The organism is Rhodococcus sp. PvR044, from assembly GCF_040548995.1.
Taxonomy (GTDB): domain Bacteria; phylum Actinomycetota; class Actinomycetes; order Mycobacteriales; family Mycobacteriaceae; genus Rhodococcus_G; species Rhodococcus_G oryzae.
The window spans coordinates 391590-447505 of the sequence record NZ_JBEPSX010000003.1; the positions used below are offsets into that span (position 1 = coordinate 391590).

Below are 55916 nucleotides of genomic sequence, written 5' to 3' on the forward strand. Positions count from 1 at the left end.
CTGCCGCAGTACCTGCAGGTGGTCCGCGGGTCGAGCCCCACGTTGGCGGGCATGCAGATGCTGCCGATGGTGCTCGGACTCATGGCGGGCTCGATCATCTCGGGTCAGCGGATCTCCAAGACGGGGCACTACCGGGCCTACCCGCTGATCGGCGCCTCGCTGCTCACCCTCGGTATGTTCCTGCTGCACTTCGTGCACGCGGATTCGCCGCTGCCGCTGGTCATGGTCTTCATGGCGATCACCGGCTTCGGTCTGGGCAACCTGATGCAGCCGTTGACGTTGGCGATCCAGAACGCGCTGCCCCCGCAGGACATGGGGGTGTCGACGGCGGCCGCGACCTTCTTCCGCCAGATCGGCGGCACCCTCGGCGTCGCGGTGTTCCTGTCGATCCTGTTCACGCAGCTGACCCCCAACATCAGCGACGAGCTGCGTTCGGCCGCCAAGGATCCGGCCTTCCAGCAGGCGGTCGTGGACGGGCTGCACAGCGCCAACCCTGCCGATGTCGCGCTGTCGACCGGGTTGGCGAGCCAGGACGTCACCTCGGCCGGTCGGGTCCTCGAGGACAGCTCGATCATCCAGCAGCTCAGCCCGGTGCTGGCCCAGCCGTTCAAGGTCGGGTTCTCCGAGTCGATGTCGACGGTGTTCCTGTCCGTGACCGGCGTGGCGTTGGTCGGACTGGTGCTGGTCTTCTTCTGGAAGGAGGTCCCGCTGCGCACGGCAGGGGGACTGGCGGCCTCGGCGGCCGCCCGCAAGGAGAACGGCGACGGCGAGGAATAGGCCGAAACGTGCATGAGTGGTCTCGCCCGGCTGCCGGGCGAGACCACTGAAGTGCGTCGTTCAGACTCGGCGCATCACCGAGACGACCTTGCCCAGCACCACGGCTTCGTCGCCGTCGAGGACCTGGTAGGCAGGGTTACGCGGTTCGAGATAGGTGTGCCCGTTCCGGCGCCGGTACACCTTGACGGTGGCCTCGCCGTCGATCATCGCGGCGACGATCTGGCCCGAATGTGCCTCGTGCTGTTGCCGAACCATCACGATGTCGCCGTCGAGGATCGCGGCGTCGACCATCGAATCGCCGCGCACGCGCAGGCCGAACACCGTGCCGGATCCGACCAGTTCGCGCGGCACGGTCAGCATGTCGTCGGCGTGCTGCTCGGCGAGGATCGGGGTGCCTGCCGCGATGTCACCGACCACGGGCACCTGCACCGAGTCCTTCGCCGATTCCCGCGTCGTCGATCCCCGGAGGAACAGGCGCACGTCGATCGGCCGCGACACCGAGTCGCCGCGCCGCAGAAAGCCGTTCTCCTCCAGGCTCTTCAGGTGCTTCGACACCGTCGATGGGGACCGCAGGCCCACCGCGTCCCCGATCTGCCGGGTGCTGGGCGAATACCCCTTCTCGACCACGAAGTCCCGGATGACGGCCAGAATCCGCTGCTGGCGGGGCGGCAGCGCCGAGGTGTCGAGGTGGTCGAGATCGTCGTATCCGTTCACCTCGGGAATCCTAGTGAAGGCCTACGACGAGAAAAGTGTGGGATCCCGCCCGGAAACCGGGTGGGATCCCACACTTTCGGTGATTCAGTGGTCCAGAGGACCCTCAGCTCAGTGGCCGCCGTTGGCCTTCAGCCGCTCGACGGCCTCGGTGATGACCTTTTCGGCCTCCGCGCGGCCGACCCAGTCGGCGCCGGTGACGTGCTTGTTCGGCTCGAGGTCCTTGTAGTGCACGAAGAAGTGCTTGATCGCGTCCAGCTCGAACTGCGAGACGTCGGCGAGATCCTGGATGTGATCCCAGCGCGGGTCGCCGGCGGGCACGCACAGCACCTTGTCGTCGCCGCCGGCCTCGTCGACCATCTTGAACATGCCGACGGGGCGGGCCTCGACGATCACGCCGGGGAAGACCGACTCGGGCAGCAGCACCATCGCGTCGAGCGGGTCGCCGTCCTCGCCGAGGGTGTTCTCGATGTAGCCGTAGTCGGCGGGGTAGCCGAAGGAGGTGTAGAGGTAGCGGTCCAGCTTGACGCGGCCGGTCTCGTGATCGACCTCGTACTTGTTGCGCTGACCCTTGGGGATCTCGATGGTGACGTCGAACTCCACGCCTCTTCCTCGCTTTGTCTCGGTGGATGGTGCGGGGTCAGGGTAGCCCGTCCGGGATAATGTGGAGGCAATAGACGGACCTGCGGCGCAGCGGCGGGCCGGAAAACAAACGGAGGGGTGTTGGCAAAGCTCGGATCCAAGGACCGGAAGCTGGGGTCCTTGGCGGCGCGACGGCGCAAGCGGGTCCGGCTCCTCCTGTCCGCGGGGCTGGTCCTCGTCGTTGGCGCGGGCGCGGCGGTGTTCGCCGGCCAGCGATTCGACGGCGACTCCTCCGCCGACGCGGCGACCACCACCATGCCGGAGCCGCCGCCGATCCTGCCCGACCCCAAGGTCGCGCCGGTGCCGACGGATGCCCCGGTCCCAGATCCCGCCGCCCTCGCCGCCGCTCTCGGTGCCGCGTTGGCCGACCCCGGTCTCGGCAACTTCACCGGCGCCGTGTCCGACGCGGCGACCGGCACCGTGCTCTGGAGCCAGCGTCCCGAGGTTCCGATGACCCCGGCGTCGACGACCAAGATCGCCACCGCGACGGCGGCGTTGCTCGCGCTGCCCCCGGAGCACCGGGTGGCCACCAGGGTGGTGCAGGGCGCCGTGCCCGGCCAGATCGTGTTGATCGGTGGCGGCGATCCCACCCTCACCGCGCAGCCGGCGGGCCAGCCCGGCTTCTACCCGGGCGCGCCGCGCGTGGAGGATCTGGCCGCCCAGATCCGGGGCGCCGGGGCCCCGGTGGACAGCATCGTGGTGGACACGAGCGCCTACGCCGGGCCGACCATGGCGCAGGGCTGGTTCCCCGCGGACATCGGAGCCGGCTACATCGCGCCCATCGAGTCGCTGATGCTCGACGGAGGGCGACTCAACCCGCTCGAGGACGAGTCGCCCCGCACCGCGACCGCGTCCCTGGACACGGGCCGCGCGCTGGCCGCCGCACTCGGCGTCGACCCCGCCAAGGTCACCCCCGGGATCGCGCCGCCGGGCGCGGCGCCGCTGGCGTCCGTCGAATCCGCCGCCCTGCGTGACCGACTCGGCCAGATGATGGGCCACTCGGACAACGTGCTCGCCGAGGCCATCGGCAGGGAGATCGCCATCGCGGTCGGGACAGAACCCTCGTTCGCGGGCGCGGTCACCGCGATCGGCCAGACCCTCGACTCCGCGGGCATCGACACCAACGGGATGACGCTGCACGACGCCAGCGGGCTCTCCGTGGACAACCGCATCCCGGCGCGGCTGCTGGACCAGGCGCTCACCGACGCCGCGGGCGACGCCGACCAGCGGCTGCGGCCGATGCTGGACTACCTGCCGGTGGCCGGGGCCACCGGGACACTGTCCGACCGCTACGCCTCGGGCGATCGACGCGGCGCCGGATGGGTCAGGGCCAAGACCGGGACGCTGTCCAACGCGAGCGCGCTCGTCGGCTACGTCACCGACGTCGACAACCGGGTACTGACCTTCGCGCTGATGTCCAATGACCGACCGCCGGAGGTCAGTCGCCCCGCTCTCGACGCCATCGCGTCTGCCCTGCGATCCTGCGGGTGCCTGTGAGCCGCGAGGCGGCGAACTCTCCACGATCCGGCGGATTCGCCGGCGTCGTCGACTGGGACCTGGCTTCCCGAACCGGGGTGCGGCTGACCAAGCCCGGCCCGAGTACCACCAGATACTCCGCGGAAGCGGCGGTCGCGGAGCTGTCCGCGGCCTCGATCCGTGCGGAGGGACCGGTCAGGGACGTCACCGGGCTGGCCGACGGGCTGCCCGTCCCGGAGGCGCAGGTCGTGGACCGGGCCGGCTGGGTCCGCGCCGCGGCCCGATCGATGGCCAACCTCACCGGGGACGACGCGGTCACCGACCGCGGCCTGCTCGGCGGTGTGCCAGCCGGGTTGCAGGCGGGTGCGATGCTCGCGTTCCTGTCCTCGGCGATCCTCGGCCAGTACGACCCCTTCACCGGCGAGCACGGCACGCTGCTGCTGGTGGCGCCCAACGTGGTCAGCGTCGAGCGGGCGTTGAAGGTGGTGCCGAGCGACTTCCGGATGTGGGTGTGCCTGCACGAGGTCACCCATCGGGTCCAGTTCTCCTCCTCGCCCTGGCTGGCCGGATACATGCGGGACAACGTCGGTGCGATCGGCGAGGGCGGCGACGAGTCCGTCGCCGAGTTGCTCGGCAGGCTCACCACGGTGCTCCGCCAGCGCAGGGGCGACGATGCCGCGCCCGAGGACCGCGGGGTGCTCGGGCTGCTGCGCGCCACCCAGGCGGAGTCGCAGCGGGCCGCCCTCGACCGGTTGCTGATGCTCGGCACGCTGCTGGAGGGGCACGCAGACCACGTGATGGATGCGGTCGGGCCCGCAGTCGTCCCGTCGGTGGTGGCGATCCGGCGGGCGTTCGACCGCCGCCGCGCCCGGCAGGTGAACCCGCTGCAACGACTGGTCCGCGCGCTGCTCGGGATGGACGCCAAGATGGCCCAGTACGTGCGGGGCAAGGCCTTCGTCGACGCCGTCGTCGGCCGGGTCGGGATGGCCGAGTTCAATGCGATCTGGACCGGACCCGACACCCTGCCGCTGCTCGCCGAGATCGACGACCCCGAGAGCTGGATCGCCCGGGTCCTGGCATGAGCCGGCCGCCGTTGCCCGAGGGACCGGCGTTGCTGGAGGTGCGGCACGCCGTCCGGCGCTGGGTCGCCGCGCACGGTGCCGGCACGGGTGTCGCGGTGGCCCTGTCCGGTGGGGCCGACTCGCTGGCGCTGACCGCTGCCGCGGTCGCCGAGGCCGGGCCGGTGCATGCCCTCGTGGTCGACCACCGGCTGCAGGAGGGCTCGGCGGCGGTGGCCGAGCAGGCCGCCGCCCGCGCCCTGGCACTCGGCTGTGCATCGGCGCGGGTGCTGACGGTGAGCGTCGACCGCGACGGCGGGCTGGAGGCCGCCGCCCGCCGCGCCAGGTACGAGGCGCTCGGCGCCGCACGGGCAGACCGGCCGGTCCTGCTCGGGCACACCCTCGACGATCAGGCGGAGACGGTCCTGCTCGGGCTGGCCCGAGGCTCGGGACCGCGCTCGCTCGCCGGCATGCGCGACTTCGACGCGCCATGGGGTCGGCCGCTGCTCATGGTGCGCCGCGGCGTCACGGCCAAGGCCTGCGAGGAGCTCGAGCTCGACCCGTACCGGGATCCGCACAACCGCAGTCCCGAGTTCACCCGGGTGCGGTTGCGCTCGGAGGCGCTGCCGCTGCTCGAACAGATCCTCGGCGGCGGTGTGGCGCAGGCGCTGGCCCGCACCGCCGACCAGCTGCGCGAGGACGGCGAGGTGCTCGATGCGATCGCGGTCCGGGTGCTCGCCGACGCCGGGTCGGGCGGGGTCGACACCGCCGATGCGGTGGGCGGGCTCGACGTGGCCGAGCTGGTCGACATCCACCCGGCGGTGCGGCGCAGGGTGCTGCGTCTGTGGCTGCTCGGGAACGGCGCCAGGGACCTGACCGACCGGCAGCTGCGGGCCGCGGACGACCTGATCGGGCGGTGGCGCGGGCAGGGCGGCGTCGCGATCGGCGGGGGTCGCCCGGGAGCCAGGTTGGTGCTGTCGCGGCGGCATGGCAGGCTAACGCTCGGGCTGACAGCGATCGGCCCGGACCGGTGAATGAACAGTTCCGTCCATGACCAGGTCAGTCGAAATGAAGGGATTCGCGCCGTGTACGAAGGCGACATCGCATCGGTGTTGATTTCCGAGGAACAGATCCAGGACAAGATCGCCGAATTGGCCGGGATCATCGCCGAGCGCTATCCGGTCGGCGCACCCGAGGGCGACCTGCTGCTGGTCGGCGTCCTCAAGGGCGCGGTCTTCTTCATGACCGACCTGGCGCGGGCCCTGCCGATCCCGACCCAGATGGAGTTCATGGCGGTGAGCTCCTACGGCTCGTCGACCTCCTCCTCCGGTGTCGTCCGGATCCTCAAGGACCTGGACAAGGACATCGCGGGACGGCACGTGCTGATCGTCGAGGACATCATCGACTCCGGTCTCACGCTTTCCTGGCTGATGCGCAACCTGCGCACCCGCAACCCCGCCTCGCTCGAGGTGGTCACCCTGCTCCGCAAGCCGGACGCCATCAAGGTGGACGTGGAGGTCGCGAACGTCGGCTTCGACATCCCCGACGAGTTCGTCGTCGGCTACGGCCTCGACTACGCCGAGCGGTACCGCGACCTGCCGTACATCGGAACGCTCGAACCCACGGTCTACGGCGGCTGACAGGCCATACTCGTGGCATGTCCACGGATCTGACCGCTGCTGCCATTGCCGCGCAGGTGCGCTCCGGCGCGCTGACCCCCCGCGACGCCGTTCATGCGGCCCTGGCCCGGATCGCCGAGCGGGATCCGGGGCTGGGCGCGTTCGTCACGGTCCGCGCCGAGCAGGCCCTGGCCGAGGCCGACGCGGTCGGAGAGCGCTCCGACCTCGCCGCGCTGCCGCTTGCGGGTGTCCCGATCGCGGTCAAGGACAACGTCCCGGTGGCGGGGCATCCCCTGGGCAACGGCTCGAGGGCGAGTTCCCGCGAGCCCTCGCCCGCGGACCATCCGGTGGTCGCGCGCCTACGTGCGGCCGGCGCGGTCGTTGTCGGTCTCACATCGGTGCCGGAGCTGTGCCTGTGGGGGAGCACCGACACCCCGGACACCGTCACCAGGAACCCGTGGAACCCCGGCCGGACGACCGGCGGTTCCTCCGGCGGTTCGGCGGCCGCGGTCGCGGCAGGCATGGTTCCCGCGGCGCACGGGGCGGACGGGATGGGCTCGATCCGGATCCCCGCCGCCTGCTGCGGGCTGGTCGGCATCAAGCCCGGCCTCGGCGTGGTGCCAGCCGAATTGGGGGTCGACTCCTGGTTCGGGATGGCGGAGAACGGCCCGCTGGCCACGACGGTCGAGGACACCGCGCTCATGCTGTCGGTGATGGCGGACCGCCCTGAGTTGGCGACCGTTGCCGAGCCCGGTCCGCTGCGGATCGCGGTGGCAACCGGTTCGCCGCTGCCGCTGGTGCGGGTCGATCCGTACTGGCGGGCGGGCGCGGAGAGCGCGGCCGCGGTGCTGGGCGGGGCAGGCCACCACCTCGCGACGGCCCGGCTGCCCTATCCGGTGAACCCGCTGGTGATCTTGGCGCGCTGGATGGGGGGCGCCGCGACCGACGCGGCCGGACTCGATCCGGCGTTGCTGCAGCCGCGGACCCGCAGGCACGTCGCCGTCGGACGCGTGCTGACCCGATTCGTCGACCCCGCGCAGGTGCGGAAGGTGGACACCGCGTTGCGCCGGGTCTTCGCCGACTCCGACGTGGTGATCACCCCGACGCTTGCCCGGTCCCCGATCGAGGCGCTGCGCTGGAGCGAGAAGACCTGGCTGTCCAACCTCGCGGCCAACATCCGCTATGCCCCGTTCCCGTCGCTGTGGAACCTGGTCGGCTGGCCCGCGGCGAGCGTGCCGGTGGGGATCCATCCCGAGTCGGGCACCCCGCTTGGCGTGCAGATCGCGGCCCCGCCCGGCGGGGAGGCGCTGATCCTGTCGGTGGCGGCGCAGCTGGAGCGCCTGCGGCCGTGGGGGCGTACGGCGCCGAGCTGACGGCGCGGCGTCAGCCCACGCCGAGGGCCGTCAGCAGCACCAGGACGACGGTGACGACAGCGAAGGTCCCGTGGCCGGCGACGGCGGCCACCGGGAAGTGTGTCTCCGGCGCGCCGTTCGGGGCCGAGCCCGGCGCCGAAGCCCCGCCGTTCCCCGCGCTCGCCCCGGCCGCGCGGTAGACGGGGATCCAGCGGATCAGCATCGTGAAACCGAGGAGCGCAACCGGGAGCAGCAGCACGAAGGCTGTCCACGCGAGGGCGTCCTCGTCGACGACGAGATACACGATCCAGACGACCAACCCGATCACGGCAAGAAGGAAGTGCCCGAAGATCACGGCGGGCGGGAAATGGCTCGTCCGTGGTTGCCGCACACCGCCTTTGGCGATCCAGGTCGCGAGTAGGTAGAAGCCGCCTGCGGCCGTCAGTAGCCAGGTCACGAGAGCTGCGATACCCATGTCATCTCCTAGGCAGGGGTGGACGGATCGGGTCTATGGGTGCCGGTCGAGTCGGGGACGGTGCTCGAATGCGTCGGCCTGGGTCGCTTCGTCCGCGACCCGCACTCCGTCGCGGAAGACGAGCCGGCCGCCGAGATAGCCCGCGGCGGCCAACCCGGCCAGCGACACCGCGGAGAGCGCGAGCTGGCCGATGTCCACCGCGTCCGGGGTTCCGTAGTCGGCGTGGCGCCACACGAAGTTCACCGCATACGAGGCGGTGACCGCGAGGTTCAGCGACATGTGCGTCACACCGGTTCGGAATGCCGGGGTCCCCGTGGGGATGGCCATCAGGTCGAGGAATCCGATCGTCGCCGCGGCCAGCGCGCCGAGCACGCCGATCGCGATGAGCCACAGCGACCCCTTGGTCAGGAAGCCCGGATCCCCGACGATTCGGGAAGAGACGTCGAACACCAGGCTGCTGACCCACGCACCGATCGGCACCGTCACCAGGATCGGGTGGAAAGGATGCCCGTACGGCCCCGCGAGTACCGCGCTCACCGGGCGCTTTCCGTGATCTGCTTGCTCAGACATGCATTCACCGACCCACTGGTCTGCAAGTTCACCTATCAGCCTGTTCCTCGCTGACCCGTCGGTCAAGACGCGAGGCCGAGGGAATCTCGGCTACGACCTCACGGCTGCGCCGGTCATGTGGACCGGGTCGCCGGCTCGTGCGAGACGACCCGCTCCAGCGCGCGCAGGTCCTTCTCCAACTGCCGGAACAGCCAGTACACGACGATGAAGGCGGCGATGGCCCCGACACACAGCACCCGGACGGCCACGATCACGGACGTGATCTCGTCGGAGGACAGGAAGGTCACACCGGCCACCCCGACCAGCGGCACCGAGGCGGCCAGCGCCAGGTAACGGACGCTGCGCCTGCTGAGCCCGCGCAGTTTGCGGGCGTCGTCGCTGCTGGTGATCCCCTGCGGCAGCATCATCGGATAGATGCACCGCATCAGGTAGAAGGTCACCAGGAAGAACGGGTACGCGACCGCGATCGCCCCGCACACGATCAGCGAGCCGATGAAATGTATGTAGGCGTCCCGCGGTATCTCACCCGCGACGGCCTGCAGGGAGATCGGATACGCGATTCCGGCCACCGACCACATCCCGAAGACGACGAGCACGGTCCGGTCGGCCAGCAGCAGGGTGTCGCTTCGAGCCTTCGCCAGCGTCTGTTTGTCATACGTCCGGCCTTTGCGCAGCCCACGCGGCATCCGCATCGGATAGCGGCTCAGGTACAGCACCACCACGATGCCGATCGGGAACGCGATGCTGTTGATCACGGTCTGGACCTGCTCGAACTTCTGCTGGGCCTCCAGTGACAGGTTGCTGACGATCAGCGATTTGTTGTGGTGGTAGTTGTAGACGCTCGCCAGCACGTTCGGGACCAGCACCGCCAGCACGGTGATCGGGACCACCAGGCGTCGCAGCCGCATCCGCCAGCTCCGCGGATCGGGGTCGACGAGGTCCCGGGCCCGCGGGTCCAGACACAGTTCGAACTGCTGGGCCAGCTCCGCACCCGTCGACCACCGGCGGCTCGGGTCCGGTGCGAGGCAGGTCAGCAGCACCCGCTTCATGGCGGCGGGGCAGTCGGAGGGCAGCTGGGCCTGCGCCTCCGCGTCGACGCCGCGCTCGCGGACCGCCAGCATCCGTTCCAGCGACTTCTCCGACTGGCCGCCCGCCTCGGAGTCGTCGAAGGGGCGCGTGCCCGTGAGCAACTCCCACAGCATCACCCCGAGCCCGAAGATGTCGCTGCGGGTGTCGAGGTCGCTCGCCGTGCCCGGCAGGCCCGGATGGCAGGCCTCGAGTTGTTCGGGCGACATGTAGGCCAGGGACCCGCCGAAATACGCGACGGGGCTCGTGCCGGCCACGGTGTCGCTGAAGCTGATGTTGAAGTCGGCGAGCTTCGGCACCCCGTCGGCGGTGAGCAGCACGTTCGCCGGTTTGATGTCGCGGTGCAGCACGCCGTGTTTGCCCGCGTAGTCCAGTGCCTCCGCCAGTCGGCGGCCCAGCCACGCGACGGTCTCCGGCCAGCTCAGGGATGCGATCTCGGGCCGGACGCTGGAATCGGCAGGCCGGATCTCGCCCTTGGCCTCGAGCGCATCGTCGATCACGTCCAACAGGAGCTGTCCGCTGCGGTCCTCGGGCGGTGTCGCCTGGACCCGCCGCAGCACCCCGAGCAGGGTGCCCCCGGGCACGTACTGCATGTAGAGCAGTTTCAGCTTGTGTTCGTCGAGGACCCGCTGGTCGAAGACCCGGACGATGTAGTCGTGGTCCAGCTGGGCCAGGGTCTGCGGTTCGGTGCCGTGGTCGTGGGACATCTTCACCGCGACCAGGCGTTGCATCGAGAGTTGGCGGGCGAGGAAGACCCGGGCGAACGCGCCCCGTCCCAGACCCATCAACAGGTCGAAGTCGTCCACCCGCTGGCCGACGTCGATGTCGTCGAGCGCCGTCTCCGCGGCGGGCTTCGCGATCAGCGTGGACTTCTCGTCGCCGGGAATCGGCGATTGCTCGATCACGTGGGACTCCTCCGGAAAGTCCCGCGAGTAGTCGCTGGCCTCCACGGTGAGCCCGCTCTGGCGCCGCAGGCGGAACTCCTCATCGATCAGCTCGGGCGGCAGCGGCTCGGACTTCAGCTCGGGGAACTCCTCGCGATAGGCGGCGAGTCTCTTGGGCTTGTCGTAATCGAGCCATCGGTATCGTAGGTCGACCCTGATCAGTTCGATCAACGAGCCGCGCCGCTGGTCCGCCCGCTCGTTGGGGAGGTAGTCCGCGAGATTCGGGGGAGTGCCGGTCGTCTCCCACTGGGCCGTGAAACGGGCGACCGGGGACTGCGCCGCGACCGTCGAGTCCAGCGATGACTGCGCCGCGACCGTCGAGTCCGGCGAGGGTTGCGCCGCGACCGTAGGGTCCGGTGCTGGTCGAATGGTCCGTTTCGTCACGAAAACCTCGGACTGTCTCGTGCGCCTGCGGCGCTCGATGTCGTGAGGGAAGCCCCTCGTCAGGATAGCGCCGCTGGGGTGTGAGCGCGGAGGCTCAATGCGGGACCGGGTTCGCCCGACACCACTCGTTCGAGTGCGTGCAGGTCCTGCTCGAGCTGCCGGAACATCCAGTAGGCCCCGACGAACGCGACGATCGCTCCCAGGCAGAGCACCCGGATCGGCACGACGACCGCCCCCAGCTCGTCGACGGGCAGGAACGTCGCCCCGGCGATCCCCACCAACGGGATGGAGGCGGCGACGGCCAGGTAGCGGGTACTGCGCCGCTCCAGCCCTCGCAGCAGCCCGGCGTCGATGCCGCTGATGATGCCCGGCGGCAGCAGCACCGGGTACACGCAGCGCACGACGTAGAAGGTCACCAGGAAGAACGGGTAGGCCACCGCGATGGCGCCGCACACCACGGTAGAGGCGAGGAAGTGCAGGTACGCCCCCGGCTGGATCGATCCGCCGGCGACGTGCAGCAGGATCAGGTTGACGGCGGTCGCGACCCACCAGGCCGCGAAGAAGAGGACCACCACCCGGTCGCCGAGCAGCAGGGCGTCGGTCCGGGCCCGGCCGAGGGTCCTGGCGTCGAAGACGTGGCCGCGCGCCAACGCCCGCGACACCCGGATGGGGCGCCTGCACAGGGAGGCCAGCAGCACCGCCATCAGCGGGAAGGTGATCACGGTGATGACCAGCTGGATCTGCCCGAAATGGTCCTGCGCCGCCAGGGACAGCTTGCTGACGATCAGCGTGCGGTTGTGCGTGTAGTTGTAGAGGCCGGCCAAAGCGTTGGGCACAAGGATCCCGGCCACGATGATCGGTACCGCCCACGGGCGCAGCCGCAGCCGCCAGCTGCCGGGCGGCGGATCGACCAGGTCGCGGGCTTGCGGATCCAGGCACAGCTCGAATTGCTGGGCCAGATCCGCGCCCGTCGGCCAGCGGTCCCGCGGGTCGGGTTCGAGGCAGGTCAGCAGTACGCGGCGCAGGGTGGCCGGGCAGTCGGGCGGCAGCTCGGCCTGGATCTGCGGGTCGATCCGATGTCTGCGCAGATCCAGCATGGTGCCGAGCGAGGCGTCCGACTCGTCGGCGTCGATCGCGTCGCGGAAGGGCCGTTTGCCGGTCAGCAGCTCCCACAGCATGACGCCGAGCGCGAAGATGTCGCTGCGGGTGTCGAGGTCGGCGGCGGTCCCGGGCTTGTTCGGGTGCCGCGCAGCCAGTTGCTCCGGCGACATGTAGGCCAGCGAGCCGCCGAAGTACGCGACCGGACTCATGCCGTCGAGGCGGTTGCTGAAGCTGATGTTGAAATCCGTGAGTTTGGGGACACCCTCCGCGGTGAGCAGCACGTTCGCCGGCTTGATGTCGCGGTGGATCACGCCGTGCCTGCTCGCGTGGTCGAGCGCCTCGGCGAGGCGCCTGCCCAGCCAGGCGATCGTCTCCGGCCAGGACAGGGCGGCGATCTCGGCCCGCACGCTGGAGTCGGTCGGCCTGATCTCGCCCTTGGCCTCGAGCTCGCTGTCGATCGCGTCGAGCAGCACCTGGCCACCTCGTGGCTCCTGCGGGGCCTTCCGGATCCGGCGCAACACGGCGAGCAGGGTGCCGCCGGGGACGTACTGCATGTAGAGCAGCTTCACCCCGAGGCCCTCGAGTTGGCGTTGGTCGAAGACCCGGACGATGTAGTCGTGGTCGAGCTGGGCCATCGTCTGCGGTTCGGTGCCGTGGTCTCGCGAGATCTTCACCGCGACCAGCCGGTGCATCGAGCGTTGCCGGGCGAGGAAGACCCGGGCGAACGCGCCGCGACCGAGCCTCATGAGCAGGTCGAAGTCGTCGATGCGTTGTCCGACGTCGACATCGATGTCGCCGACCGCCTCGCTCGGACCGAGCGACGATGAGCGTTCGTCGTCGATCCGTTCGGGGGACAGGATGCGCGGGTAGGAATCACCCGTCGAGTCCGCCGCGACCGTCGCCTCGGGCGTCGACCGAACGGTCGGGTCCATCAGCGACTGACCGCCTTCTTGTAGCGATGGATCGCGAACGGCACGAACACCACGAGAATCCCGACGATCCAGGCGAGGGAGGCCACCACCGGGTTCTGCAGGGGCCACACGTCCGGTACCACGAGTGCGGGGTTGGTGTTGCCGAACAGTTCGCGGACCGCCTGCGTCACCGCCGAGACGGGGTTCCACTCGGCGATGACCTTGAGCACCGGGGGCAGATTCGTGGTGGGGACGAAGGTGTTCGCGATGAACGAGAGCGGGAAGATCACCATGAAGCTGGCGTTGCTGTACACCTCCGGCGTGCGGATCCACAGCCCCACCACGGCCATCACCCAGGACAGGGCGTAGGCGAACAGCAGCAGCAGCACGTAGGCGGCCGCGGCCTCGAGCACGGAGGTGTGGATCCGCCAGCCCACCGCCAGTCCGGCCAGCGACATCACGACCAGGCTCACGACGTTGATCAACACGTCGCTGGTGGTGCGCCCGACGAGCACCGCGGACTGGGCCATCGGCAGCGACCGGAACCGGTCGATGAACCCCTTCTGGATGTCCTCGGCGAGCCCGAGCCCGGTCCAGGTGGCGCCGAAGATGACCGACTGGGTGAAGATGCCCGCGATCAGGAACTCCTTGTACGACATCCCCGGCACCTCGATGGAGCTGCCGAAGACGTACGCGAACAGCAACACGAACATGATCGGCGACAGCGTCGTGAAGATCAGCAGGTCCGGCACCCGCCTGATCTTGATGACGTTGCGCTTGGCGATCGTCGCCCCGTCGCGGACCGCCATCTCCAGCCCGTTCACGACGCACGCTCCCGATGCCGACCTTCGCTGCTCTGGTTGCCGACATCGGCCTTGTCGGCTCCGTTCCCGGCCTGCTCGGCCTGGTGGCCGGTCAGCGCGAGGAACACGTCGTCGAGGGTGGGTCTGCGCAGGGCGACGTCGGTGACCGTCACGTTCCGTCCCGCCAGGCTCCCAAGGGCGGCGACGAGGGCGCTGGACCCGTCGGCCACCGGAACGGTGATCCGGCGCGCGTGCTGATCCACCTGGATCTCACCGTCGGCCAGCGCGGTCAGTGCCGCCCGCGCGTCATCGAGGCTGGCGCCCGGGTCGAGGGCGAGCTCGATCCGCTCCCCGCCGACCTGGTCCTTGAGCTCGTCCGAGGTGCCTCTCGCGATCACCCTGCCGTGGTCGACCACGGCGATGGAGTCGGCAAGCCGGTCCGCCTCGTCCATGTACTGGCTGGTGAGCAGCAGTGTGGTGCCGCCAGAGACGAGTTCGTCGATGACGTCCCATAGGCCGAGTCGCGCCCTGGGATCGAGCCCGGTCGTCGGCTCGTCGAGGAACAGCACCGGCGGGTTCGCGACCAGCGCCCCGGCCAGGTCGAGGCGGCGGCGCATACCGCCGGAATACCCCTTGACCGGGCGGTCGGCGGCGTCAACGAGGTCGAACTGCTCGAGCAGCTCACGCGCCCGGTCCCTGCTGAACTTGGTGCCGAGGTGGTACAGGCGCCCGACCATCTCCAGGTTCTCGAAGCCGGTCAGGTACTCGTCCACCGCCGCGTACTGGCCGGATGCACCGATCCGGGAGCGAAGGTCCTTGGCGTCGGCGACCACGTCCAGTCCGTCGACGGTCGCGTGCCCCTCGTCGGGTTCGAGCAGTGTCGTGAACACGCGCACCGCCGTCGTCTTCCCGGCACCGTTCGGTCCGAGTAGCGCGAGGACGGTGGCCTCGGGTACCGCGAGGTCGAGCCCGTCGAGGGCGACCACCTTGCCGTACCGCTTGACCAGTCCCTCGGCCACGATTGCATCAGCCATGCCTACCTCCGCGTGACGTGGATGGTTGGGGCTTGCCCTGCAACGATCGCACTCCGGTCCGGTGGCAGCAACCGTTTTCGCTCCATACGCGGGTCTTGGGAACCTGCCATGGGGTGGTCGATCCCAACCCCTGGGTCCCTGGCGACGCGTGCCGTGAGGCCGGAGGATCGAGTGAACCAACCAGGTGAGGCGGTTATCGCGTATGTCCAACCCTTCGGTGGAGACCCTGTCCACCGGCGCCCGACTCGAATTCACCGCTGCCGCGATCGCGGCCGGGGTGCGCTCGGGTGCGCTGTCGCCGATCGACGCGGTCGAGGACGCGTTGAGGCGGATCTCAGAACGTGATCCCGAGCTGGACTCGTTCGTGATCGTGCGTGGCGAGCAGGCGCGTGCGGAGGCCGCGGCCCTCGCCGGGCGGCCGGACCTGTCGGCGTTGCCCTTGGCGGGCGTGCCCATCGCGATCAAGGACAACATCCCGATCCTGGGGCATCCGCTGGGGAACGGATCCGCGACCACCGTTGCGGAGGCCTCGACCGAGAACCATCCCGTGCTCGATCGGTTGCGCCGGGCGGGTGCGGTTCCGGTCGCCATGACCAGGCTGTCCGAACTGTGTGTGTGGCCGTCGACCGATTCGCACGATTCGATCGTCAAGAACCCGTGGAACCACGAGCTGACGGCGGGTGGGTCATCCGGCGGCGCGGGCGCCTCGGTGGCCGCGGGGATGGTGCCGGTGGCACACGGATCGGATTGTCTCGGCTCGATCCGGATCCCGGCCGCCGCCTGCGGGTTGGTGGGCATCAAACCCGGCAGCGGCCTTGTGCCTCGTGAGTTGGGTGAGAACTGGTTCGGGATGGCGGAGAACGGTCCGCTGACGACGACCGTCGAGGACTCCGCGTTGCTGTTGTCGGTGATGGCGGACCGCCCGGAGTTGGCGGAGCTCGCCGATCCGGGGCGGCTGCGCGTCGCGGTGGCAGCAGGCTCGCCGAGCCCGCTGACGCCGGTGGACCGGCACTGGCGGGCCGGGGCAGAGCGCACCGCACAGGTGCTCGGCGAGACCGGGCACACGGTCACGCCCGCCAGACTGCCGTACCCGAGGAGCCCGATTCCGTTGGTGTCGCGCTGGACTGCGGGCACGGCCGCCTACGCCGAGGGGCTCGACCACACGTTGCTGCAAGCGCGAACCCGGACGCACATCGCGGTCGGGCACGCCATGCGCAGGCTCGTCCGGGCTCGGCAGGTGGACAAGATGGAGGCCGCGATGTGGGCGTTCTTCGCGGATTTCGACGTGGTGCTGACCCCGACGCTGGCCAGGCCGCCGATGGCGGCGCACGGCTGGAGCGATCGGTCCTGGCCGTCGAACGTCATGGCGGCCGTGCGTTTCGCGCCGTTCACCCCGGTCTGGAACCTGATCGGCTGGCCGGCCGTGACCGTGCCGATGGGAATGCACCCCGAGTCCGGCACCCCGCTGGGTGTGCAGATCGCGGCGCCGCCGGGCGGGGAGGCGCGGATCCTCGCGCTGGCCGCGCAGCTGCAGGCGCTGCAGCCCTGGCCGCGGGTCGCGGCCGTGTGAGAGCGGCGGGTCAGAACGGCCAGGCCGGCAGCTCGGGGAGCCCTGCGCGCGTCGGCCTGCCGACCAGCCAGGCCAGCAGCTCGGCCCGGGGCAGCTCCGGCGGCACGACCTCGGGCGCCGCCTCGGCGAGTTCGGGCAGATCCCGCGTCAGGATCTCCTCGACGAACGCGTCGGGCCAATCCGGGGCGGTGTATCCGGTGCCGAGGTCGACGTGATGGATCTCGAGCTCGCACCAGCGGAGCGCGGGGATGCCGCGTGCTGCGGTCGGCTTGCGCCACGACACCGGGGTGTCGAGCTGGTCGGCCCCGATTTTCCGCAGTGATTCGATCACCCGTCGCCCGGCGAATCGCAGGTCGGCGTCCAGCAGCTCGACGGGGCGGTCCGCACCCTCCTCGATGGCGGCGCCCCGTGCCTCCCGCCCGCCCGGGTACATCTCGGGCCGGGTCCCGGACAACACACCGGCGGCCAGCCGGTTCAGCGCGTCGGCGTTGCGAGCGAGGTGCGTGACGACGTGACCTCGGCTCCAGCCCGGCAGCAGGGAGTCGCCCCTGGCCTGCTCGTCCGACAGTTCGGCGACCGCGGCCTCCAGCCGCGCCTGCGAGCGCTCGATCTCCGCAAGGACCTCGGGGTACGGCAGCGTCATGGCCGCAGCCTATCGACATCCGGATCCGGCCGCCCGCGGTGGCGGGGCTCACGGAACCATCCGCTGTGCCCGCGCGTTCTACTTGGCAGAAGCCGCTGCGACAGCTGCTCCGCGCCGATGCCCGCGCTAACGGACACTGCCCGCGGCGGTCGCGGTAACCTTGAACCTCCGGTGAGCAGCCGGAACCCGGCGCACTGTGCTCGACCGGAACTGGAAAGGACTGGCCTGCAGAGGCTGAACCTGTATGAATCGCAAGACTGTGTTTCGCAACCTGGCGATTGTCGCCGGCATCCTGCTGATCATTTACGCGTTCAGCTATTTCGGTAACGACACCCGCGGGTACAAGAACGTCGACACCTCGGTGGCCATCGCCCAACTCGACGCGAAGAACGTCACCGATGCGCAGATCGACGACCGCGAGCAACAGCTCCGCCTGACGCTGAAGCAGGGCAACGACGCGACCGACAACTCGAACCAGATCCTCGCGAAGTACCCGAGCGCGGCCTCCGAGCAGATCTTCACCGCCGTCCAGAACGCGGGCGTGGAGAAGTACAACACCAAGGTGAGCCAGGAGAGCTGGCTGACCTCGATCCTGCTGTTCGTACTGCCGATGGTGATCCTGCTCGGCCTGTTCGTCTTCGTGATGGGTCGGATGCAGGGCGGTGGCCGCGGCGGCGTGATGGGCTTCGGGAAGTCGAAGGCCAAGCAGCTCACCAAGGACATGCCCAAGACCACGTTCGCGGATGTGGCAGGCGCCGACGAGGCCGTCGAAGAGCTGTACGAGATCAAGGACTTCCTGCAGAACCCGGCCCGCTACCAGGCGCTCGGCGCGAAGATCCCGAAGGGCGTCCTGCTCTACGGCCCGCCAGGAACCGGTAAGACGCTGCTCGCGAGGGCCGTCGCGGGCGAGGCCGGGGTGCCGTTCTTCACCATCTCGGGCTCGGACTTCGTCGAGATGTTCGTCGGTGTCGGTGCCTCCCGGGTGCGCGACCTGTTCGAGCAGGCCAAGCAGAACAGCCCATGCATCATCTTCGTCGACGAGATCGACGCGGTCGGCCGTCAGCGTGGCGCAGGCCTCGGCGGCGGACACGACGAGCGCGAGCAGACCCTCAACCAGCTGCTGGTCGAGATGGACGGCTTCGGCGACCGCACCGGCATCATCCTGATCGCCGCGACCAACCGTCCCGACATCCTCGACCCGGCGCTGCTGCGTCCTGGCCGGTTCGACCGGCAGATCCCGGTGAGCAACCCGGACCTGGCGGGCCGCCGGGCGATCCTCAAGGTGCATTCGCAGGGGAAGCCGCTCGATCAGCACGCGGACCTCGAGGGCCTGGCCAAGCGGACCGTCGGTATGTCGGGCGCTGACCTGGCGAATGTCATCAACGAGGCCGCGCTCCTGACCGCACGCGAGAACGGCGCCCTGATCACGGAGGCGGCGCTCGAGGAGTCGGTCGACCGCGTCATCGGCGGCCCGCGCCGCAAGAGCCGGATCATCAGCGAGCACGAGAAGAAGATCACCGCGTACCACGAGGGCGGGCACACCCTTGCCGCCTGGGCGATGCCGGACATCGAGCCGATCTACAAGGTCACCATCCTGGCCCGCGGTCGCACCGGCGGACACGCCATGACGGTGCCCGAGGACGACAAGGGCCTGATGACCCGCTCGGAGATGATCGCCCGGCTGGTGATGGCGATGGGCGGCCGCGCCGCCGAGGAGCTCGTCTTCCACGAGCCGACCACCGGTGCATCGTCCGATATCGACCAGGCCACCAAGATCGCCCGCGCGATGGTCACCGAGTACGGCATGAGCGCCAAGCTGGGTGCGGTCCGCTACGGGCAGGAGCAGGGCGATCCGTTCCTCGGCCGGTCGATGGGAGTGAGCTCCGAGTACTCACACGAGGTCGCAAGGGAGATCGACGAGGAGGTGCGCAACCTCATCGAGGCCGCGCACACCGAGGCGTGGGCGATCCTCAACGAGCACCGCGACCTGCTGGACGTGGTGGCCACCGAGCTGCTCGAGCGCGAGACCCTCACCCGCAAGGATCTGGAGCAGATCTTCTCGAGTGTGGAGAAGCGACCCCGGATCACCGCGTTCAACGACTTCGGTGGTCGGACGCCGTCCGACAAGCCGCCGGTGAAGACGCCGCGTGAGCTGGCGATCGAGCGCGGTGAGCCGTTGCCCGACGACTCGGTGCGGCAGCCGACCTTCAGCAAGCCCCGCGAGACGGTTCCGCCCACGGCTCCGGTCCCGGGTCCGCAGAACGGCTACCCGATGCCGGCTCCGAACGGCGGCGGTTACCAGCCGTACCCGGACCCGCGACAGCAGCAGCCCCAGCACGGCACCATGCCGGACTACGGCGCGCCTGCCGGTTGGTCGGCGCCCGGTTGGCCGCCGCGGGATGCGGGCGAGCACCAGCAGCACCAGCAGCCGCAGCAGCACGCCCAGAACCCGCAGAACCCGTACGGCGGGTATCCGCAGTGGAGTCCGCCGCAGAAGCCCGAGGACGAGGGCGGGCCGGCAACCGAGCGCTGGGAAGGGCCGAACGGCCAGCAGTAGTCCGGCGGTAACTAGGCTTACCCACTGATCGCGTCGCACGGCGTGGTCGGTGGGTAACGGTCGGCGAGAGTGGAGGTTCGGTCGCGTGTCGGTCAATCAACTCGGTGGTGCGAATTCCCGTGACGCATCGACGTCACAGGAACGCGACGCAGCGGAGGCCCCGGAGCGTGTCGCCGCGGCGCCGCTCGAGTGCGTCGAGACCGGGCGGGTCTTCGACCAGCCGCGCGCCGAGGCCGCGATTCGTGAACTGCTGATCGCGGTCGGCGAGAACCCGGATCGGCCGGGTCTGCTCGACACCCCGGCCCGGGTGGCCCGGGCATACCGGGAGGTCTTCGCGGGCCTCTACACGGATCCGGATTCGGTGCTCAACACCACCTTCGACGAGGGACACCAGGAACTGGTGCTGGTCCGCGACATCCCGATGTACTCGACCTGCGAGCATCACCTGGTGTCGTTCCACGGCGTCGCACACGTCGGCTACATCCCGGGCTCCACCGGGCGGGTCACCGGGCTCTCGAAGCTCGCGCGACTGGTCGACCTGTACGCGAAGCGTCCGCAGGTGCAGGAGCGGTTGACCAGTCAGATCGCCGACGCGATGGTGCGCAAGCTCGATCCCCGCGGGGTCATCGTCGTGGTGGAGGCCGAGCACCTGTGCATGGCCATGCGCGGCATCAGGAAGCCGGGCGCCAGCACCACCACCTCCGCCGTGCGCGGTCTGCTGCAGTCGAGTGCCGCCTCGCGTTCCGAGGCTCTGGACCTGATCCTGCGCAAGTGACGGTGCCGATGCCGGGCCGCTGCGTGGTGATGGGAGTCCTCAACGTCACCAGCGACTCGTTCTCGGACGGCGGCCGCTACCTGGACCAGGACGCCGCGATCGAGCACGGCCTCGAGCTGAGCCGGCTGGGCGTGGACATCGTGGACGTTGGCGGCGAATCGACCCGGCCCGGTGCGGCGCGGGTGGATCCGGTGGTCGAGGCCGAGCGCATCCGCCCGGTGATCGCGGCCCTGGCGGCCGAGAAGATCACGGTCAGCGTCGACACCATGCGCGCGTCGGTGGCCGCGGCCGCGATCGAGGCGGGGGCCACGATCGTCAACGACGTCTCCGGTGGCCGCGCCGATCCGGCGATGGCCGCGGTGATGGCGGACGCTGGCCTGCCCTGGATCCTGATGCACTGGCGCTCCGCGGGCGAATACGTGCACGCAGGCGGGGTGGAACACTACGACGACGTGGTGGCGGAGGTCGGCGAGGAACTGCTGACCCAGGTCGACCTCGCGGTTCGGGCAGGCGTCGATCCGAGCCGGCTGATCCTCGATCCCGGGCTGGGATTCGCGAAGACCGCCGAACACAACTGGGCGCTGCTCGGCGCGCTGCCACGGCTCAACGCGCTGGGTTTCCCGGTGCTCATCGGGGCCTCCCGCAAGCGCTTCCTCGGCAGCCTGCTCGCGGATGAACACGGCGACCGCGCACCCGACGGACGCGAGGTCGCAACGGCCGTCGTCTCGGCCCTCGCCGCGCGCGGCGGCGCCTGGGGCGTGCGGGTGCACGACGCACGGGGATCCCTCGACGCGATCGCGGTGGTGAACGCGTGGAGCGCGGCTGAGGAGAAGCACGATGGCTGATCGAATCGAGTTGCGCGGGTTGCGGGTCCGCGGCAATCACGGCGTCTTCGAGCACGAGAAGCGGGACGGCCAGGACTTCGTCGTCGACGTCACGGTGTGGATGGACCTGGCGCCCGCCGCGGCCTCGGACGATCTCGCCGACACCATGCACTACGGCGAGCTCGCCGAGACCGCGGCCGCGATCGTGGCAGGCCCCTCGCGCGACCTCATCGAGACGGTGGCGGGGGAAATCGCCGACGCGGTGCTGACCGACGATCGGGTGAACGCGGTGGAGGTGACGGTCCACAAGCCGTCGGCGCCGATCCCGCTGACCTTCGTCGACGTCGCCGTCGTGGCGCGCCGTTCCCGCAAGGGCCTACGCGGATGAGTCGCGCGGTGCTCTCCATCGGGTCGAATCTCGGCGACCCGTTCGAGAACCTGCGATCCGTCGTCGACGCGCTCGGCGATCGCCTGGTCGCGGTGTCCGGGGTGTACGCGACGGCGCCGTGGGGCGGCGTCGAGCAGCAGGATTTCCTCAACGCGACGCTGATCGCCGACGATCCCGAGCTGGACTGCCGCGGCTGGCTGCGGTTCGGGCAAGAGCTGGAGGCTGCCGCGGACCGGGTGCGCGAACAGCGCTGGGGTCCGCGCAGCCTGGACGTGGACGTGGTCGACTGCGACGGCCTCGTCAGTGCCGACCCGGAATTGACGTTGCCGCATCCGCGGGCCCACGAGCGGGCGTTCGTGCTCGTCCCGTGGCTGGAGATCGACCCCGATGCCACGCTGACCGTGCGGGGAGCCAGGGTGCCCGCCCGAGAGCTGCTCGGCGACCTCGACGCCACCGAGCGCGACGGGGTGCGGCGGACCGAGCTCCGGTTGGTGCGGCCGTGACGGTGGTGCGCCGGTGATGTCGACCACCCGGATCCGGGACCTGCTCGGGCTGGCGGCCTTCGCGGCCATCGCGACCTGGCTGCTGGTTCGCGCCTTCTATGGGTCGCTCCCGCCGATCCCGCTGTTCGCCGGCGCCTCGCTCTATCCCGTCGCCGCCATCGAGATGGGCGTCGCCTTCATGATCCGTTCGCGGGTCAGGGGGCATCAGCTCGGGCAGGGCCCGCGCCAGCTCCACCCCATCACCGCGGCGCGGGCGGTGGCGCTGGCCAAGGCTTCGGCGCTGGTGGGGGCCGCCACTTCAGGTGTCTGGCTCGGATTGCTCCTGTATCTGCTGCCGCAGCGCTCGACGGTTCAGGCGGCGTCCGATGACACCGCTGGCACCGTCGTCGGTCTTGTCGCGGGCGTGGCGCTGGTCGCCGCGGCGCTCTGGCTCGAGCACTGCTGCAAGGCCCCGGACGAACCGCCGGACGAGCCTGCCGTCTAGCGGCGGCTCAGCCGGATTGACGCTCGACCACCCATGCGGCGATCTGCGTGCGGGAGTTGAATCCCAGCTTCGCCAGCACGTGCTCGACGTGTCCCTGCGCGGTCCGCTGCGCGATCACAAGCTTGGCGGCGATGGCCTTGTTGGTCAGGCCCTGCGCGACCAGCTCGGCGACCTGGAGTTCGCGCGGCGTCAGGGCCGTCGCAGCACCCGCCGGCTGCGGATTCTCCTCGCCGAGGTCCTCCCCGAGCGCGAACGCGATCGTCTCCTGCGCCGTCCAGCGCTCGCCGCTGCGAAAGGCCGACTCGAACGCCTGCTCGCCCAGCGCCCTTCGGGTCCGTCGCTCGCACTCCTCGTGGTACGACTCCAGCTTCGGGACCACCGCTCCCGGGCTACCCACCCGCTGCCACATGGTCCGCGCCGCGCCGAACAGCAGCGCGGCACGGCGGGCCCGGTCCGTGACGATGGCCGTCCATGCCTTGGCCTCCACGCACATCGCGGTCGCGAGCATGTCGTCGGCCTCACGGGAGAGCCGCAGGCCCTTCTCGAGCAGCCCGTCCGCCCGCTGCGGATCGGTCTTCCACAGCGCCAGCCCGAGGGCGCAGACCGCGTAGGCGCGGTAGACGAACTCGCCGGTGGCCTCGCTGATCGCGAGGGCCTGTTCCTGGTACTCGATGGCACGAGCGGCATCGTCGAGCAACCCGTACGCCACGGCGAGTCCGAGCAGGGTCGAGATCTGTCGGATGGGATTCCCCTGCGTGCGGAAGACCTCGAGGGCCTCCTCCAGACAGGCCACCGCGCGGGGGAGATCACCGCTGAAGGCGGCCAGGTACCCGGCAGCGTGCATCACGAGCGCGCGGGTGCCCGGATCGCCGAGTTCGTCGGCGAGCTGGAGCGCCTCCTCCGCCTGTGCCGTCCCTGCGGCGATGTCGCCCTGGTTGCTGGTGAGCAGGCAGTCGGCACACAGCGCCTTGATCCGATGGGCGGTCGGGACCTCTCCGGGCAGGCCGAGTGCGCGGTCGAGCCAGTATCGCCCCTCGCTGAGCAGGCCACGGGAGAGCCAGAACGGGAACAGGGCGATGGCGATCCGCAGGGCGTGGTCCGCCCCGCCGGGCTCGGTCGCACTGAACTGCATGGCCTCGCGCAGATTCGGTTGCTCCCTGGCGATACGGACCATCAGATCCGGCTGTCGGGGGCCGATCCACTCGGAGCGTGCTCCCAGCACCAGCCCCTCGTACCAGTCCCTGTTCCGCCGGAGCAGGTCATCGAACTCGTCCGCTTCGTGCAGTTTCTCGCGCCCGTACTCGCGGAGGGTTTCGAGCATCCGGTACCGCACCGCGGCGCCTGCCTCCTCGCGGATCAGGATCGACTTGTCCACCAGCGAGGCCAGCACGTCGAGCAGGTCGCGCGGATCGACCATCCCGCCCGCACAGACTCCTTCGGCGGCATCCAGCCCGAAGCTGCCCGCGAACACCGAGAGCCGGCGCCACAGCACCTGCTCGGTCTCCGTGCACAGCTCGTGGCTCCAGTCGATGCTCATCTGCAGCGACTGCAGTCGTGTCGGCGCGCCGCGATTGCCGGTGGTCAGCAGCCGGTACCGGTCGGTCAGCCGGTCCAGGATCTGCTCCGCGGTCATCGCCCGCAGTCGCACCGCGGCCAACTCGATCGGTAGCGGCAACCCGTCCAACTGACGACAGATCTGTGCGACGGCCTCCAGGTTCTCCTCGGTGAGAGCGAAGCCGGGCAGCGCCGCGGCGGCGCGCTCGACGAACAGTGTCACCGCCTCGGAGCCCGCCAGGGCCTGCGGCGTCGGGGTGGCATCGGGGACCGTCAGCGCGGGCACCCGCAGCACCGCCTCGCCGCCGATGACGAGCGGTTCCCGGCTCGTCGCGAGGATCCGCAGGTCCGGGCAGGACCGGAGTAGGGAATCCGTGAGCTTCGCGACCGCGTCGATCAGGTGCTCGCAGTTGTCCAGCACCAACAACAGGGTGCGGGTGGCCAGGTACTCGGTCAGCAGGACCAGCGGCGGGTGCGCCGGATGTTCCCGGAGGCCCAACGCGGTGGCGACGGTGTCGGGTACCAGCGCCTCGTCCTGGAGCTCCCCGAACTCGACGAGCCACACCCCGTCCTCGAACGCGCGACGCGAGTCCTCCGCCACCCGTAGTGCGAGACGGGTCTTCCCGACGCCGCCGATCCCGGTCAGTGTCACCAATCGGGCAACAGAGAGCAGCCGTTTGGCCTCGGCGAGTTCGGGCCGACGCCCGACGAAGCTCGTCGGTTCGATGGGTAGGTTCCCGATGACCTTGGCCCGGGTGGCGGGCGGCATCGCACCGTCCCTCTCGTCTCGTGGTCCCCTCTGGCTACGGTACCGTTCGGCCGCACATCCCCGGGTCGTCTCAGCTCAGGACATCCCTCCCGAATTCCACCGAGTCCGCTCCGGCCGGACACGGGCTCGGCCCATTGCGACGGCGGGTGGTCGGTCCGGACGGCTATCCTCGGCTGCATGACGGTTTCTGGTCGCGCGGGCTCGCTTCGGCGGTACAAGCGCAGCACGAGCCAGATGTTCGTCGCCGCGCTGGTGGCGTTGGCGGTGATCGCGAGCCTGTTCATGATCTTCAGCAACAGCGTCCAATTGCTGCGTGTCGGCCTGGTCGTCGCACTCTGGGCGGCGGTCATCGCGGCCATCGCGATGACCAAGTACCGCCGCGAGTCGGCCGCCGACAAGGCGAAGGTGCGCGATCTGCAGACTGTGTACGAGTTGCAGCTCGAGCGTGAGATCACCGCCAGGCGCGAGTACGAGATGGGCGTCGAGGCCAAGGTCCGCGATGAGGCGAATCTCGATGTCTCCGAGATCGCGGCCCTGCGGGCGGAGTTGGCGGCGCTGCGCGGCAGCCTCGAGGTGTTGTTCGAGGGCAGGCTGCCGGTCGACCGGGTCGCGCTGCAGGCCGATGCCAGCCGGATCCCGGAGCTGGCGAGCCCGGCGCGGCCGAAGACGTTCACCCCCGACCCCGCGTACGCGGCCACCCCAGGCGCGAGGCCGACGTTCGCCACACCGGACGACGATCCGGTCACCGCAGAGGTCATGGTCGTCGGCGAGCCCGAGCCGGAGCCCGCCGCTTCGGCAGAGGCGTTCCCGATCCCGAGGCAGGTGCCCCCACCGCGCCAGGCCCCTCAGCCCGCCGCGACGCAGCCGCCGCCCGAGCCGGTGCCTCCGATCCCGGTTCCCGAGCCGGTGCCGCCCGCTCCGGAACCCGCACCGCTGCCCGAACCGGAGCCCGTTCCGGTGCCCGAGCCGGGGCCGTCGCCCGAGCCCACGCCTACGCCCACGGACGAGGTCTCGTCCCGCAGGGCGCGGCGGCGCGCAGCGGAGTCGGAGCCCGCGGCCGAGGCCGAGGGTGAGCAGGCCGTTCCTGCAGGCGCGCACTCGACGGGGCTCTCGGTCGCCGAGATCATGGCGAACATGAAGACCCCGGAGCCCGAGACGGACGGGCCGAGGTCCGGTCGTCGTCGTCGCGACTGAGCCGATCCCCTCAGGGGGCGTGCCCTAGATCACTCTGTTCCGCCATGGCGGCCGTCCCGGCGCGGCGGCTATCCTCGCTGTGAACGTCTGGTACCCGCCCTGCGGGACTGGAACGAACGAGAGGACAACGGTGACCTCCTCCGAGATCACTCAAGACCCCGCGCCCGCACGATTGACCATCGGAATCGTCTCGGCGGGACGCGTGGGAACGGCGATCGGTGCCGCGCTCGAGCGCGTCGGCCACATCGTCGTCGCCTGTTCCGCGGTGTCCGACGCGTCGATTCGCCGGGCCGAGACCAGACTTCCCGAGACCGAGATCCTGCCCGCCGCCGAGGTGGCGTCGCGCTGCGAGCTGTTGCTGCTTGCCGTCCCAGACGCAGAGCTCGCTGGGCTGGTCAGCGGCCTGGCCGCCACTCGCTCCGTCAAGCCAGGCACCCTCGTCGCACACACCTCGGGCGCCAACGGCGTCGGTGTGCTCGAGCCGCTGACCGCCCTCGGCGCGCTGCCGATGGCGATCCATCCCGCCATGACCTTCACCGGGCACGACGAGGACACCGCGCGGCTGTCCTCCGCGTGTTTCGGTATCACCGCGGCGGATGAGATCGGCTACGCGATCGCGCAGTCCCTGGTCCTCGAGATCGGTGGGGAGCCCGTCCGGGTCCGCGAGGAGGCCCGTGCGCTGTACCACGCGGCTCTCGCCCACGGCAGCAATCACCTGGTCACCCTGGTCGTGGACGCCGTCGCCGCGCTCCGCGTCGCCCTGGCGGGGGACGCACTCCTCGGCCAGCAGCTCGTCGACGACCAGCCCAACGGGGTGGCCGAGCGGGTGCTGGGCCCGCTGCTGTCGGCCGCCCTTGACAACGCGCTGCGGCGCGGTCCGGCGGCGCTGACCGGGCCGGTGGCCCGCGGCGACGCCGCGGCCGTCGCGACCCACCTCCGGGTCCTCGAGGACGTCGACCCCCGGATCGCGGCCGGCTACCGCGCCCTCTCGCTCCGGTCCGCTCAGCGGACCGGGTCCAAGCCCGAACTGATCGAGATCCTGGAGGGCCGCTCGTGAACGGCTACACACGCGGTGAACTGACCGTGCACCACGAACCCGCCGAGCTGACCAAGGTCACCAAGGCGCTGCGCGGCGTCGGGCGCCAGGTGGCGTTGGTGCCGACCATGGGCGCGCTGCACGCGGGTCACCTGGAGATCGTCCGCCAGGCCAAGCTGCGCGGCAGCGTGGTGGTGGTGTCCATCTTCGTCAACCCGTTGCAGTTCGGTGCGGGCGAGGATCTCGACGCGTACCCGCGCACCCTGGATCGGGACCTCGAACTGCTGCGCGAGGCCGGGGTGGAGCTGGTGTTCGCACCGTCGGCGGCCGCGATGTACCCGGCGGGCAGGCGCACCATGATTCACCCGGGTCCTCTGGGCAGTGAGCTCGAAGGCGCCAGCCGCCCGACGCACTTCGCCGGGATGCTGACCGTCGTGAACAAGCTGTTCCAGATCGTCGGACCCAACCTCGCGTACTTCGGTGAGAAGGACTACCAGCAGCTCGCGCTGATCCGACAGATGGTCCGCGACCTGAACCTGGACGTCGAGGTCTACGGCGTCCCGACGGTGCGCGAGCAGGACGGCCTCGCGCTGTCCTCGCGGAACCGGTACCTCGACGAGGCCCAGCGCACCGTGGCCGCGACCATCTCCGCCGCGCTGGTGGCGGGCGCGCACGCGGCGGCCGGTGGAGCCGAGGCGATCCTCACCACCGCCCGCGAGGTGCTGGCGACGACCCCGGAGGTGGAGGTCGACTACCTCGAGGTCCGTGGCGTCGACCTGGGACCCGCGCCCGAGCGCGGGGACGGGCGGCTGCTCGTCGCGGCCAAGGTCGGTAACACCCGATTGATCGACAACGTCGGCGTCGCCGTCGGCACCAGATTCCTCGAACGGGAAGAGGATTCCCGCACCACGCAGACGACAGCGGCGGGGTAAGAGCGCCCCCTCTTCCGACCCTGATTTCCAGCCAGACCCGAAGGACACAACATGTTTCGCACCATGATGAAGTCGAAGATCCACCGCGCCACCGTGACCCACGCCGACCTGCATTACGTCGGTTCGGTCACCGTGGACCAGGACCTGATGGACGCCGCCGACCTGCTCGAGGGCGAGCAGGTGTGCATCGTGGACATCAACAACGGCGCCCGCCTCGAGACCTACGTGATCGCGGGTGAGCGTGGCTCCGGGGTGATCGGGATCAATGGTGCGGCAGCGCATCTGGTTCATCCCGGCGACCTGGTCATCCTCATCGCCTACGGCGTGATGAACGAGCAGGAGGTCCGCGACTACCAGCCGCGTGTGGTCTTCGTCGACGCCGACAACAAGGCCATCGAGCTCGGTGCCGACCCGGCGCACGCCCCCGAGGGCTCGGGCCTGATCACGCCGCGGATGCTCTCCACCCTCGAAGACGCCTCGGCGCTGGTGTAGCCGTGCTGCTCGCCGTCGACGTCCGCAACACCAACATCTCACTCGGGTTGTTCGCCGGCGCGGGTGACCACTCGAAGTTGGTGCGGGACTGGCGGATGCGCACGGATCCGCGGATGACGGCGGACGAGTTGGCCTGGATGCTGCGGGGCCTGCTCGGCGAGAGTGTGGACCAGATCGTGGGTGTGTCGGCGCTGTCGACCGTTCCGTCGGTGCTGCGGGAACTGCGGGTGATGCTGTCCCGCTACTGGGAGCACGTCCCGCACGTGGTGGTCGAGCCCGGTGTGCGAACCGGGGTGCCGCTGCTGGTCGACAACCCCAAGGAGGTCGGGGCCGACCGGATCGTCAACAGTCTTGCCGCGCACCACCTTTACGGGGGACCGTGCATCGTCGTGGACTTCGGGGTCGCGACCTGTGTCGATGTGGTCTCGGCGAAGGGCGAGTTCCTGGGTGGCGCGATCGCGCCCGGTCTGGAGACCTCGACGGACGCACTCGCCTCGCACTCGGCGGCGCTGCGGAAGTTCGAGTTGGTGCGTCCGCGGGCGGTGGTCGGCAAGAACAGCGTCGAGTGCATGCAGGCCGGGGCGATCTTCGGGTTCGCCGGGTTGGTGGACGGTCTGGTGCGACGGGTGCGCGCCGAGGTGCCTGCGTTCGCGGGCAACGACGTGAACGTGATCGCCACGGGGGAGAGCGCCCCCCTGGTGATGCCGGAGTCGGAGACCATCGCGCACATCGAACGGGACCTCGCGCTCGAGGGGCTGCGGATCGTCTACGAGCGCAACCAGGCCCGACGGGCCGCGAAGCACCCGCCGGTCGGCTGACAGCCAGCCGATGGCCGGAGGGTTTGCCAATCCGGAGTTCTGTGCCACACTGGTTGCCGTGAATCGCCGCATGGTTGCTCAGGAGTGTTGTCGAGGCTGAACGCCGCCTCGATTCGTTGAGGCACGTCACAACGGCCTTGACCAATTCACCCTCCTGGAGTCTCTCCCATGCTTTCCACATCTGTGGTCTCTTCTTTGGTGCCATCACCAGTCAACGCGCTGTCCTCGCCGAGCCGTTTGCGGCCGGCCGACCTGCTGCGCATCACCGACCAGGGCGCGCAGGACGTGCTCGACGGCCGCTTCGCCGATCTGCTGCCCGGTACCGGGTCGTGGCCGACGGACGAGCGCTGGTCCACCCGCCTGCACGCCGACGATGACGTCGACGTCTGGCTGATCAGCTGGGCTCCCGGCCTCGCGACCGAACTGCACGACCATGCCGGATCGCTCGGCGCGCTCACCGTGCTGAGCGGTGTGCTGGCCGAATATCGTTGGAGCGGCGGTGAACTGAAGTACCGCACGCTCGACGCAGGCGATCAGGCCTCGTTCCCGCTCGGCTGGGTGCACGACGTCATGCAGGCCCCCGGCGACGCTGTTGGTCCGACCGCTCCGACGCTGAGCGTGCACGCCTACTCGCCGCCGCTTTCGGCGATGTCCTACTACGAGGTGACCGATCAGGGCACCCTGCGGCGTACCCGCACCGAGCTGACCGATCTCCCGGAAGGACAGTCGGCATGACCATCGACGAGATGCTCGAGAAGGCCCGCGGCAGCTACCGCCGCATGTATGTGTTCGAGGTCGCCGAGGCCGTCGCCCGCGGCGCGATCATCGTCGACATCCGGCCGCAGGCCCAGCGTGCCGCCGAGGGCGCGCTGCCGGGCGCGCTGGCGATCGAACGGAACGTGCTCGAGTGGCGCCTCGACCCGGCGAGCAGCGCGCGCATCGCGCTGGCCGCCGACCACGACGTCGAGTGGATCGTGGTCTGCTCGGAGGGCTACACGTCCAGCCTGGCGGCCGCGGCGCTGCAGGAACTGGGTCTGCACCGGGCCACCGACCTCGTCGGCGGGTACCAGGCGCTCCGTTCCGCGGGCCTGCTCGGCGTCGCAACCAGGGCCCGGCACTACGTTCGGGAGGCCGCGGCCGTCGCCGCTCACTGAGGGCGCATTATGCTGGTCACCCGTGAGTGATGCAGCAATCCAGCCGGCCGATGACACCCCCGAGCAGCTCCGGATCCGCCGAGAGAAGCGGGACCGGATCCTGGCGCAGGGGCAGGAGGCCTATCCGGTCTCGGTGCCGCGCACCCACTCGCTCGCACAGGTGCGCGCGCAGCATCCTGACCTGGAGCCGGACACGGCCACGGGCACCGAGGTCGGCGTCGTCGGCCGGGTGATCTTCGTCCGCAACACCGGCAAGCTCTGCTTCGCGACGTTGCAGGAGGGCGACGGCACCCAGCTGCAGGCCATGATCAGCCTGGCCTCCGTAGGCGAGGACGCGCTGGCCGCGTGGAAGTCGGACGTCGACCTGGGCGACTTCGTCTTCGTGCACGGCGAGGTGATCAGCTCTCGCCGCGGTGAGCTCTCGGTGATGGCCGACGCCTGGCAGATCGCCTCGAAGTCGCTGCGTCCGCTGCCGGTCGCGCACAAGGAGATGAACGAGGAGTCGCGGGTCCGTCAGCGCTACGCCGACCTGATCGTGCGGCCCGAGGCGCGGGAGATGGCCCGCAAGCGCGTCGCGGTGGTCCGTGAGCTGCGCAACGCGCTCGAGCGGCGTGGGTTCCTCGAGGTGGAGACCCCGATGCTGCAGACGCTGGCGGGCGGCGCCGCGGCGCGCCCGTTCATCACCCATTCGAATGCGCTCGACATCGATCTGTATCTGCGTATCGCCCCGGAACTGTTCCTGAAGCGATGCGTCGTCGGCGGTATCGAGAAGGTTTTCGAGATCAACAGGAACTTCCGCAACGAGGGCATCGATTCGACGCACTCGCCGGAGTTCGCGATGCTCGAGACCTACGAGGCGTACGGCACCTACGACGATTCCGCGACGATGACCCGCGAATTGATCCAGGAGGTGGCGCAGGCCGCGTTCGGTACCCAGCTGGTGACGCTCGCGGACGGCACCGAGTACGACCTCGGCGGCGAGTGGAAGACGCTCGAGATGTACCCGTCGTTGTCCGAGGCGATCGGGGTGTCCGTCACCCCCGAGACGACCGTCGACGAACTGCTGGCCCTCGCGGAGAAGGTCGGACTCGAGGTGCCCAAGGACAAGGGCTACGGCCACGGCAAGCTCGTCGAGGAGCTGTGGGAGCACCAGTGCGGCGACCAGCTCTTCGCGCCCACCTTCGTCCGGAACTTCCCGGTGGAGACCTCGCCGCTGACCCGTCAGCATCGCAGTGAGCCGGGGGTGACGGAGAAGTGGGACCTCTACGTGCGCGGGTTCGAGCTGGCCACCGGCTACTCGGAACTCGTCGACCCGGTGATCCAGCGCGAGCGGTTCGTCGACCAGGCGCGGCTGGCATCGGCCGGCGACGACGAGGCGATGGCCCTGGACGAGGAGTTCCTCGCCGCGATGGAGCAGGGAATGCCGCCCACGACGGGCACCGGGATGGGGATCGACCGCCTGTTGATGGCGTTGACGGGATTGGGTATCCGCGAAACTATCCTCTTCCCAATTGTGCGACCCTCGGCTCGCTGACCTCTTTCAATTGCTAATTTGCTTTTCTCCGGTATTGCGTCCGTCGGAATGGGCGTAGACTCGTCGCAGCCGGCGCGGGGAAGCGCAAAATTGCAGTTCATTGAAAGGAAACTCGATCCATGGCGAAAAAGGTCACCGTCACCCTGATCGATGATGTGGACCAGGAAGCGGCCGCCGACGAAACGGTCGAGTTCGGTCTCGACGGCGTCACCTACGAGATCGACCTGTCGTCAGCGAATGCCGCAAAACTGCGCGAGCAGCTTGAGGTTTGGGTTTCCCACGCACGACGGTCCACCGGGCGTCGGCGGGCCAAGACCGCGGTAGCAGGCGGCAAGAGTCGGGTGGCGATCGACCGCGAACAGAGTGCGGCGATTCGCGAGTGGGCGCGGCGCAATGGCCACAAGGTTTCGGCCCGCGGTCGTATCTCGGCGGAAATCACCGAGGCGTACAACAAAGCCAACTGATCTTCCCGAAGTTTTGTGCTCTCGTTTCGCCCGCCCCATCGCATGCAGGCTGTTAGCCTCGCGATCGGGCGGGCGGACGAGGGAGCAACTTGAGGGGGAGTGTCATGCGCTGGCGAATTGTGATCGGTTCATTGATTTCGGCGGCCGCGTTGTTCTGGAGCACAGGCGCCGCGGGCGCAGCGCCCCTCCCCGAGCCCGATACCTTTCTTTCCGGCGTCATGCCGGAATTGACCAATCCGGGCGGATCGGCGCCCGGCAGCAATGACTGGTCGTGCCGGCCGACCGCGGAACATCCCACACCCGTCGTCCTGGTGCACGGCACCGCGGGCAATCGGCAGACCAACTGGGCCGCGTACGCGCCGATGCTGGCGAACGAGGGTTTCTGCGTCTTCGCCATCACCTATGGCAACTTCGCCGACCTCCCGGCGCCGCTGAGCGGGATCGGCGGCATGCTCCCCATCGACGAGAGCACCGAGCAGCTCGCGGCGTTCGTGGACCTGGTGCTCGCCGCGACCGGCGCCGACAAGGTGGACCTGGTCGGCCACTCCCAGGGCACCGTGGTGGCCAACAACTATGTGAAGTTCGGTGGCGGGGCGACCAAGGTCGGCCGGATCGTCTCGTTGGCGCCGCCGTGGGACGGCACCTACGGGGTCGACGGGTTCAGCCTCGGCGCCGCGCTGCGCGGGTTGGGCGTCGACGACGAATTCCAGCTCGGGTTCCCTGCGTGCAAGGCATGTCCCGAGATGATGCACGGCTCGGCGTTCGTTGACCGCATGCGGTCCGGCGGCCTGTACGTGCCGGGTATCGAGTACACCAACATCGTCACCCGCTACGACGAGATCGTGGTTCCGTACACCTCCGGCATCGAGCCGGGGCCGCAGGCGACCAATATCGTCGTGCAGGACGGCTGCGAACAGGACTACTCGGACCACCTCTCGATCGCGGGCGAGCGGCGCGCGCGGACGATGGTGCTCAACGCCCTCGATCCCGCGCATCAGCGCGAGGTGCCCTGCGTCTTCGTGCCGCCTATCGCCGGCTGAGTCCTTCTCCCGATCCACTGCGCACACCTTTTGACAAGGTCGCACACGCGTTGGGTGTGCAATCGCTGTGCGATCTTGGGAAAAGGTGTGCGGCCGATGCCGCATCTGCCCCTGTTCGCTGCTGGCGTAGAGCTGACGGGAAACGAAACCCCTGGCTGCTGCGTTAGGACCAGTAAGCAGGCACACTGTCCCGCAGTGAATGGGATGGAGGCGGCGCAGGTCGTACCACTGGCCACTAGAGTAGAGGTGCGGCTCGTGGATTCCGTGTAGGGATCTACCCCAAGAAGAACGTGAGGGAGAGCGATGTTCGAGAGGTTCACCGACCGCGCGCGGCGCGTTGTTGTCCTGGCCCAAGAAGAGGCCCGGATGCTCAACCACAACTACATCGGCACAGAGCACATCCTGCTCGGCCTCATCCACGAGGGTGAGGGCGTGGCGGCGAAGTCGCTGGAGTCGTTGGGTATCTCCCTTGAAGGCGTGCGCAGCCAGGTGGAAGAGATCATCGGCCAGGGTCAGCAGGCCCCGTCCGGTCACATCCCCTTCACCCCGCGCGCCAAGAAGGTGCTGGAGCTGAGCCTGCGCGAGGCGCTGCAGCTCGGCCACAACTACATCGGCACCGAGCACATCCTGCTCGGCCTCATCCGTGAGGGCGAGGGCGTGGCAGCCCAGGTGCTGGTCAAGCTGGGCGCCGACCTGAACAGGGTCCGTCAGCAGGTCATCCAGCTGCTGTCCGGCTACCAGGGCAAGGAACCCTCCGAGGCGGGCGGCACCCGCGGCGAGGCGGGCACCCCGTCGACGTCGCTGGTCCTCGACCAGTTCGGCCGGAACCTGACCCAGGCCGCCCTCGAGGGCAAACTCGACCCGGTCATCGGCCGCTCGAAGGAAATCGAGCGGGTCATGCAGGTGCTCAGCCGCCGGACCAAGAACAACCCGGTCCTCATCGGCGAGCCGGGCGTCGGCAAGACTGCGGTCGTCGAGGGCCTGGCACAGGCAATCGTCAACGGCGAGGTCCCCGAGACGCTCAAGGACAAGCAGCTGTACACCCTCGACCTGGGTTCCCTTGTCGCGGGCAGCCGCTACCGCGGTGACTTCGAGGAGCGCCTGAAGAAGGTGCTCAAGGAGATCAACACCCGCGGCGACATCATCCTGTTCATCGACGAGCTGCACACGCTGGTCGGTGCGGGTGCGGCCGAGGGCGCCATCGACGCGGCCTCGATCCTCAAGCCCAAGCTGGCTCGCGGCGAGCTGCAGACCATCGGTGCGACCACCCTCGACGAGTACCGCAAGTACATCGAGAAGGACGCCGCCCTCGAGCGCCGGTTCCAGCCGGTCCAGGTCGGCGAGCCGACGGTCGAGCACACCATCGAGATCCTCAAGGGTCTGCGGGACCGCTACGAGGCGCATCACCGCGTCTCGATCACCGACGGCGCGCTGGTGGCCGCGGCCACCCTGGCCGACCGGTACATCAACGACCGCTTCCTGCCGGACAAGGCGATCGACCTCATCGACGAGGCGGGCGCCCGAATGCGCATCCGCCGGATGACCGCGCCGCCGGACCTGCGCGAGTTCGACGACAAGATCGCCGACGCGCGCCGGGAGAAGGAGTCCGCGATCGACGCGCAGGACTTCGAGAAGGCCGCGAACCTCCGCGACAAGGAGAAGCAGCTGGTCGCCCAGCGCTCCGAGCGGGAAAAGCAGTGGCGCTCCGGTGACCTGGATGTCATCGCCGAGGTCGACGACGAGCAGATCGCCGAGGTCCTGGGCAACTGGACAGGCATCCCGGTGTTCAAGCTCACCGAGGAGGAGACCACCCGTCTGCTCCGCATGGAGGACGAGCTGCACAAGCGGATCATCGGCCAGGAGGACGCCGTCAAGGCGGTCTCCAAGGCGATCCGCCGCACCCGTGCAGGCCTGAAGGACCCGAAGCGTCCGTCCGGTTCGTTCATCTTCGCCGGCCCGTCCGGTGTCGGTAAGACCGAGCTGTCGAAGGCGCTGGCGAACTTCCTGTTCGGCGACGACGACGCGCTCATCCAGATCGACATGGGCGAGTTCCACGACCGCTTCACCGCCTCGCGGCTGTTCGGTGCCCCTCCCGGGTACGTCGGCTACGAGGAGGGCGGCCAGCTCACGGAGAAGGTCCGGCGCAAGCCGTTCTCGGTGGTGCTGTTCGACGAGATCGAGAAGGCGCACCAGGAGATCTACAACACCCTCCTGCAGGTGCTCGAGGACGGCCGTCTCACCGACGGTCAGGGCCGCACGGTCGACTTCAAGAACACCGTGCTGATCTTCACCTCGAACCTGGGCACCGCGGACATCTCCAAGGCCGTCGGGCTGGGCTTCACCTCCGGCACGGGCAACGAGTCGAACTACGAGCGGATGAAGCTCAAGGTCAACGATGAGCTCAAGAAGCACTTCCGGCCCGAGTTCCTCAACCGCATCGACGACATCATCGTCTTCCACCAGCTGACCAAGGATCAGATCATCCAGATGGTGGACCTGATGATCGGCCGCGTCGAGAAGCAGTTGAAGAACAAGGACATGGACATCGAGCTGACCGAGCAGGCGAAGTCGCTGCTCGCCAAGCGCGGGTTCGATCCCGTCCTGGGTGCGCGGCCGCTGCGTCGCACCATCCAGCGCGAGATCGAGGACCAGCTCTCCGAGAAGATCCTCTTCAACGAGCTCGGTGCCGGCCAGATCGTGCTGGTCGACGTCGAGGGCTGGGACGGCGAGAGCGCCGGCGAGGACGCGAAGTTCACGTTCACCGGTAGTCCGAAGCCGGTCAAGGTGCCCGATTCGCCCGCGGAGGCGCTGGCGGGTGCCGGTGAGGCCCCCGTCGAGGGCGGTTCCGCAGACTAGGTTTCACGTACGACAAACGCCCCGCGAGCGAGAGCTCGCGGGGCGTTGTCGTGTCTCAGGCGGAATTCGCGGTTCAGGAGAGCGGCGTCACCGGGAAAGGGAGATCCGAGGATCCGCCGCCGTCGTCGATATTCACCTCGACCAGTACCGTCTCGATGCCGCTGTCCGCGACCTTCTCGCCTGCCGCATAGGCGCGGGTGCCGTCGAAGCCGAAGTCGTTGTCGGAGATCAGGATCAGCCGGTTGCCGTGCATCGCGGCGCCCTCGATCTTGCCGGGCACGCCCGCGACGCCCGCGAGGTTCGCGAACAGCGTCTTGTCGGCGCTGGTGATCAGCGCGCGGCCGGGGTCCAGGTCCACGGCGTGGAACCGGGCCTCGGTGTCGGTGCGCTCCTCGACCAGGACCCGGGTCTGCGACAGCGGGATCAGCGCGGAGATCTTCAGGTCGCGGCCCCTGGTGCCCGCGGCGAAGGTGGACGGGTCGTCGAACTGGTAGCCGAACTCGTGCACCGTGGCACGGGTCGCGGTGTCGAAGGTGAGCAGCTCGGTGACGGTGCGGTCCTTGTCGCCGCTGACCACGAGCGAACTCTGCAGCGCGACGGCGACGGTGTGGCCGTCGGGCAGCAGGGCGATGTCCTCGAAGCCGCGGTTGGCCTTCCGGTCGGCCAGGCCCGCGGGGAGGCTGCCGGTCACCGGGTACGCGACACCGGCCGCGACGTAGTCGTCCTCGAGACCGGCGGGTACGTGCCGGGCGACGACGCGGCCCTTGGCGTCGGCCTCGACGATGGAGGGACCGTACTCGTCGACCAGCCAGAAATGGCCGTCCGGGGTCCGGACCACGCCCTCGGTGTCGAGTCCGTTGGGGTTCAGCGGGAGCGGTGTGGCGGCATCGGCGGCGTACGGCTTCTCGTCGCGCGGGAGATTCGACAGGCCGGTGACGGGCGCGCCCGCGGGGGTGGTCAACGGCAGGGTCTCGAGGACGGAGATGCGGTCGCCCACGACCCGGATCCTGACCAGCGCGGGGGTGAACTCCGGGACGACGAAGGTGCGGCGGTCCGAGCCGTCCACCTTCACCTCGCCGTTCGGCCCGCGATCGGTGACGGTCCAGTACTCGTTTCCACCAATGGGGAAGATGCCGCTGCCGATGCCGCCGAGATTGACGCCCCGGTCGTCGGCGATCTGCTTCTGGACGTCGGAGAGCGGGGTGGCGGGCAGCGTCGCGGACGACTTCACGATCGGCGCCGCTGGCGGCGCGGCGGAGGCGGGTGCGGCCGCGACGGCGGCGAGGACCGCGGCGGCCGCCGCGGTCAACATGGTTGTGTGAGTGCGCATGAGGGCTGAACCTAGGGCGGCCGGGTGACCACCAGCCGTCGGCCGGGCGAACATCGGGGTGTGGCGGGTCATCTCGGTCGGGTCGTGATCTCGTCCGTCCGTTCGTCCGGTGCCGGACCGGTCAGGAGATGTTCGATGACGGGACCCGCCCACCGCGTGATCTCGGCGTGGCCGGCCTCGGCTATCCCGGGGGTGGCGAGCACGTAGCGGGCGGTGGCCAGACCGATGATGAATGAGCCGACCATGCCGATCCGCCGGGCGGGTTCGTCGGGTGTGACCACCGACAGTGCGGGCGTCACCTGGGTGACGAAGACCGCTCTCATGGTGGCCGCGGCGCTGTCGCTGGTCATCGCCGAGCGGAGCAGGGCGAGGAATGTGCTCTGGCCCTCCCATACGGCGAAGAAGCGGGGGAGCAGGACCTCGGCCAGCCTGTCGGGTCGCACGCCGCGCAGGTCCGGGAAGTCGAGCGTGACGTGGGCGGCGGCCGCGAAAAGGTCCTTCTTGCTGCCGAAGTAGCGAATCACCAGCGCGGGATCGATTCCCACGTCTGCCGCGACGGCCCGCAGGGTGGTGCGGTCGAATCCGTCCGCGGCGAAGCGGGCTCGGGCCGCGGCGAGGATGTCCGCGCGGGTCTGTTCGGCGTTCCTGGCGCGGGTGGGTCCGGTGTTGCCGACGCTCGTGCTGCTCATTCCCCGAACCTATCCCGCACGATCGGATAAGTCACCGAGCGTGGACTTGAAGGATGGAGCGGCGTACCGTTTATGTCAACAGTCGGTGACATAGCGGGGAGCGCGAGTCATGGAACAGGTCGATGTGGTCGTGGTGGGCGGTGGCCCGACGGGCATGACGATCGCCGGTGATCTGGCCCGCGCCGGACGCGAGGTCGCCGTCCTGGAACGCTGGCCGCAGATCAATCCGTCCAGCCGGGCATTCGCGACGATGGCCCGCACGCTGGAGGTGCTCGACAGCCGTAACCTGGCGGACGGTCTGCTCGAACTGGGCACCACTATTTCCGTGGTGCACCTGTTCGCAGACGCGACACTCGACCTGGCACGGCTGCCGTCGCGATACCGGTATGCCCTGATCACCCCGCAGACCAATATGGATCAGACCCTCCTGCGGTACGCCTGCGAGCAGGGCGCCGTCATTCACCGGGGTACCGAAGTCGTTGGCCTGGAACAGGACGCCGACGGTGTCACCGTCACAGCTCGGCCCAAGGGCGGCGGCACCACCCGAGCCTGGCGGGCCCGTTACGTCGTCGGTGCCGATGGCGCCCACAGCACCGTTCGCGAGTTGCTGGGCGCACCGTTCCCCGGCAAGACCGTCCTCGAGTCCGTCGTCCTCGCGGACGTCCGTCTCGAGAACGGCCCAGGAGGCGGCGGGCCCGTACTCGGCAGCACCGCGAACGAGTTCGCGTTCCTCGTGCCGTACGGCGACGACGGCTGGTATCGGTCCGTGACGTGGGACCGCAACCATCAGCTCCCGGACAGCGCCGGGGTGGAGTCAGGGGAGGTCGAGGAGGTGCTCGGCCGGACCCTTGGCCATACGGTCGGCGTCGCCGAGATCAGCTGGCGGTCGCGGTTCCACTGCGACGAGCGGCAGGTCGAGAACTATCGACACGGACGCGTGTTCCTGGCGGGCGACGCTGCCCACGTGCATTCCCCGATGGGCGGCCAGGGCATGAACACCGGCATCCAGGACGGCGCCAACCTGGCCTGGAAACTCGACCTGGCTCTCGGCGGCGCCGATGACGCGATCCTCGACACCTACCAGTCCGAGCGACACCCGATCGGCCGCCGCGTGCTGTTCCAGAGCGGCGCGATGATGCGGGCCGTGACGCTGAGGCCGGCCCTGGCGCGGTGGGCCCGCGACCTCCTCGCGCCGAGGGTCCTCGAGTTCCTGCCGATCTCGAACCTGATCGCCGGCGCTTTCTCCGGCGTCACCCTGCGCTATCAGCACGGTCGCGGGCAGCACTCGCTCGTCGGCACCCGCGCCACCGAGGTCCCGTTGCGGCAGGGGCGACTGACCGAAATGCAACGCACCCCTGGGTTCGTGCTCGTCCGTCGTCGCGGTGCGACCCGCTGCGATGCCGACGTCCTCCAAGCCGAACGAACCGACGCCGGGCCCGATCTGCTGGTGCGCCCCGACGGATACATCGCGTGGGTCGGGACCACGGCAGGTGACGGTGGCTGGCGCACGGCGCTGCGTGCGTGGACGGGGTCACCCTCGCCCGGACGTCAGTGTTGAGCGCTCCGCGGGATCCCCGTTGACGGTCGCCCCGCGTCGCGCGAGCGCGATCGCGCAGGCGGCGGTGCCGACCAGCACGAACAGGCCGGTGTCCCCGGCCAGGTATTCGTTGACCACGACGGGGCGGTCGGTGGTGATCACGTAGGTGGCGAGAACCGCGAACGAGGCGTTGTGCGCGAAGTGCGCGAGGACGGCCGGCCACACGCTGCCGGAGCGAATGCGCAGGTAGCCGAACAGGAATGAGAACGCGACCACCGTGCCGCCGAACAGGACGAGCACGAGGGCGCGCTGCCCCTCGGCGTGGTAGTACGGCGTCAGCAGGATGTAGGGGAGGTGCCAGCAGATCCACACCACGGCCACCACGAGCATCGCCCGTCGCTCGCCGAGGAACTCAAGGCGCGGCTGCAGGTATCCCCGCCAGCCGATCTCCTCGGCGAACGCGAGGATCGGCCCCGTGATGCAGAGGACGAGCGAGGACTGCAGCCAGTCCCCGGAAGGGGCGGTGAGGCTCCCGGTGCCTGCCAGTGCGACGCCGACGATCGCGAGTGCCGATACGCCCGCGGTGGCCATCAGCGCGAAAGGCCAGTACTGCAGGCCGAGGCGGGTCATGCCGAGCGGGCGCCACCCGTCGCGCCGGTAGCCCTCCCGCGTGACGACCAGCATCATGACCAGAACCACCAGTAGTGGCGAGAAGGCGAGCAGCAGTCCCTCGGCGATGTTCGCGGTGCCGAGCGCGACCACCAGAACCAGGACGATGTAGACGATCGACGCGGTGCGATCGGGCAGGCGTGGGAACACGCGGGGACCTTCTTTCGGGAGACCGACCGGCTCAGCCTCGCGCGGGCACCCCTCCGGGGGCATCCACCCCGGAACTGATCTTGGTCCCGCCGGTCTCCTACCGTGGGCCCAGTGACGGGGACTTCAGGCCCGGCGCCGCACCGGTACTCGTGATGACGACGACGTGGGCGGCCCGCCGCGTCCGGTCCCGCCCGAACAGCGCCGCCTCCTGCCGGGCCCAGCGGTCCCAGTGCGGCCGGAACATGTCGCCGTCGCGCCGCAGGGCGCGCCGCATCCGCTCGTCCGGGTCGGCGTCGACCCACACCCGCACCGCGTAGTACCCCCGCGCCCGCCCGGTCGTCGCGCCGGCGCCCTCGACGATCAGGTATCGATGGCGGTGGACCGCGCGCCACTCCGCGTATCCGCTGCGATGCCAGTCGTAGCGCCGATAGCGCGGGACCCGGCCGCGCCCGGCGGGGGAGAGTACCCACCGCACCAGCCGGGGAACGGCTGCGGCAAGGCCGTCCCAGCCGGGGTACAGGTCGTCCATCCGGACGACCGGCGCATCGCCGAGTGCCGCGGAGACATGCTCGGCGAGGGCGGATTTCCCGCCGCCCGAGGGGCCGTCGATGCCGACCAGGACCGGCCCCCGCCTCCGCGGCCTCCTCCGGTGGGCTGCGCGCGCCAGCACCACGATCCGGATGGCACCGCCGGCAGGCGCCGCGGTTCTCGGATCGTCGTCGAGGATCATGAACAGCACGCTATGCCGTCGTCGCGGTCAGTCGACTCCGAGCCGGTCGAGGGGGTTGAGGCGGAGGGGGATCCGCATCCCGCTGCGCCACAGCACGGCGACCGTCGATCGGGGCCTGACCCGGCTCTCGTGCCTGGCCAGCTCGCCGAACTCCGCGCCCAGCCCGTCGCGGGGGAGTGCCGCGATGACGGAGCGCAGCACGTCCGGAGGCAGGTCCCGGACCCGATACCCGGCGACGTCGAGGTGGGCGGCGTCGTGCAGCAGGGCGGCCTCGGGGCCGTGCCCGGTGGGCGTGCGCGGGTCCATGTGACGCGCGATCGCGGTGGCCACCGTCTCCGCCGAGGCGGCGGGGGCGCCGCGGGCGACCACGAACCGCCTGGCCTCGTCGGCCCCCAGCAGCGCGAAGCAGCCGACGTGCGCGTCGGCGGGCGCGCCCAGTGCCGTGTCGTGCAGGACGCACGCGACGAACAGTGCCTCGGGGTCGGGTTCGAGGCCGTCCACCGCGCGAAATCGCATGGCCCACTGCCAGCATCGCAGGCTGTGCGCGAGGACGCCGGGGCTGAGCAGCTCGCGGGCGTGCTCGAGGGCCTCCCTGGCAAGGGCGGAACCGGGCAGGTCGATCAGCGCCGGGGTCGCCGGGCCGGACTTCGGCACTCTCGCCAATTGGCTTGGCAGCGCGCGGGTCTGGATGGTGGCCGCCTGCAGCATGATCCGGAGCCGGTCGGCCCGGCCCAGTTCACCTCTGAGCATGTGCCGACTCCTTCAATCTGCGGGCGCCGTCCGACCGGGCCATCTCGATGAGTGAATCCGCGCTGGCGCGGGAGATCGTGTGGCGAAGCTCGAGGCTGAGCACGCCGTTGACGGTCGCCCACGCCAGCAGCACGATCTCCTCGGTGCCGGGGACGGTCGAACCGATCACCGCCACCAGGTCGCGGGTGATCCCGATCAGCGTCGCGTCGATGCGCATTCGGGCCTGCGTCACGATCTCGGAATCCCGGTCGTCGACGTCCGTCAGGCCGAGGATCCGGAAGGCCAGCGGTCGGGCGCGATGGAACGCGACGTACGCGTCGAAGGTCGCCAGGAGTCGGTCCTCGGCGGTGTCGCCGGTCATCGCCTCGCGCATGCCCTCCGCGTGCTCGCTCGCCGTGCGGCAGGCGAGGGCGGCGTACACGTCGGACTTGCCGCCGGGGAAGTTCGCGTAGATGGAGCTGAGCGCGACATCCGCCTCGTTCGCCAGGGCATCGACGCTCGTCGCGCGGTAGCCGTCCCGGGTGAACAGCAGATCCGCGGCGTCGAGGACGGCCGTGTGTGTGCGGCGGCGCCTGCGGTCGGCCGGCGGGTCTAGGCTCATGCCAGAAACCGTAGTACAGTTCCGAAAACGTAGTCAAACTCTGATTAAGGGGTGAGGTCATGTCCGAGGCAACAATCCAGGCACCCACCACGGGCTCCGAGGCGATGCGGCTGTTCCTGCCGCATTCGCCCTTCGTGCAGCACCTCGGTATCGAGCTCGTCGACATCGGCGACGAGCACGCACGCCTGCGCATGCCGTTCCGCGAAAACCTGGTCACCGTCGGCGAGATGGTCCACGGCGGTGCGCTCGCGGGGTGCATCGACATCGGGATCATGGCCGCGGCGTGGGCCGGGCCGAGGGTCCCCGAGAAGCTGCGGGGCGTCACCGTCGCCATGTCGATCCAGTTCCTGGAGCCGGCGTTCGCCGAGGACGTCGACATCATCGGAACGCGAGTGCGGCAGGGCCGTCGACTGAGCAGTTGCTCCGTCGACATCGTGACCACGGCCGGGGGCACGCTGGTGGCCAGGGGCATGGGGACGTATCAGGTCGGCTGAACGGCGGCGATTCTCGCCGGTGGCGTCATTCGCGCTCGAACCGTTCCCGCACCGCCTCCATCTTCGACCGCAGCTCTTCCTGGTCGATGATGCCCAGGTCCAGCAGGGCGTGCGCGGTCACCACCGCCGAGCGTGCCCGGACCGGGAAATCGAGGTAGATGGTCTCGCCGAGCTCGTCCTCGGCCTCGCGTCGCTCCAGGTTGTCCAGTGCCCCCCGCCAGGACAGGCATTCGCAGGTGGCCTGCATGCTCGACTCCCACGGCGCGGGCTTCCCGTCCAGCTCGGGCAGGCTCGACTCGCGCCGCGATCCGGGCTCGAGCGTGTCGAACAGCACGCGGTATCCGTCGCTCATCACGCACCGACCTTCGACGGGGGCTCGGAGGCGGTCCAGTCGACCTGGGGTAGCGCGACCCCGATCATGGTGTCGCGCGTGACGATGGCGGCGAGCTGTTCCTCGGTCCACCCCTCGGTGCCCTCGGGTCGCATCGGCATCACCATGAACCGCGACTTCTGGTTCGAGTCGTGCACCCGCACCTCGACCTCGGGTGGCATGTGTAATCCGAACTCCGCGAGCACCTCTCGCGGCCAGCGGACCAGGCGCCTCCGATAGTTCGGGGTCCGGTACCAGTCCGGCGACATGCCGAGCACCGGCCGCGGGTAGCAGGAACACAGGGTGCAGACGATCACGTTGTGCACCGTCGGGGTGTTCTCCAGGACGTAGAAGTACGTGTAGTCGCTCGGGGTCCCGGACCCGGTCGGATCCCGCCAGTCGATGCCGACCTCCTTGCAGGTCTCGGTGCCGTCGGCGAGCAGACGTGCCTTGAACTCGGGGTCCGTCCAGGCCTTGGCCACCAGCCGCGATCCGCCAGCGGGACCGACGGACTCGGCCCACTCCGAGAAGCGCCGGTGGTCCTCCGCCGAGAACAGGCCCTTCTCGATCGCCAGTTCCCGGACGGCGGTCTCCAGGATCTCGAACTCGCTGATCTCTCCTGACTCCTGGATCGGTGCGTGGTGATCGTGCGTCTGGCTCACTTCGGCTCCTCCTCGGCGGGTTCCAGCCACCGCTCCGAGCACTCGGTCTCGAGGGTGTCGGCGTCAAATCCGGTGTACTTCGGCCACAGGTCGCGCTGCAGGAACCGCACGACGTAGAAGGGTTCTTTGCGGCCGTCCTCGCGTCCCCACGCCTCGTCCTCGGGGATCACCCACTCCGGGCGGTGCTCGACCACCACCCCGGTCCGGCCGCGGGTGTACGCCTGGGTTCTGGTGTGGAACATCGACGTCGCGTCCTTGACGGTGACGCGGTCTCCGATCTGGAACTTCGTCATGACGCCGCCTCGGTCCGTGCCCGCACCTCGTCCAGCTTGGCCGACAGTTCGTCGGGGGTGATCAGACCCTTGTTGATCAGGGTCTTCGCGGCGACGGTGGCCCAACGGGCGTAGTAGGGGAGTCCGAAGTAGAGCGTCGCGCCGAGGTCGTTCTCCGCCCGGCGCCGCTCCTCGGAGTTCCACACGCCGCGCCAGCCCAGGCATTCGCAGGTGACGTACGTGCTCATCTCCCAGGGCTCTTCGACCTTCTCCTCGTACTCGATCGGGAGGTCGGGTTGGCCGCCGACGTCGTGGAGGACGTGCCGCAACGCCGCGAACATCTCGTTGGAGAGCTCGTAGGGCGAGTCGAGCGGATTGCGGTAGACCGGTGCGATATCCGCGACCCGAGTCTGCAGTGCGTCGAAACTGTTCGGTGAACTCATCGAGGTCTCCGTCGTTCGTGAGCCTCTTGCCGATCGTGTTCGCTGCTTCGGCTAGTGGCAGGGCAAGCCGAGCAGGTGACGGCCGTCGTGCATCAGTTCGTGCATGTACATGCCGGTGCGTGAGATCGCTCCCTGGTCGAATCCGACCAGGTAGAGGGTGAGCAGCGCGAGCAGGATCACGCCGACGACGAGGGTGATCGCGCGCAGCGACTCCGCTGTCCCGCTTGGTGAATGGACTAGGGCCATGGTTCCTCCTGGTGACGGGACGTCCCGTGATCCAGCTGAAGCTCGGCGTGTGCCCGCGGCGCGGGGGAGTGATCCCCATCACGTTCACCGCAATCTGAGGCTACACCGCGGCTCCGCGCCGATCCCGGCTTTTCCGCGGAGTCCCGAAGGGCCACGTGGGCGCGCCGATAGGGCGGCGGGCCCGGGTTTGGTGTGAACTTGGCGGGTGGCGATCACTACCTCAGGAGACCGGCCCTCGCGGGCCCCACTCGTCCTGCTCTCGCTCATCACCGTCGCCGCCGTGGCGAACCTGAACCTCGCGGTCGCGAACGTCGCGCTCCCGGACATCGGAAAGGCGTTCGACGCCAGCCAGACCCAGCTGAACCTGATCGCGGTCGGCTACTCGGTCGGTCTAGCGGCGTCGGTGCTGTACCTGGGCGCCCTCGGCGACCGGTACGGCCGCAAGACGATGCTGGTGCTGGGCATGGTGTTGTCGATACCGGCCAGCCTGGTGGCCGCCTTCGCGCCGAGCGTCGAGGTGCTGTTCCTGGCTCGGCTGTTCGGCGGAATCAGCGCGGGGCTGGCCTTCCCGACCACGCTGGCCCTGATCACGGCGCTGTGGTCCGGCCCCGCGAGGACCAAGGCGATCGCGCTGTGGTCGTCGATCGGCGGCGGCATCTCGGCGCTGGGGCCGCTCGCGTCGGGGGCGTTGCTGCAGTGGTTCGACTGGGGCTCGGTCTTCTTCATCACGCTGCCGCTGGCGTTGATCGCGCTCGTCCTGGCGATCACCTTCGTACCCAGCCACGTCAACGAGTCCACCGATCCCGTCGATCATCTCGGCGGCATGGTGTCCGTCGTCCTCGTCGCCGCGCTGGTCCTCGGCATCAACTTCGCGCCGGTCGACGGGATGGGCGCCACCGCGGTGGGGCTACTCATCATCGCGTTGGCGGCAGGCGTGGTCTTCGTGTTCCGGCAGCTGCGCGCACCCGCGCCCCTGTTCGACCTGCGGATCGCGAGCCGACGGATCTTCTGGGTGGCCGCGGTGGCGGGCATCGTGGTGTTCGGAACCCTGATGGGCACGATGTACATCGGCCAGCAGTTCATGCAGAACGTGCTGGGGTACTCCACGCTCGCCGCGGGATCGGCGGGGCTGCCCGCAGCCGCGGTGATGGTGCTGGTCGCGCCGCAGTCGGCAAAGCTGGTCGAATCCCACGGTGCCCGGTTCACCCTGCTGCTCGGGTACACGGCAATCCTGGCGGGGCTGGTGGTGGCGTTGCTGCTGTGGAAGGAGGACGCACAGTACTGGAAGATCGCGCTCGGCTACATCTTCCTCGGCATCGGGGTTGGGCTCGCGGGTACGCCTGCTTCCCGGTCGCTGACCGGCTCGGTTCCGGTGTCCAGGGCCGGGATGGCCTCAGGCACCGCGGATCTGCAGCGCGACCTCGGCGGCGCCATCGTCCAGTCCGTGCTCGGCGCGCTTCTGACAGCGGGCTACACGGCCTCGTTCACCGCGGCCCTCAACGCGACGCCAGAGGCGAGCCAGGTCAGCTCGGAGGTGGAGTCCACCCTGGAGAAGTCCTTCGCAGGCGCCGCGAACATCGCAGAGCGGTATCCGCAGTACGCCGAGCCGATCATGACCGCGGCACGGTCGGCCTTCCTCGACGGCGACACCAAGGCGTACGCGGCGGCGATCCTCATCGTGCTGGTCGGCGCCGTCCTGGTCTTCTTCGCGTTCCCGAAGCGCGAGGAGGAACGAACCCTCTTGGCGCGCTACCACGAGGTGGACACCGCCGCGGAGCAGCCGAGCGGCGTGTAGCGCCGGGATCGGGTGCCGGATTCGGGTGGTTCGGGGCGCGAACCCGGGGAACACTGGTCCTGACCGCACTCTCGCCTGACGGAAGGAACACTCATGCCGACACGCACCGCCCGCACGGCCTGGAACGGCACCCTGCAGGAAGGGTCCGGTCAGGTCGAACTCAGCAGTTCCGGTGCGGGCACCTTCGAGGTCTCGTTCCCCAAGCGTGCCGCCGACGATGCCGACGGGACCACGAGCCCGGAGGAGTTGATCGCCGCGGCGCACACGTCCTGCTACGCCATGCAGCTCTCCGCGTTGATCGCCGAGGCGGGCGGCACCCCGCAGAGCCTGGAGATCACCGCGGACGTGACGTTGGGACCCGACGACCCCGGATTCAAGCTGACCGGGATCGCGCTCACCGTCCGAGGCGAGGTCGACGGACTCGACGCCGACGGATTCGCCGCGGCGGCGCAGGCCGCCAAGCAGACCTGCCCGGTGAGCAAGGCCCTGACCGGGGTCCCCATCACCCTCGATGCGGCGCTGGTCACCTAGCGGGTAGTGGCAGGGCGCGGGTGCACGAGAACACCACCCCTCGAGGTGCATCCGGCGCCCGCACACGGCCTCCCCCCCACGCGACCGATACGACCGATGCCCTTGGTCGGATGACTCACGACGCCTGACGCATGGTCAGGCCGCCGAGCGCGATGACGTACTCGCGTGCCTGCTCGTCGAAGCGGACGGAGTAGACGGTCGGGTAGTAGCCGGTGCTCTGATACGAGGCCGGCTGCTTCACGTCCTCGCGCAAGGAGGGCCGGGTCTTCAGCCATTCCAGCGTCATCATCGGTTCGATGAAGGTGAACTTCCCGTCCCAGGATCCGGTGAGGAGCACCTCGGTGAAGTCGAAGGACCCGGGGACCGCGTTGTCTGCGTCATCGGTCCAGTGCAGTCCCATGAAGGGCACCGCATTCGCCGCCGCAGGCCCCGGTGGGGGTGCATATCCCTGCGGAATGTATTTCGGATCAGGCAGATTCGCCGCCTGCCGTGCGAAATCCGGTGCAGTGGGATCGATGTCGTGCTGCACGGCCTCCGTGTAGAAATGCATGTCGAAGTGCGGTTTGCCGAAGAGTGCCGCCGGCTCGTGGCCGTGGGGGTTCCAGTCGAGCATGACGTGATCGAAACCCGTGTCGGGTGCGTCCGATGGCAACGCGAGCATCGACATCTGAGTGGTCGCATCGGGACCGTCGGGCAGCCCGTCGAGTGCGGCTTCCGAGATCCGAATGCCGACCTCAGTGGGGCGTCCGGCATCGTCACTGACGACGTAGGTCCTGGAAGTTCCGAGCCCCAGTGGGCTCTCCTCGCCCAACTGGGTGCCCGTGGCGGCACCGGCAGCGCCGGTCGACCCACCATGCGCGTGCGAATGCGACGGTGCGCTGCATCCGGCGAGCAATGCGGTCGCGCACGCCGCGACCGTCATGCGGGCAGCAGTCCGAATTGTGGTCATGGTGAAGCCTCTCGATGCGGTGGTCGGTCGTGCAGTCTCGCGGTTGCGGGTTCACGCCGGAGTGCGCACGACCTGACCGATGCGCAGGACCCCGCGCGGGTCGTGCTCGTTTGCCAGGGCGCTGAGCCAAGCAACGGTGTCCTCGTCGTAGGACCGCGCGATCCGTTCCGGGTCGGCGCTGGCCGCGAAGTTGGGCAGGGTCGCTCCGGTGGTCCACGCCGCCATCGCCTGTTCGACGACGAGAGCGTGTTCGACGACCGACTGTGCGAGTGGCGGAGTCAGCACGCCCGCACCCATCAGTGCGAACGAGGCATCTCGATGGCAGAAGGCGCTGCGGTGCCGTGGTTCGCGGGCCAACGCGCCACCGAGCAGTCGGAGCTCGATCACCGTCTGCGGCGATCCGGAACCCGGTCCTGCCACCGCGAGCAGGGCGTCGACGGCCTCGTGTGACAGCGGCCCGGTGAGGCCACTGAACTCGTGGACCGGCATCGGGTCGACAGGATCGGCGTGTATCGCGGAGAGCGCCGCATAGGGCATCACACCGATGGCATCGATCAGTGGCGTTGCCACCGCGCGCAGTCGCGCGATCAGGTCCTCGGCCTCGTGTTCTTGTGCGACACTCGCGAACCTCACGGCGAGCGTCAGCCGGCCGGCGAGGGGCGGTGGAACCTGCGGCAACGCGGGAAGTTGCAGGAACGCGATCGACGTCGAGCTGTGCTCGGGCAGGTCGCGGCACCAGTCGAGCCACGCATGGGCAACATCCACAGCATCCGAACCGTCGAAATAGAGTGCACCACCGTAGATCTGGGTGATCGGAAGCAGATCGATCTCCACCGCAGTGACAATCCCCAGAGTTGCCTTGCCGCCGCGCAGGCCCCAGAACAGTTCGGCATGCTCGTCGGGGGTGACACGCAGCTTCTCGCCGTCCCCGGTCACGACGTCGAACGCCCGCACCTGGTCGGAGGACAGTCCGTAGGTCCGTACCAGCGGCCCGATTCCGGCTCCGGTGAGAAAGCCTGCGACTCCGACGGTGGCGGAGGAACCCGTCAGCGGTGCCAGGCCGTGTGGTGCCGCCGCGTCGAGGACGTCCTGCCAGATCGTCCCGGCCCCGACTCGCGCGGTGCGGCCGAGGGGATCGACGAAGCACCCGTTCAGTTGCCCGGTGTGTACCAGGAGAACGTCATCGCGAAGTGCGACCGCGCCGTGCCCGGTGCGCTGCACGGCGACCCGGAGACCGTGCTGTGCCGCGAAGCGCATGGTCGCCGCGACATCGTCCGCGTCGGCCACCGCGACGACCGCGCGCGGTGCGACCGGGATCGCCAGGTTCCACGGCGTGGCCAACTCGTAGCCGGGTTCGCCGGGAAGGGAAACCGATCCGTTGAGATGTGCACGCAACGACGCGATGGTGGCATCGGCTGCAGAGGTCTGGAGCTCCATCGAAACTTCCTTTCGTTGTCCGCTTTCGGGACGTGAAGGAAGAATGTCCGGGCCCTCTTGGGTGGTTCTTGCGACGAGCACGACCGCGGATCCAAGATTCCACCAAGTCGGCGGCCCGAGGTCAGACGAGCAGCAACCGTGCCTGCGCCGTCAGCCCGCGCATGCCGCGGCGCTCGGATTCCTCCGCAATGGCGGACAACTCAGCGGCGCGCTCCGGCGAGTCGGGTGCGAGCTGCGCGCGGAGCAGTCTGCATCGCAGCAGCGTCGGCGCACCCGACGTCCGGCCCCCGATCTGCTCGGCCTGCTCCAACAGCGCCGATGCCTGGTCGGTCTGCCCGAGCATCGAGTGCAGACGCGCGACCGCCTCCGCAACCGTCCCGACGACCCCGACCTGCCCGACGGTCGCGATCCGATCCGTGAACGGTGCGAGGAGTCCGAGAAACAGGTCGGCATACTCGGACAGGGACAGGTCGGCGATCACGTGAGCGATCAACGTCTGGTGTCCCAGTGTGGTCCACACGTTCGGTCCCGGATCCGACGTCCAGCGCGCAATGCCGTCGGCCGCGGCCCGCCGGTCCCCCCTCGCCGCCGCGATCGCGATATCCCAGGCCCTCGGCTCGACAAAGCCCGGCGACATGTCGGCCAGCTCGCCCTGCGCCCACTTCAGGCTGTTCACGGCGAGGTCGTCGCTGCCCGCGGTGTACAACTCGGTTTGCAGGTGAATCTGCCGTGCCGTGTCGTATTGCTGCGCGGTCCGCTCGAAGTCGCCGCGCCATTCCGCGAGAGTTCCTTCCATCCACCTCAGTTGGACTCGAACCACGGGTAGGCGCAACAGGTCGCAACCGATGATTCCCTGACGCACGTGCGCGATGGCGGCCTCGGTATCAGCGAGGTTCATCTGCGTCATGCTCGCGACGGCGTGCGCGATCACATCGTCGACCCGCGACTGCTCGTGTGGCAGTTGTAAGAGTTCGGTCAACAATTCGACGGATTCTCGGCTGTGCCGCGCCACCCCCGAGAAGAGGAGTATCCGTCCCAGCAATGCGTCGGCCACCACGTCCGGATCCCCGTGGGTGCGAGCCAGCTCGAGTGCCCGGCGGCTCATCTCGTCGGGCACCTCCCCGTCCGGGTGATAGCAGCTGCCGACGGCGAGCGCCGCGAGGACCTGGGCATGTGCGGCTCGATCGGACGCGACGAACGGTTCCAGTGCTCCGAGGCGTTCGAGCAGGGGCCCCGGATCCCGGCCGTACGACACCCACGGCCACGCCCCTGCAGCACGCAGAAGGGTGGCGGCCAAACGGCCCGCACCCGAGGTGCGGCCCTCACGTACCGCATCGAGCAGACACTCCTCGACGACGTCGAGAACCGTCTGTCCACGGCCTGCGCGCGCCAGTGCCTCCACCCGGGCCACCAGTAGATCGTCACGATCGTCGGGCGAGCGCTCCGATGCCGGCAGCAGGTCGAAGGTTCGTACTGCAACCTCCCACCAGTGCGCCGCGGTCTCCGAGCTCCATCGTTCTGTGGCCTCCCGTGCCGCGACAATGCACGCGTCGAGCACTTTCCGTGGATCCACCAGTGGCAGTGCGGCGCACAGGTGTTGGGCGCGCCGACTGGATCGGTCGGCATCGGAGGATTCCGTCAGGATATCGGCGACACGCGCATGGATGCGCTGTCGACGTAACGGGGGTATGGCCTGCAGAACCTCGTGCCGCAGCAATCCGTGCGCGAAACCGTAGCCCGCGGACCCGGGCGCTGTCACGATGATTCGTTCGTCGGCGGCGTCGTCGAGATAGTCGGCCAGCGTGTCCATGTCGAGGCGGGACGCCGCGGCCAGGACGTCGACCTCGATCGCGTCACCGAGCACGGCGGCCACTCGGAGCACCTGCAACACAGCAGGTTCCACGGCCGCGAGCCGTCGACCCAGCACCGACCGAACGGCTGTCGGGATCCCGTCACCGAGTCGCTCGTCGCGCGGCAGCCGCGCGTACTCCGAGACGAACAGCGGGTTGCCTCCTGTCCGGTCGGTCAGGACGCGCACCTCGGCCGGGCTCAGCTGCTCACCGGCGACATGGCAGGCCAGCTCCTCGACCTCGCTCGGTTCCAGTGCAGGCACCTCGACGTGCCGGTTGCCTTCCCCGCGAAGGACGGCATCGAGGAGTTTGCCGACCGACCCGGCGTCGGAGTCGCGCAGCGTCAGCACGAACCACACCGCGCGGTGGCGGAGTGCCCCGACGAGATACGTCAGGCAACGCAGCGAGGTCGGATCGGCCCACTGGATGTCGTCGATGACGATGGTCAGCGCGGGCTTGCCTGCGGCCGCCGTTTCGATCGCCCCCAGCACCCGTTCGTACACGGCGAACCGCGCCTCGTCCGGATCGACGTCGGTCGGGGGGATCAACACCGAATCCGCCTCGCCGCCGAGTTCCCGCACCATTCGGCGTATCGGCCACCAGGCCGGCGCCCCGTCGTCCTCCGGGCACCGCGCCCAGACCGCCGACCCGCCCACCGCCGTTGCTCGTGCCGCGCACTCCTCGGCCACCCGAGTCTTCCCGATCCCGGCCGGGCCGGTGAGCGTCAACCACCGTGTCGATCCCCCGAGGACATCGTCGAGCATGCGCTCGATCACGTGTGTCTCGCTACCGCGCCCGACGAACACGCGTCTCGGCTCCGCTGCCGCGGCCGCGTCGCCCGATCCGGGTGCGTCATGGTGGGAGGACGGGGACACAGGCAGTGGAACCTGATCTGCCCCAGTCCATCCCGGTGTACGTGGCCACGCTGCCAGGCCCGGGTCATGACGGAGTATCGCGCCCTGGAGTGCGTGCAGTTCGGTCCCCGGCACGAGCCCCAGCTCCGTGTCGAGCCGGATGACGTGCGAGCGGAACTGCTCCAACGCCTCTGACGACCTGCCCGCCCGGTGCAGGGCGAGCATTCGGAGCCAGCACGTGCGGTCCCGGAACGGGAATTCGCTGCACAACTGGGTAGCCTCGACGAGGGCGGGTGGGACCCGCCCCAGCGCGAGCAGCGCCGTGATCCGGGTCTCCCGGCACTCGGTCCGTACCTCGTCGAAACCGGCGGCCTCCACCTGAACCCAGTGCTCGTCACTCAGATCCTCGAGCAGCTGTCCGCGGACCGAGGCGAGTGCTCGATCGGCCGTCTCGAGCGCCCCTTCCCACACCCCGTCCTCCGCGAGTCGCCGCGCGTTCTCGGCATCGTCGAGGAATGTCGCGAGGTCGATCTCGTCGGCAGAGACGTCGAGGACGTAGCCCGGTGGCTGCCGCACGATCGGCGACGTGGCCCCGGTCTCGACGCGAAGCACTCGCCGCAGGTTGGAGATGTAAGCCTGGATGCTCGCCATCGCGCTCGCAGGCGCGTCGTCACCCCAGAGGGCGTCGATCAGGCGGGCGGTGGACACCACCCGGCCGCGACTGAGCAGCAGCACCGCCAGCACCGCGCGCTGCTTGCGCGGTCCCAGGTCGAGAACTCGCCCGCCGGAGTCGGTTCGAGCCACCTCCAGCGGTCCGAGCAGCCGGTAGATCATGCCCGCACCCCCGCGACTGTCGACTCCGGACCGCTCGAGTGTAGGGACCGAGGTGCGTCGATGCGCGATAAAACGGTCATCGAAGCGCGGACACGACCTCACGCTCACCGTCGGAGTCGATACGCGCGGAACGACGCGCGGGCAACGTGACCGCGCAGACCAGCGCGCCCGCCGCCGCAATGAGCGCGGCGACGAACAGGGCCCGGTGCAGTCCCGAGACGAACTCCTCCGGCGATCCCCCGCCCAGCATCGACTGCGCGGGCAGGAACACGCCGAGGCCTGCCACACCCACCGCGATGCCGGTCTGGCGGAACGCGTCGTTGATTCCCGCGGCCAATCCCGCGTGGTCGGCCGTGCTCTCGCCGAGCACCAAACCGCTCATGACCGGATTGAACACCCCTGCGCCAACACACGCGATGACGAATCCGGGCAGGATCGCGTATTTCGAGCTGGACACGTCCACGACGGTCATCATCACCAGGCCTGCGGCCACCAACATCAGCGAGCAGGTCAATGTGATCGACACGGCGATACGTCCGTCGAGTTTCGCGGTGGCGCCCGCGACCACGAACATGGCGACCGTCGCGGGCAGGTACACCAACCCTGCCGCGACGGGCGACAGGTGCAGGATGCTCTGCAGGTAGATCGTGGTGTAGACGAACACAGCGAACAACGACGCCGAGATCGCGAAGGCGGCGATCTGCGCGCCCGCAAACGCTCGGTTCGCGAGCAGGTGCGGGGGCAACATCGGCTCGGCGGCGCGCCGTTCGTATCCGGCGAATCCGACGAGCGCGGCGGCGCCGACCACCAGGGCGGTCACCGGCACCGGCTCGCTCCAACCGGCCTCGTTGCCGCGCAGTAGCCCGAGGACGACGGCCCCCAACCCGATGCAGACCAGAATCTGTCCGATGACGTCGGCGCCGCGCGGATTCGGGTCACGCGATTCCGGCACCCACCGGAGCGTGACTGCCAGGGTGAGCAGTCCGATCGGAACGTTGATCAAGAAGATGGCGCGCCAGTCCACCAACTCGGTCAGAAGCCCGCCCACCAGCGGCCCGACCGCGAACGCGCCCCCGATCGTGGCGCCGTACGCGGCCAGCGCAGTCGCGCGTGCAGGCCCCTTCTCGAACACGTCGGCGAGCAGCGCGAGCGAGCAGGCGAACAGCAGGGCGGCTCCGACCCCCTGTGCGGCGCGCGCGAGGTCGAGTACCCAGATGTTCGGCGCCAGCGCGCACAGCAGGGAGGTGAGGGTGAACAGCACGATTCCCACCAGGAACACATGGCGACGTCCGCGACGATCCGCCCAGGACCCCGCGCTGAGTACCACGGTCGCCAACGCCAGCGTGTAAGCGTCGACGACCCACTGCAGTCCGCTGACACCCGTGTCCAGGTCGGTCGCGATCGACGGCAGAGCGGTGTTGACGACCGCGATGTCGAGCATCAACATCGCCGTGGTCACACACACCACGGTCAGGGTTGCGCGCCTCGTGGCCGCGTTCTTCGGAATGGTCTCGACTGGCATGGGCTGTCCTCGGTCTGTCGTGGGAGAGGTGCGACGTGCTCGCACCGTCACCACCGTGCGCCCGCACGCTTGGCTTGCATCAGGCGAAATCCTTGGACGCGCGCCGGATGCGCCGAGCACCCAGTCGAGCCGTCTGACCGGAGGAACAGAAACGGGATGGTGGACGTTTCAACCATCTGTGAGCCTCGAAACGAACAACAAGCCCGAATCCGCCACCGAGCCCGCCGTGGTGATGGAGGTCTGGTCGGATATCGCCTGCCCGTGGTGCTACATCGGTAAGCGCCGCTTCGCGGCCGCACTGGAACAGTTCGAGCACCGTGACCGGGTGCGGGTGGTGTGGCGTTCCTACCAACTCGCCCCCGAGACGCCGGTCGGTGCCAGGGCAAGCGAGCTCGAGGCACTGGCCCGGCACAAGGGCCTGCCCGCCGATCAGATCAGGCAGATGTTCGCCCACGTCGCGTCCACCGCAGCGGCCGACGGCCTCACGATGGACTTCGACACCGTGATCGCCGCGAACACCTTCGACGCCCACCGGCTCGTCCACCTCGCGGGGGACCGGAGCGAGGACGTGATGGAGGCGCTGTTCCGCGCCCACTTCACCGACGGCCGCGTGGTGGACGACCGCGACGAACTCGTCGCGATCGCCGCCGAGATCGGGCTCGATGCGACCG

The 55916-nt window shown here is 69.4% G+C and carries 54 protein-coding genes (2 of these 54 cut by a window edge); 29 read left to right on the top strand and 25 right to left on the bottom strand.

Annotation, left to right across the window (positions count from 1 at the left end):
• Nucleotides 1–777 carry the end of an MDR family MFS transporter gene (locus ABIC28_RS10465; RefSeq protein ID WP_354578731.1) on the top strand. 921 nt of this gene lie to the left of the window's left edge, so only the last 777 of its 1698 coding nucleotides appear in the window; its start codon lies beyond the left edge, outside the window; the stop codon is at nt 775–777.
• Nucleotides 778–837: 60 nt separating this feature from the next.
• Here the strand turns inward: ABIC28_RS10465 and lexA are convergent, their stop codons facing one another.
• Both lexA and ABIC28_RS10475 read right to left on the bottom strand, forming a co-directional pair.
• Nucleotides 838–1491, bottom strand: a complete 654-nt coding sequence (gene lexA / locus ABIC28_RS10470) for a transcriptional repressor LexA (protein WP_097212899.1) — start codon at nt 1489–1491, stop codon at nt 838–840.
• A gap of 108 nt (nt 1492–1599) precedes the next feature.
• The gene (locus ABIC28_RS10475; protein WP_031939457.1) at nt 1600–2091 is read right to left on the bottom strand and encodes an inorganic diphosphatase; all 492 of its coding nucleotides are present in this window, start codon (nt 2089–2091) and stop codon (nt 1600–1602) included.
• A 117-nt stretch (nt 2092–2208) separates the two neighbouring features.
• Here ABIC28_RS10475 and dacB point away from each other — a divergent pair, with 117 nt between their 5' ends.
• Genes dacB through ABIC28_RS10500 form a run of 5 tightly spaced genes read left to right on the top strand, consistent with a single transcriptional unit; the run spans nt 2209 to nt 7656 of the window.
• Nucleotides 2209–3627: a D-alanyl-D-alanine carboxypeptidase/D-alanyl-D-alanine endopeptidase gene (dacB, locus tag ABIC28_RS10480; protein WP_502945005.1), complete on the top strand. Its 1419-nt coding sequence runs from the start codon at nt 2209–2211 to the stop codon at nt 3625–3627.
• Complete coding sequence (locus ABIC28_RS10485; RefSeq protein WP_502945007.1) at nt 3612–4688, top strand: zinc-dependent metalloprotease; 1077 nt, start codon at nt 3612–3614, stop codon at nt 4686–4688. The genes dacB and ABIC28_RS10485 overlap by 16 nt, the downstream gene beginning before the upstream one ends.
• Complete coding sequence (tilS, locus tag ABIC28_RS10490) at nt 4685–5698, top strand: tRNA lysidine(34) synthetase TilS (protein ID WP_097212902.1); 1014 nt, start codon at nt 4685–4687, stop codon at nt 5696–5698. Before ABIC28_RS10485 ends, tilS begins: the two co-directional genes overlap by 4 nt.
• Before the next feature lie 51 nt (nt 5699–5749).
• On the top strand, nt 5750–6304 hold the full coding sequence (gene hpt / locus ABIC28_RS10495; RefSeq protein WP_097212903.1) for a hypoxanthine phosphoribosyltransferase: 555 nt from the start codon (nt 5750–5752) through the stop codon (nt 6302–6304).
• Between the two features lie 17 nt (nt 6305–6321).
• Complete coding sequence (locus ABIC28_RS10500; RefSeq protein WP_354578735.1) at nt 6322–7656, top strand: amidase; 1335 nt, start codon at nt 6322–6324, stop codon at nt 7654–7656.
• 10 nt (nt 7657–7666) lie between these two features.
• On the opposite strand, the gene ABIC28_RS10505 is transcribed toward ABIC28_RS10500, so the two are convergent.
• From ABIC28_RS10505 to ABIC28_RS10530, 6 genes are all read right to left on the bottom strand, one after another.
• Nucleotides 7667–8110: a hypothetical protein gene (locus ABIC28_RS10505; RefSeq protein ID WP_354578737.1), complete on the bottom strand. Its 444-nt coding sequence runs from the start codon at nt 8108–8110 to the stop codon at nt 7667–7669.
• 33 nt (nt 8111–8143) lie between these two features.
• Complete coding sequence (locus ABIC28_RS10510) at nt 8144–8680, bottom strand: DUF2231 domain-containing protein (RefSeq protein WP_354578739.1); 537 nt, start codon at nt 8678–8680, stop codon at nt 8144–8146.
• Between the two features lie 113 nt (nt 8681–8793).
• Nucleotides 8794–11094: a serine/threonine-protein kinase gene (locus tag ABIC28_RS10515; protein WP_502945006.1), complete on the bottom strand. Its 2301-nt coding sequence runs from the start codon at nt 11092–11094 to the stop codon at nt 8794–8796.
• A gap of 59 nt (nt 11095–11153) precedes the next feature.
• Nucleotides 11154–13127, bottom strand: coding sequence for a serine/threonine-protein kinase (locus tag ABIC28_RS10520; protein WP_354578741.1), 1974 nt, complete (start codon nt 13125–13127; stop codon nt 11154–11156).
• On the bottom strand, nt 13127–13915 hold the full coding sequence (locus ABIC28_RS10525; protein WP_097212985.1) for an ABC transporter permease: 789 nt from the start codon (nt 13913–13915) through the stop codon (nt 13127–13129). Before ABIC28_RS10525 ends, ABIC28_RS10520 begins: the two co-directional genes overlap by 1 nt.
• A gap of 11 nt (nt 13916–13926) precedes the next feature.
• Nucleotides 13927–14943 (bottom strand): ATP-binding cassette domain-containing protein, encoded by a 1017-nt coding sequence (locus tag ABIC28_RS10530; protein WP_354578743.1) that lies wholly within the window; start codon nt 14941–14943, stop codon nt 13927–13929.
• A gap of 202 nt (nt 14944–15145) precedes the next feature.
• Here ABIC28_RS10530 and ABIC28_RS10535 point away from each other — a divergent pair, with 202 nt between their 5' ends.
• Complete coding sequence (locus tag ABIC28_RS10535; RefSeq protein ID WP_354578745.1) at nt 15146–16513, top strand: amidase; 1368 nt, start codon at nt 15146–15148, stop codon at nt 16511–16513.
• Nucleotides 16514–16523: 10 nt separating this feature from the next.
• Here ABIC28_RS10535 and ABIC28_RS10540 read toward each other — a convergent pair whose 3' ends face one another.
• Nucleotides 16524–17156 (bottom strand): maleylpyruvate isomerase family mycothiol-dependent enzyme, encoded by a 633-nt coding sequence (locus ABIC28_RS10540; protein WP_097212910.1) that lies wholly within the window; start codon nt 17154–17156, stop codon nt 16524–16526.
• 244 nt (nt 17157–17400) lie between these two features.
• Between ABIC28_RS10540 and ftsH the strand changes: the two genes are divergently transcribed.
• From ftsH to ABIC28_RS10570, 6 genes are all read left to right on the top strand, one after another.
• Nucleotides 17401–19713, top strand: coding sequence for an ATP-dependent zinc metalloprotease FtsH (ftsH, locus tag ABIC28_RS10545; RefSeq protein WP_097212911.1), 2313 nt, complete (start codon nt 17401–17403; stop codon nt 19711–19713).
• A gap of 85 nt (nt 19714–19798) precedes the next feature.
• On the top strand, nt 19799–20488 hold the full coding sequence (folE, locus tag ABIC28_RS10550) for a GTP cyclohydrolase I FolE (protein ID WP_257017584.1): 690 nt from the start codon (nt 19799–19801) through the stop codon (nt 20486–20488).
• A gap of 8 nt (nt 20489–20496) precedes the next feature.
• The gene (gene folP / locus ABIC28_RS10555) at nt 20497–21333 is read left to right on the top strand and encodes a dihydropteroate synthase (RefSeq protein ID WP_077043927.1); all 837 of its coding nucleotides are present in this window, start codon (nt 20497–20499) and stop codon (nt 21331–21333) included.
• Nucleotides 21326–21700, top strand: coding sequence for a dihydroneopterin aldolase (folB, locus tag ABIC28_RS10560; protein WP_077042992.1), 375 nt, complete (start codon nt 21326–21328; stop codon nt 21698–21700). The genes folP and folB overlap by 8 nt, the downstream gene beginning before the upstream one ends.
• The gene (gene folK / locus ABIC28_RS10565) at nt 21697–22203 is read left to right on the top strand and encodes a 2-amino-4-hydroxy-6-hydroxymethyldihydropteridine diphosphokinase (protein ID WP_097212913.1); all 507 of its coding nucleotides are present in this window, start codon (nt 21697–21699) and stop codon (nt 22201–22203) included. The genes folB and folK overlap by 4 nt, the downstream gene beginning before the upstream one ends.
• 16 nt (nt 22204–22219) lie before the next feature.
• Complete coding sequence (locus ABIC28_RS10570) at nt 22220–22687, top strand: DUF3180 domain-containing protein (RefSeq protein WP_097212986.1); 468 nt, start codon at nt 22220–22222, stop codon at nt 22685–22687.
• Nucleotides 22688–22694: 7 nt separating this feature from the next.
• Here the strand turns inward: ABIC28_RS10570 and ABIC28_RS10575 are convergent, their stop codons facing one another.
• On the bottom strand, nt 22695–25010 hold the full coding sequence (locus tag ABIC28_RS10575; RefSeq protein ID WP_209927739.1) for an ATP-binding protein: 2316 nt from the start codon (nt 25008–25010) through the stop codon (nt 22695–22697).
• A 177-nt stretch (nt 25011–25187) separates the two neighbouring features.
• Between ABIC28_RS10575 and ABIC28_RS10580 the strand changes: the two genes are divergently transcribed.
• The 11 genes from ABIC28_RS10580 (at nt 25188) to ABIC28_RS10630 (ending at nt 36530) form a co-directional block, all read left to right on the top strand.
• A complete protein-coding gene (locus ABIC28_RS10580) occupies nt 25188–26204 on the top strand; it encodes a DUF6779 domain-containing protein (protein ID WP_354578749.1) in 1017 nt (338 codons plus the stop codon).
• A 130-nt stretch (nt 26205–26334) separates the two neighbouring features.
• A complete protein-coding gene (locus tag ABIC28_RS10585; protein WP_354578751.1) occupies nt 26335–27261 on the top strand; it encodes a Rossmann-like and DUF2520 domain-containing protein in 927 nt (308 codons plus the stop codon).
• Nucleotides 27258–28172: a pantoate--beta-alanine ligase gene (gene panC, locus ABIC28_RS10590; protein ID WP_354578753.1), complete on the top strand. Its 915-nt coding sequence runs from the start codon at nt 27258–27260 to the stop codon at nt 28170–28172. The genes ABIC28_RS10585 and panC overlap by 4 nt, the downstream gene beginning before the upstream one ends.
• A gap of 51 nt (nt 28173–28223) precedes the next feature.
• Nucleotides 28224–28664, top strand: a complete 441-nt coding sequence (gene panD / locus ABIC28_RS10595) for an aspartate 1-decarboxylase (RefSeq protein WP_027500490.1) — start codon at nt 28224–28226, stop codon at nt 28662–28664.
• A gap of 2 nt (nt 28665–28666) precedes the next feature.
• Nucleotides 28667–29482 (top strand): type III pantothenate kinase, encoded by an 816-nt coding sequence (locus ABIC28_RS10600; RefSeq protein ID WP_354578756.1) that lies wholly within the window; start codon nt 28667–28669, stop codon nt 29480–29482.
• Nucleotides 29483–29650: 168 nt separating this feature from the next.
• Nucleotides 29651–30217 carry a cysteine dioxygenase gene (locus ABIC28_RS10605; RefSeq protein WP_097212918.1) on the top strand — a complete coding sequence of 189 codons (567 nt, stop codon included), beginning with the start codon at nt 29651–29653 and terminating at the stop codon, nt 30215–30217.
• Nucleotides 30214–30636, top strand: coding sequence for a rhodanese-like domain-containing protein (locus ABIC28_RS10610; RefSeq protein WP_209927735.1), 423 nt, complete (start codon nt 30214–30216; stop codon nt 30634–30636). The genes ABIC28_RS10605 and ABIC28_RS10610 overlap by 4 nt, the downstream gene beginning before the upstream one ends.
• A 22-nt stretch (nt 30637–30658) precedes the next feature.
• Nucleotides 30659–32170 carry a lysine--tRNA ligase gene (lysS, locus tag ABIC28_RS10615; protein WP_209927733.1) on the top strand — a complete coding sequence of 504 codons (1512 nt, stop codon included), beginning with the start codon at nt 30659–30661 and terminating at the stop codon, nt 32168–32170.
• 119 nt (nt 32171–32289) lie between these two features.
• Nucleotides 32290–32634: a histone-like nucleoid-structuring protein Lsr2 gene (locus ABIC28_RS10620; protein WP_097212921.1), complete on the top strand. Its 345-nt coding sequence runs from the start codon at nt 32290–32292 to the stop codon at nt 32632–32634.
• 104 nt (nt 32635–32738) lie between these two features.
• Complete coding sequence (locus ABIC28_RS10625) at nt 32739–33674, top strand: esterase/lipase family protein (protein WP_097212922.1); 936 nt, start codon at nt 32739–32741, stop codon at nt 33672–33674.
• Nucleotides 33675–33977: 303 nt separating this feature from the next.
• Nucleotides 33978–36530 (top strand): ATP-dependent Clp protease ATP-binding subunit, encoded by a 2553-nt coding sequence (locus ABIC28_RS10630; protein ID WP_097212923.1) that lies wholly within the window; start codon nt 33978–33980, stop codon nt 36528–36530.
• Between the two features lie 73 nt (nt 36531–36603).
• Here ABIC28_RS10630 and ABIC28_RS10635 read toward each other — a convergent pair whose 3' ends face one another.
• A complete protein-coding gene (locus ABIC28_RS10635) occupies nt 36604–37860 on the bottom strand; it encodes an esterase-like activity of phytase family protein (RefSeq protein WP_354578760.1) in 1257 nt (418 codons plus the stop codon).
• Nucleotides 37861–37928: 68 nt separating this feature from the next.
• Complete coding sequence (locus tag ABIC28_RS10640; RefSeq protein WP_209927730.1) at nt 37929–38549, bottom strand: TetR/AcrR family transcriptional regulator; 621 nt, start codon at nt 38547–38549, stop codon at nt 37929–37931.
• A gap of 109 nt (nt 38550–38658) precedes the next feature.
• On the opposite strand from ABIC28_RS10640, the gene ABIC28_RS10645 reads away from it, so the two are divergent.
• Complete coding sequence (locus ABIC28_RS10645) at nt 38659–40107, top strand: FAD-dependent oxidoreductase (RefSeq protein WP_354578762.1); 1449 nt, start codon at nt 38659–38661, stop codon at nt 40105–40107.
• Here the strand turns inward: ABIC28_RS10645 and ABIC28_RS10650 are convergent.
• From ABIC28_RS10650 to ABIC28_RS10665, 4 genes are all read right to left on the bottom strand, one after another.
• Nucleotides 40081–40905: a CPBP family intramembrane glutamic endopeptidase gene (locus ABIC28_RS10650; protein ID WP_354578764.1), complete on the bottom strand. Its 825-nt coding sequence runs from the start codon at nt 40903–40905 to the stop codon at nt 40081–40083. The two genes, ABIC28_RS10645 and ABIC28_RS10650, sit on opposite strands and share 27 nt — an antisense overlap.
• A 97-nt stretch (nt 40906–41002) precedes the next feature.
• Nucleotides 41003–41635, bottom strand: coding sequence for a nucleoside/nucleotide kinase family protein (locus ABIC28_RS10655; RefSeq protein ID WP_354578766.1), 633 nt, complete (start codon nt 41633–41635; stop codon nt 41003–41005).
• Nucleotides 41636–41662: 27 nt separating this feature from the next.
• On the bottom strand, nt 41663–42385 hold the full coding sequence (locus tag ABIC28_RS10660; RefSeq protein WP_354578768.1) for an HD domain-containing protein: 723 nt from the start codon (nt 42383–42385) through the stop codon (nt 41663–41665).
• Entirely contained in the window at nt 42372–42986 is a 615-nt protein-coding gene (locus ABIC28_RS10665; RefSeq protein WP_354578770.1) for a TetR/AcrR family transcriptional regulator, read from the bottom strand. The genes ABIC28_RS10660 and ABIC28_RS10665 overlap by 14 nt, the downstream gene beginning before the upstream one ends.
• A 59-nt stretch (nt 42987–43045) precedes the next feature.
• Here ABIC28_RS10665 and ABIC28_RS10670 point away from each other — a divergent pair, with 59 nt between their 5' ends.
• Nucleotides 43046–43480, top strand: coding sequence for a PaaI family thioesterase (locus ABIC28_RS10670; RefSeq protein WP_097212929.1), 435 nt, complete (start codon nt 43046–43048; stop codon nt 43478–43480).
• A 25-nt stretch (nt 43481–43505) separates the two neighbouring features.
• Here ABIC28_RS10670 and ABIC28_RS10675 read toward each other — a convergent pair whose 3' ends face one another.
• From ABIC28_RS10675 to ABIC28_RS10695, 5 genes are read right to left on the bottom strand one after another with little or no spacing between them, the layout of a single operon-like run.
• Nucleotides 43506–43835 carry a ScnB gene (locus ABIC28_RS10675; protein WP_097212930.1) on the bottom strand — a complete coding sequence of 110 codons (330 nt, stop codon included), beginning with the start codon at nt 43833–43835 and terminating at the stop codon, nt 43506–43508.
• Nucleotides 43832–44512, bottom strand: a complete 681-nt coding sequence (scnC, locus tag ABIC28_RS10680) for a thiocyanate hydrolase subunit gamma (protein ID WP_077042974.1) — start codon at nt 44510–44512, stop codon at nt 43832–43834. The genes ABIC28_RS10675 and scnC overlap by 4 nt, the downstream gene beginning before the upstream one ends.
• Nucleotides 44509–44805, bottom strand: coding sequence for an SH3-like domain-containing protein (locus ABIC28_RS10685; RefSeq protein ID WP_332112614.1), 297 nt, complete (start codon nt 44803–44805; stop codon nt 44509–44511). Before ABIC28_RS10685 ends, scnC begins: the two co-directional genes overlap by 4 nt.
• Nucleotides 44802–45227, bottom strand: a complete 426-nt coding sequence (locus ABIC28_RS10690; protein ID WP_097212932.1) for an SH3-like domain-containing protein — start codon at nt 45225–45227, stop codon at nt 44802–44804. The genes ABIC28_RS10685 and ABIC28_RS10690 overlap by 4 nt, the downstream gene beginning before the upstream one ends.
• Before the next feature lie 51 nt (nt 45228–45278).
• A complete protein-coding gene (locus tag ABIC28_RS10695; RefSeq protein ID WP_097212933.1) occupies nt 45279–45473 on the bottom strand; it encodes a CbtB domain-containing protein in 195 nt (64 codons plus the stop codon).
• Between the two features lie 205 nt (nt 45474–45678).
• Here ABIC28_RS10695 and ABIC28_RS10700 point away from each other — a divergent pair, with 205 nt between their 5' ends.
• Both ABIC28_RS10700 and ABIC28_RS10705 read left to right on the top strand, forming a co-directional pair.
• Nucleotides 45679–47268, top strand: coding sequence for an MFS transporter (locus ABIC28_RS10700; RefSeq protein ID WP_097212934.1), 1590 nt, complete (start codon nt 45679–45681; stop codon nt 47266–47268).
• A 93-nt stretch (nt 47269–47361) separates the two neighbouring features.
• A complete protein-coding gene (locus ABIC28_RS10705) occupies nt 47362–47799 on the top strand; it encodes an OsmC family peroxiredoxin (protein ID WP_097212935.1) in 438 nt (145 codons plus the stop codon).
• Between the two features lie 115 nt (nt 47800–47914).
• On the opposite strand, the gene ABIC28_RS10710 is transcribed toward ABIC28_RS10705, so the two are convergent.
• The 4 genes from ABIC28_RS10710 to ABIC28_RS10725 all read right to left on the bottom strand — a co-directional run bounded on the left by ABIC28_RS10710 (nt 47915) and on the right by ABIC28_RS10725 (nt 55245).
• Entirely contained in the window at nt 47915–48748 is an 834-nt protein-coding gene (locus ABIC28_RS10710) for a DUF5602 domain-containing protein (RefSeq protein WP_097212936.1), read from the bottom strand.
• A 51-nt stretch (nt 48749–48799) separates the two neighbouring features.
• Nucleotides 48800–50185, bottom strand: coding sequence for an FAD-binding oxidoreductase (locus ABIC28_RS10715; protein WP_354578775.1), 1386 nt, complete (start codon nt 50183–50185; stop codon nt 48800–48802).
• A 121-nt stretch (nt 50186–50306) separates the two neighbouring features.
• Nucleotides 50307–53723 carry an ATP-binding protein gene (locus ABIC28_RS10720; RefSeq protein WP_097212938.1) on the bottom strand — a complete coding sequence of 1139 codons (3417 nt, stop codon included), beginning with the start codon at nt 53721–53723 and terminating at the stop codon, nt 50307–50309.
• Nucleotides 53724–53799: 76 nt separating this feature from the next.
• The gene (locus ABIC28_RS10725) at nt 53800–55245 is read right to left on the bottom strand and encodes an MFS transporter (RefSeq protein WP_097212939.1); all 1446 of its coding nucleotides are present in this window, start codon (nt 55243–55245) and stop codon (nt 53800–53802) included.
• Between the two features lie 232 nt (nt 55246–55477).
• Here ABIC28_RS10725 and ABIC28_RS10730 point away from each other — a divergent pair, with 232 nt between their 5' ends.
• A protein-coding gene (locus ABIC28_RS10730) for a DsbA family oxidoreductase (protein ID WP_097212990.1) crosses the window boundary here: on the top strand, nt 55478–55916 show its 5' portion. It continues 245 nt past the right edge of the window; the window shows 439 of its 684 coding nt (coding positions 1–439); it begins with the start codon at nt 55478–55480; the stop codon falls past the right edge of the window.

Bases quoted from the DNA above. Each gene is read 5' to 3' on its own strand.
- tilS (WP_097212902.1), top strand. From the start codon at position 4,685: ATGAGCCGGCCGCCGTTGCCCGAGGGACCGGCGTTGCTGGAGGTGCGG.
- ABIC28_RS10500 (WP_354578735.1), top strand. From the start codon at position 6,322: ATGTCCACGGATCTGACCGCTGCTGCCATTGCCGCGCAGGTGCGCTCC.
- ABIC28_RS10505 (WP_354578737.1), bottom strand. From the start codon at position 8,110: ATGGGTATCGCAGCTCTCGTGACCTGGCTACTGACGGCCGCAGGCGGC.
- ABIC28_RS10510 (WP_354578739.1), bottom strand. From the start codon at position 8,680: ATGTCTGAGCAAGCAGATCACGGAAAGCGCCCGGTGAGCGCGGTACTC.
- ABIC28_RS10520 (WP_354578741.1), bottom strand. From the start codon at position 13,127: ATGGACCCGACCGTTCGGTCGACGCCCGAGGCGACGGTCGCGGCGGAC.
- ABIC28_RS10525 (WP_097212985.1), bottom strand. From the start codon at position 13,915: ATGGCGGTCCGCGACGGGGCGACGATCGCCAAGCGCAACGTCATCAAG.
- ABIC28_RS10530 (WP_354578743.1), bottom strand. From the start codon at position 14,943: ATGGCTGATGCAATCGTGGCCGAGGGACTGGTCAAGCGGTACGGCAAG.
- ABIC28_RS10535 (WP_354578745.1), top strand. From the start codon at position 15,146: ATGTCCAACCCTTCGGTGGAGACCCTGTCCACCGGCGCCCGACTCGAA.
- ABIC28_RS10540 (WP_097212910.1), bottom strand. From the start codon at position 17,156: ATGACGCTGCCGTACCCCGAGGTCCTTGCGGAGATCGAGCGCTCGCAG.
- ftsH (WP_097212911.1), top strand. From the start codon at position 17,401: ATGAATCGCAAGACTGTGTTTCGCAACCTGGCGATTGTCGCCGGCATC.
- folP (WP_077043927.1), top strand. From the start codon at position 20,497: ATGCCGGGCCGCTGCGTGGTGATGGGAGTCCTCAACGTCACCAGCGAC.
- folB (WP_077042992.1), top strand. From the start codon at position 21,326: ATGGCTGATCGAATCGAGTTGCGCGGGTTGCGGGTCCGCGGCAATCAC.
- folK (WP_097212913.1), top strand. From the start codon at position 21,697: ATGAGTCGCGCGGTGCTCTCCATCGGGTCGAATCTCGGCGACCCGTTC.
- ABIC28_RS10570 (WP_097212986.1), top strand. From the start codon at position 22,220: ATGTCGACCACCCGGATCCGGGACCTGCTCGGGCTGGCGGCCTTCGCG.
- ABIC28_RS10575 (WP_209927739.1), bottom strand. From the start codon at position 25,010: ATGCCGCCCGCCACCCGGGCCAAGGTCATCGGGAACCTACCCATCGAA.
- ABIC28_RS10580 (WP_354578749.1), top strand. From the start codon at position 25,188: ATGACGGTTTCTGGTCGCGCGGGCTCGCTTCGGCGGTACAAGCGCAGC.
- panD (WP_027500490.1), top strand. From the start codon at position 28,224: ATGTTTCGCACCATGATGAAGTCGAAGATCCACCGCGCCACCGTGACC.
- ABIC28_RS10605 (WP_097212918.1), top strand. From the start codon at position 29,651: ATGCTTTCCACATCTGTGGTCTCTTCTTTGGTGCCATCACCAGTCAAC.
- ABIC28_RS10610 (WP_209927735.1), top strand. From the start codon at position 30,214: ATGACCATCGACGAGATGCTCGAGAAGGCCCGCGGCAGCTACCGCCGC.
- ABIC28_RS10620 (WP_097212921.1), top strand. From the start codon at position 32,290: ATGGCGAAAAAGGTCACCGTCACCCTGATCGATGATGTGGACCAGGAA.
- ABIC28_RS10625 (WP_097212922.1), top strand. From the start codon at position 32,739: ATGCGCTGGCGAATTGTGATCGGTTCATTGATTTCGGCGGCCGCGTTG.
- ABIC28_RS10630 (WP_097212923.1), top strand. From the start codon at position 33,978: ATGTTCGAGAGGTTCACCGACCGCGCGCGGCGCGTTGTTGTCCTGGCC.
- ABIC28_RS10635 (WP_354578760.1), bottom strand. From the start codon at position 37,860: ATGCGCACTCACACAACCATGTTGACCGCGGCGGCCGCCGCGGTCCTC.
- ABIC28_RS10640 (WP_209927730.1), bottom strand. From the start codon at position 38,549: ATGAGCAGCACGAGCGTCGGCAACACCGGACCCACCCGCGCCAGGAAC.
- ABIC28_RS10645 (WP_354578762.1), top strand. From the start codon at position 38,659: ATGGAACAGGTCGATGTGGTCGTGGTGGGCGGTGGCCCGACGGGCATG.
- ABIC28_RS10655 (WP_354578766.1), bottom strand. From the start codon at position 41,635: ATGATCCTCGACGACGATCCGAGAACCGCGGCGCCTGCCGGCGGTGCC.
- ABIC28_RS10660 (WP_354578768.1), bottom strand. From the start codon at position 42,385: ATGCTCAGAGGTGAACTGGGCCGGGCCGACCGGCTCCGGATCATGCTG.
- ABIC28_RS10665 (WP_354578770.1), bottom strand. From the start codon at position 42,986: ATGAGCCTAGACCCGCCGGCCGACCGCAGGCGCCGCCGCACACACACG.
- ABIC28_RS10670 (WP_097212929.1), top strand. From the start codon at position 43,046: ATGTCCGAGGCAACAATCCAGGCACCCACCACGGGCTCCGAGGCGATG.
- ABIC28_RS10685 (WP_332112614.1), bottom strand. From the start codon at position 44,805: ATGACGAAGTTCCAGATCGGAGACCGCGTCACCGTCAAGGACGCGACG.
- ABIC28_RS10690 (WP_097212932.1), bottom strand. From the start codon at position 45,227: ATGAGTTCACCGAACAGTTTCGACGCACTGCAGACTCGGGTCGCGGAT.
- ABIC28_RS10695 (WP_097212933.1), bottom strand. From the start codon at position 45,473: ATGGCCCTAGTCCATTCACCAAGCGGGACAGCGGAGTCGCTGCGCGCG.
- ABIC28_RS10705 (WP_097212935.1), top strand. From the start codon at position 47,362: ATGCCGACACGCACCGCCCGCACGGCCTGGAACGGCACCCTGCAGGAA.
- ABIC28_RS10710 (WP_097212936.1), bottom strand. From the start codon at position 48,748: ATGACCACAATTCGGACTGCTGCCCGCATGACGGTCGCGGCGTGCGCG.
- ABIC28_RS10715 (WP_354578775.1), bottom strand. From the start codon at position 50,185: ATGGAGCTCCAGACCTCTGCAGCCGATGCCACCATCGCGTCGTTGCGT.
- ABIC28_RS10720 (WP_097212938.1), bottom strand. From the start codon at position 53,723: ATGATCTACCGGCTGCTCGGACCGCTGGAGGTGGCTCGAACCGACTCC.
- ABIC28_RS10725 (WP_097212939.1), bottom strand. From the start codon at position 55,245: ATGCCAGTCGAGACCATTCCGAAGAACGCGGCCACGAGGCGCGCAACC.